Origin of the sequence: Marinobacter sp. AC-23, assembly GCF_001858325.1 — a bacterium.
Lineage (GTDB): Bacteria > Pseudomonadota > Gammaproteobacteria > Pseudomonadales > Oleiphilaceae > Marinobacter.
Genome location: NZ_MBPP01000045.1, coordinates 1 through 57,671, shown reverse-complemented (window position 1 = coordinate 57,671; position 57,671 = coordinate 1). Strand labels below are relative to the sequence as shown.

At 55.0% G+C, this 57,671-nt stretch carries 43 protein-coding genes and 6 pseudogenes (1 of these 49 running past the window's edge); 25 read left to right on the top strand and 24 right to left on the bottom strand.

Annotation, left to right across the window (positions count from 1 at the left end; genetic code table 11):
* A pseudogene (locus BCA33_RS14285) lies at window positions 1–1,665 on the top strand (acyl-CoA dehydrogenase); it begins 137 nt to the left of the window's first position.
* A gap of 64 nt (window positions 1,666–1,729) precedes the next feature.
* Window positions 1,730–2,443 (top strand): crotonase/enoyl-CoA hydratase family protein, encoded by a 714-nt coding sequence (locus BCA33_RS14280; RefSeq protein WP_139173014.1) that lies wholly within the window; start codon window positions 1,730–1,732, stop codon window positions 2,441–2,443.
* A gap of 189 nt (window positions 2,444–2,632) precedes the next feature.
* Here BCA33_RS14280 and BCA33_RS14275 read toward each other — a convergent pair whose 3' ends face one another.
* The gene (locus BCA33_RS14275) at window positions 2,633–3,925 is read right to left on the bottom strand and encodes an alkane 1-monooxygenase (protein ID WP_071266877.1); all 1,293 of its coding nucleotides are present in this window, start codon (window positions 3,923–3,925) and stop codon (window positions 2,633–2,635) included.
* 229 nt (window positions 3,926–4,154) lie between these two features.
* Between BCA33_RS14275 and BCA33_RS14270 the strand changes: the two genes are divergently transcribed.
* The 4 genes and pseudogenes from BCA33_RS14270 (at window position 4,155) to BCA33_RS14255 (ending at window position 8,982) form a co-directional block, all read left to right on the top strand.
* Window positions 4,155–4,448 carry a hypothetical protein gene (locus tag BCA33_RS14270; RefSeq protein ID WP_071266875.1) on the top strand — a complete coding sequence of 98 codons (294 nt, stop codon included), beginning with the start codon at window positions 4,155–4,157 and terminating at the stop codon, window positions 4,446–4,448.
* A 193-nt stretch (window positions 4,449–4,641) separates the two neighbouring features.
* Window positions 4,642–6,670: pseudogene (locus tag BCA33_RS22840) on the top strand (PhoX family phosphatase).
* 216 nt (window positions 6,671–6,886) lie between these two features.
* Window positions 6,887–8,527: a methyl-accepting chemotaxis protein gene (locus tag BCA33_RS14260; RefSeq protein WP_071266873.1), complete on the top strand. Its 1,641-nt coding sequence runs from the start codon at window positions 6,887–6,889 to the stop codon at window positions 8,525–8,527.
* A gap of 71 nt (window positions 8,528–8,598) precedes the next feature.
* Window positions 8,599–8,982, top strand: coding sequence for a hypothetical protein (locus BCA33_RS14255; protein WP_071266871.1), 384 nt, complete (start codon window positions 8,599–8,601; stop codon window positions 8,980–8,982).
* Window positions 8,983–8,993: 11 nt separating this feature from the next.
* Here BCA33_RS14255 and BCA33_RS14250 read toward each other — a convergent pair.
* The 6 genes and pseudogenes from BCA33_RS14250 to BCA33_RS14230 all read right to left on the bottom strand — a co-directional run bounded on the left by BCA33_RS14250 (window position 8,994) and on the right by BCA33_RS14230 (window position 15,461).
* Window positions 8,994–10,264, bottom strand: a pseudogene (locus BCA33_RS14250) (MFS transporter).
* Window positions 10,265–10,450: 186 nt separating this feature from the next.
* Complete coding sequence (locus BCA33_RS14245) at window positions 10,451–11,548, bottom strand: DUF1513 domain-containing protein (RefSeq protein WP_071266869.1); 1,098 nt, start codon at window positions 11,546–11,548, stop codon at window positions 10,451–10,453.
* Window positions 11,549–11,558: 10 nt separating this feature from the next.
* On the bottom strand, window positions 11,559–12,608 hold the full coding sequence (locus tag BCA33_RS14240; protein ID WP_071266867.1) for an imelysin family protein: 1,050 nt from the start codon (window positions 12,606–12,608) through the stop codon (window positions 11,559–11,561).
* Between the two features lie 10 nt (window positions 12,609–12,618).
* Entirely contained in the window at window positions 12,619–13,374 is a 756-nt protein-coding gene (locus BCA33_RS21970; protein WP_254774419.1) for a di-heme oxidoredictase family protein, read from the bottom strand.
* Window positions 13,334–14,029 (bottom strand): di-heme oxidoredictase family protein, encoded by a 696-nt coding sequence (locus tag BCA33_RS21965; protein WP_254774418.1) that lies wholly within the window; start codon window positions 14,027–14,029, stop codon window positions 13,334–13,336. Before BCA33_RS21965 ends, BCA33_RS21970 begins: the two co-directional genes overlap by 41 nt.
* 133 nt (window positions 14,030–14,162) lie before the next feature.
* Window positions 14,163–15,461 carry an imelysin family protein gene (locus BCA33_RS14230; protein ID WP_175469798.1) on the bottom strand — a complete coding sequence of 433 codons (1,299 nt, stop codon included), beginning with the start codon at window positions 15,459–15,461 and terminating at the stop codon, window positions 14,163–14,165.
* Window positions 15,462–15,644: 183 nt separating this feature from the next.
* On the opposite strand from BCA33_RS14230, the gene rlmJ reads away from it, so the two are divergent.
* The 3 genes from rlmJ to BCA33_RS14215 are packed head-to-tail and all read left to right on the top strand — an operon-like array spanning window position 15,645 to window position 18,454.
* Entirely contained in the window at window positions 15,645–16,484 is an 840-nt protein-coding gene (rlmJ, locus tag BCA33_RS14225) for a 23S rRNA (adenine(2030)-N(6))-methyltransferase RlmJ (protein ID WP_071266865.1), read from the top strand.
* Between the two features lie 33 nt (window positions 16,485–16,517).
* A complete protein-coding gene (locus BCA33_RS14220) occupies window positions 16,518–17,807 on the top strand; it encodes a hypothetical protein (RefSeq protein ID WP_254774417.1) in 1,290 nt (429 codons plus the stop codon).
* An 8-nt stretch (window positions 17,808–17,815) separates the two neighbouring features.
* Window positions 17,816–18,454: a mechanosensitive ion channel family protein gene (locus BCA33_RS14215; protein ID WP_254774416.1), complete on the top strand. Its 639-nt coding sequence runs from the start codon at window positions 17,816–17,818 to the stop codon at window positions 18,452–18,454.
* A 247-nt stretch (window positions 18,455–18,701) separates the two neighbouring features.
* Here BCA33_RS14215 and BCA33_RS14210 read toward each other — a convergent pair whose 3' ends face one another.
* Entirely contained in the window at window positions 18,702–19,100 is a 399-nt protein-coding gene (locus tag BCA33_RS14210) for a DUF4168 domain-containing protein (protein ID WP_071267030.1), read from the bottom strand.
* A 191-nt stretch (window positions 19,101–19,291) separates the two neighbouring features.
* Here BCA33_RS14210 and BCA33_RS14205 point away from each other — a divergent pair, with 191 nt between their 5' ends.
* The 4 genes from BCA33_RS14205 to BCA33_RS14190 are packed head-to-tail and all read left to right on the top strand — an operon-like array spanning window position 19,292 to window position 23,376.
* Window positions 19,292–20,764, top strand: a complete 1,473-nt coding sequence (locus tag BCA33_RS14205) for an ATP-binding protein (RefSeq protein ID WP_083394768.1) — start codon at window positions 19,292–19,294, stop codon at window positions 20,762–20,764.
* Entirely contained in the window at window positions 20,761–22,200 is a 1,440-nt protein-coding gene (locus BCA33_RS14200) for a sigma-54 dependent transcriptional regulator (RefSeq protein WP_083394767.1), read from the top strand. Before BCA33_RS14205 ends, BCA33_RS14200 begins: the two co-directional genes overlap by 4 nt.
* On the top strand, window positions 22,200–23,108 hold the full coding sequence (locus tag BCA33_RS14195; protein ID WP_071266861.1) for a DMT family transporter: 909 nt from the start codon (window positions 22,200–22,202) through the stop codon (window positions 23,106–23,108). Before BCA33_RS14200 ends, BCA33_RS14195 begins: the two co-directional genes overlap by 1 nt.
* Window positions 23,098–23,376: a GIY-YIG nuclease family protein gene (locus tag BCA33_RS14190; RefSeq protein WP_071266859.1), complete on the top strand. Its 279-nt coding sequence runs from the start codon at window positions 23,098–23,100 to the stop codon at window positions 23,374–23,376. The genes BCA33_RS14195 and BCA33_RS14190 overlap by 11 nt, the downstream gene beginning before the upstream one ends.
* On the opposite strand, the gene BCA33_RS21960 is transcribed toward BCA33_RS14190, so the two are convergent.
* A complete protein-coding gene (locus BCA33_RS21960) occupies window positions 23,354–23,776 on the bottom strand; it encodes an alpha/beta hydrolase fold domain-containing protein (RefSeq protein WP_254774415.1) in 423 nt (140 codons plus the stop codon). The two genes, BCA33_RS14190 and BCA33_RS21960, sit on opposite strands and share 23 nt — an antisense overlap.
* A 125-nt stretch (window positions 23,777–23,901) precedes the next feature.
* Window positions 23,902–24,207 (bottom strand): annotated as a pseudogene (locus tag BCA33_RS21955) (alpha/beta hydrolase fold domain-containing protein); the annotation flags it as partial.
* A gap of 119 nt (window positions 24,208–24,326) precedes the next feature.
* Here BCA33_RS21955 and BCA33_RS14180 point away from each other — a divergent pair.
* Window positions 24,327–25,343, top strand: coding sequence for an alpha/beta hydrolase (locus BCA33_RS14180; RefSeq protein ID WP_071266857.1), 1,017 nt, complete (start codon window positions 24,327–24,329; stop codon window positions 25,341–25,343).
* A gap of 84 nt (window positions 25,344–25,427) precedes the next feature.
* Window positions 25,428–26,084 (top strand): OmpA family protein, encoded by a 657-nt coding sequence (locus BCA33_RS14175; protein WP_071266855.1) that lies wholly within the window; start codon window positions 25,428–25,430, stop codon window positions 26,082–26,084.
* A gap of 87 nt (window positions 26,085–26,171) precedes the next feature.
* On the opposite strand, the gene serA is transcribed toward BCA33_RS14175, so the two are convergent.
* The gene (gene serA / locus BCA33_RS14170; protein ID WP_071266853.1) at window positions 26,172–27,401 is read right to left on the bottom strand and encodes a phosphoglycerate dehydrogenase; all 1,230 of its coding nucleotides are present in this window, start codon (window positions 27,399–27,401) and stop codon (window positions 26,172–26,174) included.
* 192 nt (window positions 27,402–27,593) lie between these two features.
* Here serA and BCA33_RS14165 point away from each other — a divergent pair, with 192 nt between their 5' ends.
* Window positions 27,594–28,997 (top strand): FAD-binding oxidoreductase, encoded by a 1,404-nt coding sequence (locus tag BCA33_RS14165; RefSeq protein WP_071266851.1) that lies wholly within the window; start codon window positions 27,594–27,596, stop codon window positions 28,995–28,997.
* Entirely contained in the window at window positions 28,997–29,680 is a 684-nt protein-coding gene (locus tag BCA33_RS14160) for a Sir2 family NAD-dependent protein deacetylase (protein ID WP_071266849.1), read from the top strand. Before BCA33_RS14165 ends, BCA33_RS14160 begins: the two co-directional genes overlap by 1 nt.
* 141 nt (window positions 29,681–29,821) lie before the next feature.
* Here the strand turns inward: BCA33_RS14160 and BCA33_RS14155 are convergent, their stop codons facing one another.
* The 5 genes from BCA33_RS14155 to BCA33_RS14135 form a co-directional block, all read right to left on the bottom strand.
* Window positions 29,822–31,126: an AarF/ABC1/UbiB kinase family protein gene (locus BCA33_RS14155; RefSeq protein ID WP_071266847.1), complete on the bottom strand. Its 1,305-nt coding sequence runs from the start codon at window positions 31,124–31,126 to the stop codon at window positions 29,822–29,824.
* 47 nt (window positions 31,127–31,173) lie between these two features.
* Window positions 31,174–31,836 (bottom strand): fumarylacetoacetate hydrolase family protein, encoded by a 663-nt coding sequence (locus tag BCA33_RS14150; RefSeq protein ID WP_071266845.1) that lies wholly within the window; start codon window positions 31,834–31,836, stop codon window positions 31,174–31,176.
* 77 nt (window positions 31,837–31,913) lie between these two features.
* Window positions 31,914–32,456, bottom strand: a complete 543-nt coding sequence (locus BCA33_RS14145; RefSeq protein WP_071266843.1) for an adenine phosphoribosyltransferase — start codon at window positions 32,454–32,456, stop codon at window positions 31,914–31,916.
* A gap of 29 nt (window positions 32,457–32,485) precedes the next feature.
* Window positions 32,486–33,784 (bottom strand): NCS2 family permease, encoded by a 1,299-nt coding sequence (locus BCA33_RS14140; RefSeq protein ID WP_071266841.1) that lies wholly within the window; start codon window positions 33,782–33,784, stop codon window positions 32,486–32,488.
* A gap of 169 nt (window positions 33,785–33,953) precedes the next feature.
* The gene (locus BCA33_RS14135; protein WP_071266839.1) at window positions 33,954–34,565 is read right to left on the bottom strand and encodes a trimeric intracellular cation channel family protein; all 612 of its coding nucleotides are present in this window, start codon (window positions 34,563–34,565) and stop codon (window positions 33,954–33,956) included.
* A gap of 224 nt (window positions 34,566–34,789) precedes the next feature.
* On the opposite strand from BCA33_RS14135, the gene BCA33_RS14130 reads away from it, so the two are divergent.
* Window positions 34,790–35,770, top strand: a complete 981-nt coding sequence (locus BCA33_RS14130) for an NADPH:quinone oxidoreductase family protein (RefSeq protein ID WP_071266837.1) — start codon at window positions 34,790–34,792, stop codon at window positions 35,768–35,770.
* A 189-nt stretch (window positions 35,771–35,959) separates the two neighbouring features.
* On the opposite strand, the gene BCA33_RS14125 is transcribed toward BCA33_RS14130, so the two are convergent.
* The 8 genes and pseudogenes from BCA33_RS14125 to BCA33_RS14090 all read right to left on the bottom strand — a co-directional run bounded on the left by BCA33_RS14125 (window position 35,960) and on the right by BCA33_RS14090 (window position 47,205).
* Window positions 35,960–37,783 carry a long-chain-acyl-CoA synthetase gene (locus BCA33_RS14125; RefSeq protein ID WP_071266835.1) on the bottom strand — a complete coding sequence of 608 codons (1,824 nt, stop codon included), beginning with the start codon at window positions 37,781–37,783 and terminating at the stop codon, window positions 35,960–35,962.
* Between the two features lie 33 nt (window positions 37,784–37,816).
* Complete coding sequence (locus tag BCA33_RS14120; RefSeq protein ID WP_071266833.1) at window positions 37,817–38,644, bottom strand: NAD(P)-dependent oxidoreductase; 828 nt, start codon at window positions 38,642–38,644, stop codon at window positions 37,817–37,819.
* Window positions 38,641–40,611, bottom strand: a complete 1,971-nt coding sequence (locus BCA33_RS14115) for an acetyl/propionyl/methylcrotonyl-CoA carboxylase subunit alpha (RefSeq protein WP_071266831.1) — start codon at window positions 40,609–40,611, stop codon at window positions 38,641–38,643. The genes BCA33_RS14120 and BCA33_RS14115 overlap by 4 nt, the downstream gene beginning before the upstream one ends.
* A 153-nt stretch (window positions 40,612–40,764) precedes the next feature.
* Entirely contained in the window at window positions 40,765–41,586 is an 822-nt protein-coding gene (locus tag BCA33_RS14110) for an enoyl-CoA hydratase/isomerase family protein (RefSeq protein WP_071266829.1), read from the bottom strand.
* A 49-nt stretch (window positions 41,587–41,635) separates the two neighbouring features.
* Window positions 41,636–42,796 carry a citronellyl-CoA dehydrogenase gene (gene atuD, locus BCA33_RS14105; RefSeq protein ID WP_071266827.1) on the bottom strand — a complete coding sequence of 387 codons (1,161 nt, stop codon included), beginning with the start codon at window positions 42,794–42,796 and terminating at the stop codon, window positions 41,636–41,638.
* Between the two features lie 97 nt (window positions 42,797–42,893).
* A complete protein-coding gene (locus BCA33_RS14100) occupies window positions 42,894–44,510 on the bottom strand; it encodes an acyl-CoA carboxylase subunit beta (protein WP_071266825.1) in 1,617 nt (538 codons plus the stop codon).
* Window positions 44,511–44,520: 10 nt separating this feature from the next.
* A pseudogene (locus tag BCA33_RS14095) lies at window positions 44,521–45,386 on the bottom strand (SDR family oxidoreductase).
* Window positions 45,387–45,409: 23 nt separating this feature from the next.
* Window positions 45,410–47,205: pseudogene (locus BCA33_RS14090) on the bottom strand (acyclic terpene utilization AtuA family protein).
* Window positions 47,206–47,360: 155 nt separating this feature from the next.
* Here BCA33_RS14090 and BCA33_RS14085 point away from each other — a divergent pair.
* The 7 genes from BCA33_RS14085 to parE all read left to right on the top strand — a co-directional run.
* Window positions 47,361–47,975, top strand: coding sequence for a TetR/AcrR family transcriptional regulator (locus BCA33_RS14085; RefSeq protein WP_254774414.1), 615 nt, complete (start codon window positions 47,361–47,363; stop codon window positions 47,973–47,975).
* A 271-nt stretch (window positions 47,976–48,246) separates the two neighbouring features.
* The gene (locus BCA33_RS14080; protein ID WP_071267025.1) at window positions 48,247–49,311 is read left to right on the top strand and encodes a hypothetical protein; all 1,065 of its coding nucleotides are present in this window, start codon (window positions 48,247–48,249) and stop codon (window positions 49,309–49,311) included.
* A gap of 65 nt (window positions 49,312–49,376) precedes the next feature.
* Window positions 49,377–50,387: a putative solute-binding protein gene (locus BCA33_RS14075; protein ID WP_071266821.1), complete on the top strand. Its 1,011-nt coding sequence runs from the start codon at window positions 49,377–49,379 to the stop codon at window positions 50,385–50,387.
* A gap of 15 nt (window positions 50,388–50,402) precedes the next feature.
* A complete protein-coding gene (locus tag BCA33_RS14070; RefSeq protein ID WP_071266819.1) occupies window positions 50,403–52,454 on the top strand; it encodes a TRAP transporter large permease subunit in 2,052 nt (683 codons plus the stop codon).
* A 155-nt stretch (window positions 52,455–52,609) separates the two neighbouring features.
* Window positions 52,610–55,321, top strand: coding sequence for a S8 family serine peptidase (locus BCA33_RS14065; RefSeq protein ID WP_083394766.1), 2,712 nt, complete (start codon window positions 52,610–52,612; stop codon window positions 55,319–55,321).
* On the top strand, window positions 55,321–55,836 hold the full coding sequence (locus BCA33_RS14060; RefSeq protein ID WP_071266815.1) for a protease complex subunit PrcB family protein: 516 nt from the start codon (window positions 55,321–55,323) through the stop codon (window positions 55,834–55,836). The genes BCA33_RS14065 and BCA33_RS14060 overlap by 1 nt, the downstream gene beginning before the upstream one ends.
* A 214-nt stretch (window positions 55,837–56,050) precedes the next feature.
* On the top strand, window positions 56,051–57,671 hold a 1,621-nt coding region (gene parE, locus BCA33_RS14055; protein WP_071266813.1), incomplete at its 3' end, for a DNA topoisomerase IV subunit B.

Sequence of the window (57,671 nt, the reverse complement as noted above, 5' to 3'; positions counted from 1 at the left end):
CAAAATGGCCCGGGAGAAGTTCGCCAACCACAACAGTGCGGCGGACAAAGATGAGCCAAAATTCGTTAACGGCCAGGTAGAAATGCTGCCAGAAGTGAAAGAGGCTTTTGATGCCTACGCCCAAGCCGGGTTTATTGCGGGGCGTTATGATTACGAGTTGGGAGGCATGCAGCTGCCCGAGTCTGTGATGGCCGCTTGCAATGGTTTCTTTACTGCAGCCAATCCGGGCACCGCAGGCTACCCGTTTCTGACCACTGCGGCGGCCAATCTGATTCGCGTGTTCGGTAATGAGTCACAAAAAACCAGCTTTTTGCCCAACATGCTCAGTGGCCGATACAGCGGGACCATGGCCCTCACAGAGCCCCATGCAGCTCGTCGCTGGCGGATATTCGCACCTCGGCCACGCCAACGGATGATGGTCACTACCTCATTAAAGGCGCAAAAATATACATCTCGGGCGGTGAACAGAGCATTACCGAAAACATTGTTCACATGGTGCTCGCCAAAATCAAAGGCGCTCCGGCCGGGGTAAAAGGCATCTCTCTGTTCATAGTTCCCAAGTTCCGCGTAGACAGTGATGGCAACCCCGAGGATCGCAACGGCGTAAGCCTTGCTGGCCTTATCCATAAGCTCGGATACCGGGGCACCACCTCCACGGCACTCAGTTTCGGCGACGATGCGCCTTGCCACGGGTATCTGGTGGGCGAGCCCCATCAGGGCCTGAAGTACATGTTCCAGATGATGAACGAAGCCCGGGTGGGGGTGGGCTTTGGTGCGGCAGTGATCGGCTATCGGGGTTATATGCACAGTTTGGAATACGCCAAAGACCGATTACAGGGCCGTAAGGCCTCTGAAAAGAATCCGGAAAGCCCACAAGTGCCAATCATCGAACACGCCGATGTGCGCCGGATGCTGCTGGCCCAGAAAGCCTACGGCGAAGGCGGGTTGGCGCTTTGCCTGTATGGCGCTCGCCTGATGGACGATCAGCACACCCACCCAGATGAGCAGAAGCGTTCAGAAGCCGGCAAGCTGCTCGACCTGCTTACGCCGGTGATCAAAACCTGGCCCTCCGAACATGGCCCGAAAGCCAACGATCTGGCCATTCAGGTATACGGTGGTGCGGGTTACACCCGAGAGTACCCGGTGGAGCAGTGCTGGCGCGATAACCGCCTGAACCCGATCCACGAAGGCACCACTGGTATACAGGGCCTGGACCTGTTGGGTCGTAAGATCTGGCAGGATCAAAGCCATGGCTTGCAGCTTTTAATGCAGGAAATGCAGGTGGATTTAGAGGCTGCGACGACCGATCGCTGCCAGCAATGGGCGTTGTCCCTGAGTGAAACTTTGCAGCAGGCCGTTAAAGTGACCCAAAACCTGGGTAAGTCCCTGGTGAGTGGCGAAGTAGACAAAACTCTAGCCAACGCCTCCTGTTATTTGCACCTGTTCGGCCACATCATCGTCGCCTGGATGTGGTTGCGCCAGGCTAACGCTGCGGCCAATGCACTGGCTTCTGCCAACACTGACGACGAGCGCAACTTCTATCAAGGCAAACTCCAGGCTGCCCAGTACTTTTTCCACTGGGAGCTTCCAACAGTTGCTCAGGATTTGGTGTTGTTGCGGAATATGGATGACACTTGTTTGAACATGAAGGCGGAGTGGTTCTGATGGCTTTGGTTAACGTTAAAAAGAGAGGCTATATCCTGCTCATAGGCTAAACCGCCCGGAAAAAATGAACGCCATGAACCGGGCCATGTACCACGAGATTGCTGCTGCCTACTACCAGTTGGAACATGACGACGATCTGAGAGTAGGGCTGATGTACGCAGAAGGCGACCACTTTACCAGCGGCCTGCAGTTGGATGATTGGGCGGGTGTGTTCGCAAACGGTAAGGGTATCGAACCGGGTGATGGCGAGCTGGATCCGTTTCATATAACCGGCGGCGGCCTCAGCAAGCCGGTGGTTTTCGCCACTCAGGGCATCTGCTTCACCTGTGGCGTCGAAATGATGCTGAACACAGACATTCGCGTAGCGGCAAAAGGCACTCGCTTCGCACAACTGGAAGTCAAACGCGGCATTTATGCCTGCGGAGGCGCCACCATCCGCCTGCAACGGGAAATCGGGTGGGGCAATGCCCAGCGTTATCTGCTGACCGGTGATGAATGGACGGCGGAGCAAGCCTACGAGTGGGGCCTGATACAGGAGCTGGTTGAGCCGGGAGAGCAATTCAACGTTGCCCTGGAAATCGCCGAGAAGATCGCCAGTGCCGCACCTTTGGGTGTGCGCGGTAGTCTGAAGTCTTCCAAAATCGCAGTAAGCGAAGGTCAGGAAGCAGCAAAGCAGCGGCTGTTCCCGGATTTGCGCCCAGTGATGGCCAGCGAAGACGTTCAGGAAGGAATACAGTCTTTTCTCGAAAGACGAAACGCAGTATTCAAAGGAAAGTAAGGCAGGAAACTCAAGCTCGAAGCTGCCGGTGGGCTCTGCCTCCCAGGACTGTCGGCAGCATGGATGCTGCCGTCAAGCGTACAGGGATGTATTTACAGCGTGTCCTGGGAGGCAGAGCCCACCGGCGGCCCGCACCAAAAGTTTGATACCAACTGGCCCCAAACTCCAATTTCCAGTAATTAGCGTTTGTCAGGCAGCCTTCTCCGAAGCCGAACCAGCCGCTTCCTCCCGACGAGCTGCAGCCTTGGCAGCCACCTCAGCCGCATAATCTGCATATTTGGCCATCAGCTCTGCCTTGCGGTCTGGATCCCAGTTAATCTTGCTCAGATCGCCTTCGTAGTGATCAATCACTCGCTTATCCATGGTTTCGTACCACCACTGAGGCACATAAGCCGGCATCAGCATGGATGCGTAGCCACCGGGTAACTGCGGAGTATTCTCGAAGTGTCGCAACGCCTGATAACTGCGCTGTGGGTGGGCGTGATGATCAGAATGGCGCTGCAACTGATACAAGAACAAATTTGTCACAATGTGATTGCTGTTCCAGCTGTGCTCCGGTTGTGTGCGCTGATATTTTCCATTCTTGTCTTTCTGGCGCAGCAGCCCGTAATGCTCAATGTAATTCACGCTCTCCAGCAGGCTGGCGCCGTAAACTGCCTGAGCGGTAAGGAATGGCAATGCCCGTGGCCCACAGATCAATGTTGTGGCGCCAAAGAAACCAGCACTTATTGCCCACCCTTGAAGCAGCTCGTTGTCCAGGGTCCAGAAACTCTTGTTCTTGCGAGCCAAGCGTGCCTTCTCAATCTTCACAGCAGACTTCATACCACCAAACACTGTGCGCGGTAAAAACTTCCAGAAACTTTCACCCATGCGGCTGCTCGCGGGGTCTTCCGGCGTTGCCACACGCTTGTGATGGCCAAAGTTATGCTCAACAACAAAGTGGGTATAGCCCGTTGGAGCCAGAGCGGCCATGGCCATCAGTTTATTGAACCTGTTGGATTTGTGGCCTAGCTCGTGAGCCGTATTAATGCCCACGCCATTGATGGCGCCAACGGTCAGTGTGAGGCCAATTTTATCCTCAATGGGGGTTTTCTTGCGGCTGGCGAGCCAGGCACCCATAACGGTCATCGCATACTGGGTAGGAATGAACGCCTTAACAATGCGGTTGTAATACCTGTCCTGCTCCAGCGAACTGACTGCCGATTCTGGCGGGTTGCTCTGATCCTCCCCAATTGCACGATCCAGCGCAGGAATAATGCCGTGAACCAGCGCCGGCCCCGTCCAGGCCAAAAATTTAAGCTTTTTAGGGGCTATCGCGTAACCCGTTAGCGCCGCTAAGCCAATGCCGGGCAGAGCGGGGCCCAACAGCCAGAGATAACGTTTCGGGTCTTTCCACTTTTCAGAAATATTGGCTTTTGAGGGGGGCTGTACCGGTTTTTTTACTGTTTGTGAATCCAGCGTCTTGTGAGTCTTGGCATTCATGGTGTTTCTCCATTGCAGTGCGCGTAACTCGAATTTATGTCGGACAATATTGCAATGCAACAATAATAAGAAGCGCCATCCAGGTTGGCTCGAAATGACAAATGACAGTAAGCAGGTTAGTTCCACCGTGGTTGATTAAATAAAGCTTAATCGGCAGGTAATTGTGTGGTGGCAAGCATGGCCTTACCCTGTATATGGTTACAAACGTTTACCAACAGAGGGATATGGTATGAACAAGTTTACTCTCAGCGCACTGCTTATGATGTTGACTTTGGGTCTTGCTGCTTGCAGCTCCGAAGACAATGAGGGAGCTGATTTCGATAAGGCCGCGGACAACGCTGAAGAAATGGTGGACGACGCAGGCAACTCGGTAGAAGAGACCTATGAAGAGGCCACCGGTCAAGACGAAGGCGTAATGGGCGAAATGGAAGAAGGTGCTGAAAACGCCGGAGAAGAAATGGGTGATGCCGCTGAGGAAGCGGGTGACTCGATGGAAGAAGGTTATGACGAAGTGACCAAATAACCGCTTGTCAGCTCCGGCGCGTTTTACCTGCGCCGGAGTATTCCTGCCAAAGCACACCAAAACCGTTAGTCTTTTTCAGAAAAGATTAACGGTTTTGTCTTTTTACTGTCCTCGCATTGTCATGTCTTCCGTCGAAACTGTCTTCTCGACAACATCCATTTGTTGATCCCCGAGACAGACTGAGAGAGATAACATGGCTAAGCATGACCTTGATCCAAACTACCTGGACCCCGATTACGAACCGATTGTGAACCACTCGGGCAACAGGGCATTCCACGACGTGCTCGCAACACGAATGCAACGCCGGACTTTAATGAAAGGCGGTGTTGGGGCAGCCTTGGCCAGCATCATGGGTGTTGGGCTTGCTGGTTGCGGAAGCGACAGCAAGAGTGAAGGTGACAATGGAGTCACTGAGCCTGGCGCCAATACAAGTAATGCAACCGAGCTTGGTTTTGAGGCGGTAGCCGTTTCAACGGCTAACAAAGTCGTGGTGCCTACAGGATACTCTGCCAAGGCTTTCCTGCCTTGGGGAACACCCATTACCGGCTCTTACCCAGCATTCAGGCTGATGCCTCGAACTCCGGTGCGGATCAAGAACAGCAGATAGGCATGCACCACGACGGTATGCATTTCTTTCCAATTGATTTCAAGGCTGGAGGTAGTCGCTCTGACGAAGGGCTGCTGGTGATGAATCATGAGTACATCAACCAGAGTGCTCTGCATCCAGATGGGCCCACCTATAAGCAGAGTGGTATGCGGCCTGCAGATGAAGTGCGTAAGGAAGTGGCAGCTCACGGCGTATCCGTGGTTCACGTGAAGCAAGACAGTGCAGGTAGCTGGGACATTGTGTTCGGAAGCCCCTTCAATCGTCGGGTTACGGGCAATACAGAGATGGATATCCGCGGGCCCATTCGTGGTTACCAGAAACTCTCGACCCGCTTCAGCAAAAACGGCACCCAGACTCGCGGCACCTTGAATAACTGCTCGATGGGTCCAACGCCTTGGGGAACCTACCTGACCGCTGAGGAAAACTGGCACGGCTATTTTGCCAACGGCTCGCAAATCGCGCCACGGGAGCAAACCCGTCATGGCGTTGGCAGTTCCAGCCGCTACGACTGGGAGCTTGCCGAGGGTGGGGATGACCAGTATGTCCGGTTCAACATTACGCCCACGGAACTGGCGGCTGAAGATGACTATCGTAACGAGGCAAATACCTTCGGTTACATGGTCGAGATCGATCCGTTTACGCCGGAGAGTAAACCGCAAAAACGCACAGCTCTTGGCCGCTTTGGGCACGAGGCGTAATCTTTGCGCCGGTAGAGGAAGGCAAGCCGGTTGTCTGCTACTCCGGTGACGATTCCCGCTTTGAGTACATCTACAAGTTTGTTTCCTCGCGACCATATTACGCGGCAACCGCCAGTGGTTATTTGTTGGATGAGGGAACTCTGTATGTTGCGCGCTTTAACGAGAACGGTTCTGGCGATTGGCTGCCTTTGTCGCTTGATGATTCAGCCTTTGCAGCCAGTGTTGAGGCTGCACAGGGCACATTAGTCGGTAACGTGCAGTTTGAGGGTTTCGAGAGTCAGGCGGATGTACTTCTGAATACACGTCTGGCAGCTGATATCGCTGGAGCGACACCTATGGATCGCCCAGAGTGGGGCGCCGTAGACCCGAATACGAATGAAGTCTATTTTACTCTGACCAACAATTCCCAGCGTACCGAGGAGCAGGTTAATGCTGCGAACCCCAACGCAGAGAACCGCACCGGTCACATCATTCGCTGGAGCGAAGACGACAATAACTTTGCCGCCACTGGCCTCCAGTGGGATATTTTCGTGTTTGCCGGGACTCAGGGAACAGAGACCATCGTGGAGGGGGAGGTAGTTGTATCTTTGAACGACGACAACATCTTCAACAGCCCGGATGGCCTGTGGTTTGACTACAACGGCAGGCTCTGGATCCAGACGGATGGTTCTGATGCGCCGCCGTATCAGAACAATATGATGCTCGCAGCCAACCCCGTAACCCGGGATATCCGGCGCTTCTTCGTGGGGCCTCAGGGCTGCGAGGTAACAGGTGTCGTTACTACGCCAGATGTCAGAACCATGTTTGTGAATATTCAGCACCCGGCAAAGGACTGGCCTTTTGGTGACGAAGGCGACCACCCACGGGACGCAACCGTTATCATTACCCGCGACAATAACGGTGTGATTGGCGCCTGATCGGCTGTTTAACCTCCCTGAAAACCGTAAACCTGATGGCCTGGTCAGAAAGGCTCGCCGGGTTTGCGGTTTTTTTGTTTAAGAAACGATCAAACTGGCCGTTAAGTTAGGTAGATTTACTAAAGTATGAGTTATTAACCCGCTTCAACTCCTTAGTCTACAAATTGGCCAGATAGCCGTGTACCTATCGGAAACAATAATAATGGTGAGGTTTTTATGGGGTTGCTCGATCGTGCAACGATATTTTGGGGGAGTGCCATCACAATCTTTTTGGCGATTGCCAGTGGTTTGGTGGCGTCCTTGTTAGGTCTGGATCCAGCATCGATGGTTATCGGGCTAGCTATAGGTCTTGGTGCTGCGGTCGCGTTCTTGATTGTGAGGGTTATGGAGCCGGTTGATCGCGGGCTGGTTGAGTTGAACGATGGAACGCTTGACGAAAACCACCCTCTGCGATCCAGGTGTGAACAATTGCTTGCTAACGCTCAAGCGGGTAAGGCGTTGGTAGGAGCTCTTTCTGGTAGCGCTGATAAAAATGCCATATCTGCCGCGCAGGTTTCTTATGCTGCAGACCAGCTCAAGTTGCAACTGGATCGCCAGGTTCAGGAGACCGCACAGATGGCCGATTATGCTGGCCAAATTACAGAAACCGTTAGGGAATCCTCGCAGCAAGCTACCGAAGCTTCCACCATGGCTCTGCAAAATCGGCAAGCCAGTACGGAAGGGCGCCAAGCACTCACCACTGCGATTGACAGTATTCGGGTTGTACATCAGCAATCCGGCGAAAACTTGCGCCTGATTCAAGAGCTTAATGACAAGTCCAACAAGATTCAGGGCGTAACCACGACTATTCAAGGCATTGCAGAACAGACCAACTTGCTGGCACTTAATGCTGCCATAGAGGCTGCCCGCGCGGGTGATCAAGGCCGTGGTTTTGCGGTGGTTGCAGATGAGGTCCGGCAGCTGGCGGGTCGCACCGCTCAGGCTACGGGGGAGGTTGCAGAAACGTTGCTGGAAATCCGTTCAGATACCGCATTGATCGTTACCCGTATCGAGGATCTTGCCAGGAGCGTTGAGGAGGGGCTTTCGTCGGTAGAAACCGTTGGCGAGCGGCTTGATCAGATACGCGACCAATCGGACCGCGTTCAGCAACAGATTGCCCGCATAGCTGAGATTGATCAGAACAACGAACTCAGTCTAACCCATGTGTTCTCAGCCATCGAAACCGTTAGAGACCAGATCTCCGAAAGTGATACCAGCGTTGTTTCGCTTGCTGAGCAGGCTGCCACCTTGATGGAGCTTGCGGAAGTGGCCAACGCGGCGTTTGCGTTGAACAGTGGCTCCAGTTACCACAGATTTTTCTATGATCAGGCACGCGCCGGCGCAGCGCAAATCGGGCAGGTCTTTGAACAGGCTGTACGCGATGGCAAACTGCGAGAAAGTGCCCTATTTGATAAAACGAGAAACCCCATTCCCGGCACTCAGCCTGCCAAGTATTCAAGCAGTTTCGATGTGTTTACCGATCAGTATTTGCCTGTGATTCAGGAAAAGGTAAAGAGCTCGCACCCGGCGCTGGTGTTTGCGATTGTGGCTGCCCCTGACGGTTACATACCCACCCATAACCGTGATTTCGCCCATGCGCCAAGCGGCGACCCTGACACGGATCTGGTGCGGAGCCGCAGCAAGCGATTGTTTAACGATCGCACGGGCATTCGGTGTGGAAGCCATACTGAAGACATGCTGTTGCAAACCTATCGGCGGGACACAGGCGAAGTCATGCACGATCTTTCTGTGCCGATATACGTGAACGGCAGGCATTGGGGTGGCTTTCGGCTTGGGTACCGTCCGGATAATCACTAATCGTTTGGGTGATAAGCCAGCTTCGGGCCCTGTGGTAAACTCTCATCTCACGTTTAAACAGGAGATGTGTCTTGGCTGACCCGGAATACATTCCCGCCGACGCAGAAGCGAATGAGTTGGCCCGCCGATCCGATCCCGTGCGTAATCTGGCCGTTGCGGTCTACATCCTTCAGGGGTTATCGTTTTTTCTGGGAGGCATTACCGGGCTGGTTGGTGTGATCATCAATTACGTAAAGCTGGACGATGTTCGCGGCACGTGGGTTGAGTCGCACTTCCACTGGCAGATCCGCACCTTTTGGATAGGGCTGTTGTGGACGGTTATTGGTTTTGTGACCCTGTTTCTGATTATTGGGTGGTTTATCCTTCTGGGGATTTCGATTTGGCTGATATACCGCATTGTGAAGGGGGCCCTGGCACTGAATGATGCAAGGCGCCCATCTAACGTATCTGGCTGACGACTGGCGATTCAGTCGTCAGTTACCTCTTTTAATCGAATTGCGCTGAGGGTTCCGGCCAGGCCCATCAAACCGAGCACGACAATGACGGCAGCGTTTGATATCAGCGACAGTAATGCAGTTAATCCACCGGTAGCCAGCAGCAAAAAACCGATCACGGTGTTGCTGACGGCCGTGTAGTCGGTGCGTTTGTTCCCTCCCGCCATATCCACCAAATAGGTTTTCCGGCCTAGTCTCACGCCTGCATGGGCAATGCTCAGCACGAAGAAGGCGAGCGGATAAAACCAGCCGTTGCCCACGCCTGTACCTGCCAACATGGCTGTCAGCCCAACACCGAGGCACACAGCGCTGGCGATAGCGGCACCGTGAATCATCACCCGGCGGCTCGACGAATCGGCCATCCAGCCCCAAAAGCTGGCGGATACAGAGCTGGCCAAGCTGCTTGCCAGAAGAAACACGCCAAGCATCAAACCTGTATCTGATTCTTTTTGAGCCAGTACCACAAAGTAGGGCGATGCCAGGGCCGAGCACAGCAGCAGTGCGCGGGTAATAACAAAGTTACGAAAGGGCGCATCATCACGTAACAATGACAGGCTGTGAAAGGCCTCTGAGATGGCATTGCCACCACCGCCGGTTTCACCTTCGTGCTCTTCTACACCTGCAAACAGTAACCCGGCGATGATCCAGAGTGTGGCCGCCAACAGCAGTAGCAGGCTGTAAAATGCGAACGTTGGGTCGCCGCGTTCCCAGAACAGCAAAACCGTCAGGATAACCGTTGCTGTGCCACCTATGGTGGCTGCAAGGCCGGAGAGCCTGCCGCGGCGGGTTTTCGGGATGCACTTTCCTTGCACGTCTTTCATGGCCACGGAGCAGAACCCCCGAGACAGGGAAAACACGATCAGCGCGCCGATGATGCCGCCACCGGCTGCATAGCCTTCAAGAAACCAGACACAGGCTGCCATGGCCGCAACGCTTATGGCCTGGCCAAAGCTGCCAAGCGTCCAGAACCACTTGCGCACGGGTTTGCGGCGAACCAGGCCGCGATCATCATCTGGGGTACCATGGAGCCGGATTCGCGGATGGGAACAAGCCAGGCCACCAGAGCCGGTGCCCCAATGGCGCTCATCAGCCATGCCAGCACCGTTTTTGGGCTGATCAACAGGTCGCCCAGCTTGGTCAATACGTTGGCGGCCAGAATCAGAAAGAAGTTGCGTGGTACCACATGGCAGGCTTCCGTCGGGATATCCTTGCAGACCCGAGCGTCTTCCTCGTTTGCGATCAGGCTGTATAGTCGGTCAACAGATCGCTCAACTGCGCTGGTTGTTGCTTGAGCGCTCTCTTGTGAGGGGGGATTTTTCTCTAAAGGTATCTGTTGCTGAGACAAGCCACTGTGCTCCGGGAAATGGATAGCCAAGGATACCAGCCGGGCTGGCACCCCTGAACCCCGGAATGCAGATTCGCGTTTTGTTTACACGAGGTGATGATCCCACTGAACGGACATGCTGGCAATCTCTAACGCGGGGTGGCTTTTACCCATGCGAACCAACTTGCCACGGCCTGAGGAAACCAGAAAGTCTCCACCCGCCAAGGCTTCAACGCCGGCACAGTCTGCGATGGCCGCCTTTTCAATAACCGCGCCTGTCTGGCTGTTGAAGATCAGTGCCGTACCACCAATCGGGGAGGCAATGGCAACCAGATCGTTCTCCGGGTGGGCAACTATACTGGCGATGTAATTGCCCAGCTCCCGGTGAACAGGCTCACCAAAATCGATCTCTTCATAGCGCCCGTTGCGGTAGCGCGCCACCAGCGGCGGTAGATCATGGGCTGGCCCCTGGTATTGATAGGCCGCATAGATGGTGCCGTCGGGGGCTGCATCTACATGCCGGGTGCTCAACTGGTGGTGGGATGGCTGGAACTGCGCAAGAACCTCACCGGAGTACCTGTCCATCATTACCAGCGCTGGCTTCATAGTGCCGAGATTTAGCTTGATGCGATCGTAGTCCGGGTGGGTGAGAATGCCACCCAACCCCACGATCAATGTCTGGCCGTCCGGGTGTAGCGTGATCTGGTGCGCGCCTATGCCGTTCAGCTCAAAGGTATTTACTCGCTGATAACTATGGTGGCTGTCGTACACCGCTACGATACCTTCGCCGGGCTCGTAGCGGTTAACCGGGGCGTATAGGAATCGGCCGTCAGGCGAAAACACCCCATGGCCTACAAAGTGTTCGCCTTTCGCGGCCTCAATGCGATGCCGCTGCTTGCCCGTTTTACGATCGAGCACGTAGAACGCCCAGCCAGGCCGGCGCTCAAAGAACAGCACGTCCGCTGCTCCCGGGCGGTTGCAGCCACTGTGGCAGCGGGTTTTTACCGGGGATTGCCAGAGCATTGTGCCGTCGGGCGCTATGGCGCCCACAGCGAAGCTGCCATCTGGCAGGCCGATCGCGCCTGCGTACTGCTGCGGGCTGCTGCCAGCCTTGCGGGGCAGCACGCTGCAGCCGGACAACGTGAGGGCTGCGCTGCCAGCGAGGGCTGTTTTAATCAGGCTTCTGCGGGTCAGTTCAGGCATGGGCCGGTCCTCAGTCTCCGTCGCTGGAATTAAAGCCGCGCACGACACCAAGCTCAACGGCCGCCCGGTCGTTCACCAGCGCGGTTAACTGAGTCACGTCGATATAAAGGCTTTGCAGGGATTTGAACGCGTTGTCGTCAGCCAGCAGTGGCGCCATTGGGCGGTCAAGTTCCGGGAAGTTGGCGAGCACCTCGTCAAACTGCTGCGCAATTCTTTCAGCCAGATCGGTTTGCTCCCGATCCTTGAGGAGCCTGGAAAAGGCTGGCAGGAAGTGCTGCTTGAGGCCCCGAACGCTTGCGTCAGCGGCAATCAGGCTTGCCTCGCTGCGCCAGGCATCGGCGCTGTATACCGAGCGTTTTGCATTACCACGCAACCCCATCGGGTTGGCGAGGCGGCGTTCTTCAAGAATCTCCAGCCCAGCCATTGCCGCACGAATCGTTGTATCTGTGTACTGGTCACTGCCAATGTAGCTGTTCTGAAACCCGCTCCAGTCGGAGACCAGTGTTTCACTGTTGTCAGCAATATGATTGGTTACAGCTAATAGTAGTTTGCAGGTGCGGTTCGCTGGCAGAGCTCTTTCGCCGTTGTTGAGCGCCTGGTCGTACAGCAGGTACTCAGCCATTGGGAAGCCTTGCACGGCGACACCGGATTCGCTGATTTTTGCGGGTGTAATCTGTGCGTCGTCTTTGAGGAGGTAGGAAGCCTTGCGCGCAACCAGATTTTTAGGATCTGGCCAGAACTGGAATTGCCAAGCCCGGTTGTCTTGTTCTACAGGGCCAAAATCCACAAAGCGAACCTGTTGCCAGGCAAGAAACGCCTCTAGCCAGGCCTGTTTGGTTTGCTCAAGCCCTTTGGGCGACGGGGTTTGGCAGTAAGCCTCTACCTGGTTTGCCAGATCCTGGCTTTGTGTTGCCAGGCCTTGATAACCGATGAGGATGTCGCTATGCCATTGTTTCCGGTAATCAGCAGTGGGGGAATCTGCGTTGCTGGCGTCAGCCGCCATTAACGGAGAAGCTGCTAGTGATGAGGCCAGGCAAAGAGTGAGTGTCAGTCGCTTCATATTTGCTCCGTTAAAGTGAATTCAGGAAATCGAGCAGAGCCCGACGGTTGTCGGCGCTGAACTGGCTGAAGCGTGCCACGGCCGGGGCCGCTTCACCGCCGTGCCAAAGGATGGCTTCTTCCAGAGTACGAGCGCGGCCATCGTGCAAAAAACCGGCTTGCGGATTAACAGTTTGCGCCAGGCCAATGCCCCAAAGCGGCTGAGTGCGCCATTCGTTACCACTTGCAAGAAATTCATCGCGGCCATCGGCGAGCGCTGGCCCCATGTCATGCAACAGCATGTCGGTATAGGGCCAGATGGTCTGGCTGCTCAAGTCTGGTCGGTCTGCGTCTGATCCGGTGGTGTGCCGGGGGGTATGACACCCCGCGCACCCTGTTTCGTTAAACAGTCGAGCGCCTTTCTGCACAGAGGGGTCGTCCATATTACGTCGTGCTGGCACTGCCAGACTCTTGGCATAAAAGGTGACGAAGTTTGCGATCTTGTCGCTGACTTCCAGTTGGCCACCATCGGGGAAGCGCTCACATTCTTGCTCTGGCGTGCAGTCGGTTGCAGGCTTCAGGCTGGAAGTCAGCCCCATATCGCCCGCAAACGCGCCCATACTTTGTTGGTGCACATTCGGTTCTGCGGCTTTCCAGCCGAAGCGACCAGGTGCTGTTTGCTCAGTTTCCAGGTTCCAGACCTGGTTGAGTTTGCCGGAAATCCCATTGCCATCTGCGTCCTCTGGGTCAGCCAGCGCCTCGAGATCGGCGATTGGGATGGCTTCCAATAACCCCATTCCGATCATTGGAGGGGCCACCCGGGGGGGAGATTAGAAGATCGTCGGGTAGGGGGCCGTAGTTCGGGTTCTCGATTGTATATATAGGTTCACGCAGCTTCACTTTCGTGCCGTCAGCCAGGGTTTTGGTAACCGTGTTCCACGCCAGCACCATATCGGCTTCTGGCTTTGCCCCGGGCAGGGCAGCTGTCTGCAGCTGGCTTCCGTAAACCGGCGCCGGTTTAAAGCCGTGGGTAAGCAGAATATCTGCGTCTACTTCGGGGTCTGCCGGAACAGCCAAGCGCAAGAACAGAGATACCGGTGGCTCATCAACCCCCGGCGGGTGGCCTCGGCCATCTTTGATGTGGCAGCCTTGGCAGGAGTTTGTGTTGAACAGCGGGCCTAGGCCATCTCGCGCAGTGGTGCTGGAGGGTGCTTCTACCCAAGGGTTTCGGAAAAAACTGTTACCAACGCTGAAGTCCAACCGTTTGGTCATGGAAAGGTTGCCCTGGGGCAACGAGTAGGCATTGGTGTTGAATTGCTCAACGGTGCCGTCACCACCGGTATCAGGTGTGTCCTGCAATGGAAAACCTGAGTGAGTACCTGCCTGAACTGGCAGGCCGGTGCCTAACAGCAGTAGCGCCGTTATGAGTCGTGTTCTGATCATTATTTCTTACCACACAATTGAATAAGCCATGGAAAATCCGCTCTCTTTAAAGCAGGCTTTCCATGGCTTGTTCTTATTCCATGAATACCGGGGGCGATCAGTGCCCCCGGATATCTTTTTTCCTGACTTGCTATCAGAAAGAGTGGCCAGCGTCATCGGGCGACAGGGCTTCAAGGCCCAGTTGGCGTGCTGCCTGCTCAATAGACCCGGTCTGTTCAACCAGCGCCATAATGGCCCTGTTAACAACGCTTGCACCCTTTGCATTGCCTGGTGCAATCATCATATCAAATGGCATGGGGTTCTGGCTTGATTCGGCCTTGGCCTTCATCATGCCAAGGGCTTTCATGGACGCGTCCAATTGTGCATTCAGGCGGGCGTTTAGCTCCGGGTTGTTCTGTTCAACCAAGTCAGACAAGGACGGGCCAGATACCAAGCTGCCATCTACGCGGCGGTAGTCGCCGGTGTATACGTTTTGAATGCCTTGGCCGTTGTAGTAGTGAGAATTGTGCGTGTTATCACTAAAACAATCGTGCTCGTCTTCGTATGAATTGGCTTCAAGCGCTACTTTCATACGTTCGCCAGCCAGCTCCCCCAGGGACAGAGAGCCCATTCCGAACAGCATCTTCTGTACACCTTCGTTGGCGTTGGCGTTCATCAGCTGGCTGCGATAATTATCAGAAGCGCCAGGTGCCCATTGGGCGACCATCCACTCCAGATCAGACACCAGAAGGTCGGTTACGGCGTCGAGGTAGTCAGCGCGGCGGTCACAATTGCCGTTGGTGCAGTCGGTACCCGTGGCGTAGTCCGTTATCGGGCGTTCGCCGCTGCCCTGCTCAAAGCCATGCAGATCCTGGCCCCAGAGTAGAAATTCAATGGCGTGGTAACCGGTAGCCACGTTTGCTTCTGAGCCGCCAACCTCATTCAGGTTAGCCAGCAGCTCAGGTGTGAGGTTTGTTACGTCAAGAGTCTCGCCGCCCACGTTAATGTTGTTGCTTTCAATGATATTGGCGGTTGCGCCTGCGTTGCCCAGCTCATACTGGTAATCGTCAGCTTGTACGTAGTCGATCAGGCCTTCATCCAGGGGCCAAGCGTTCAGTTGGCCTTCCCAGTCGTCCACAATCGCATTACCAAAGCGGAACACTTCTGTTTGCTGGTATGGCACGCGCGCGGCAAGCCAGGCTTCCTTAGCTGCCTGCATGTTGGCATCTGAAGGGTTGGCAAGTAACTGGTCTGTCGCCTCATTCAGGGCTTTGGCCGTAATCAGTGCATCCTCATAACCCGCGTGGGCCAGGTTCGCGTAGTGCTCCACAACCGAGGCTTTGGTGGCGGGCTCGGAGGCTGCGGAATCTGACGGGGTGGTATTGGCACAGCCGGCGCTGATGGCAGCGGCGATAGTAAGTGCCAGCAGGGCCGGTCGAAACATTGTTTTCATTGGGAACTCCGGGATTCAGGGAACGAGTATGGTAATAGGATGGATTATCGTTCGTAATTATGTTTGCTAAAGCGACGCAACGCAAGGGCGCTTTTCCTTGGGGAGGGGCAGTTTTCAGAGGGGGCCCTTGCACTGAAGGTTTGCGCTCGGGCCTAATGGCTTCTGTGACTAGGGAGTCCATATATGCTGAGTTACCTCCATGCCTTTCACGCTGGGAATTTCGCTGATGTTCAAAAGCATGCGGCGTTAACGCTAGCCATATCAATGATGCAGGCAAAGCGGTCGGCCATAGCCTGCTTTGATACCCACGCGGGTAGCGCCATCTATGACCTTAAAAGTGAGCGGGCCAGGAAAACTGCAGAAGCGGACTTGGGCGTGCAAAAGCTGTGGGCCAGCCGGAAAGATTTAACGTCTGAAGACTGGCAGCCGGTTATGGAGGTGTTGTCGCGTTTCAATGCAGGCGAGGGCCAGTTGACCGTTTATCCGGGTTCTCCAGCCTGGTTTCGTCAGTTCCTGCGCCCAGGTGATTCACTGGCGGCGTTTGAATTACACCCCACGGAAAGCGGTCAACTCGCAGGTTGGGCCGCAGAGCAGAGAGTGCGGGTGATGCACGAAGATGGGCTGAGGGGGTTGTTAAGGCTCTTGCCGCCGGCGCAGCCCAGGCTGATGGCGCTGATTGACCCTTCTTACGAGATTAAATCCGAGTATCTTGATGTTGCAACAACTCTGCACAAAGCTTGGCAGAAGTGCCGTCACGGGGTTTATCTTGTTTGGTATCCTATCCTCACCAGTGGATTGCAAACCACCCTGACGCAGGCGGTGAAAGATAGCGCGCTGCGCAAAGTGTGGTGCAGTGAAGTCCACCTGAACACACCTCCAGAGCGTGGTATGACCGGTTCTGGCATGTTGGTCGTTAATCCGCCATGGGGGTATGGCGATCGGTTTTCTGCCATGATCGAGGACATTGCTGGAGAGCCTGAACTGGGCCTTTCCCACCAACACAGCTGGTTGGTGCCTGAGTAGATCGGGTAGCCGCTGGCCATGCAGGAGCTTTTTTTGAAGGATAAAACCAACGATAACAAGGCCGACTCTTGTCTACCCGGCGGCTTAGTACCCACTGAGCAGTGGACACTGCCGCAGACATCTGTGCGGCGCTCGCTCAAGGATGCGATTCGCCATGCCCTGAAACAGTTGCGGGCCGGAGTGTCACAGACCGAAGAGCCTTTTGAAAGTATGGATGAGCTGCCGGAGCTGTCCGCCGCCCAGCAGAGGCGGCTGGCGCCAGAGCCGGATTATTCACACCAGGCTGAAGCGATTGCTTGTGGCCTGGAGCAAGCACGCTCCGAGGGTTCGCTCAGTAGAGATGTTGTCTGCTTGGTAGCGCCACCTTTTTCCGGAGTACAGCAGGCGCTTACCCGGTTTTCAGAGTGTGGACAGTCAGGCTCGAATGAGAGTGGCAAAGTATGGAATATCATATCGCCGCCGGATGCTTTGTTATTTGACGATCAAGAAGCCAGCGAATGGTGGGATAAGCAGGATTTGTCGCGTCCCTGGATTATTCCCGAGCTTGCAGATTTCTGGCTCCGGCGTCTTTCTGGCCTGGCTCTGGTCAAGGAGCTGTTTCGTCGGATAGCCTCTGGCGATATGGGCGCGGGGATTGTGGGATGTTCGAGCTGGTGTTGGCGATACTGGGGGCATTATCTTGAAAGCGCCCAAATGTCGCCCTGGTCACCGGCACCCATGGATGCCGACCGGTTAGGAGTCTGGTTTACGTATCTTGCGTCTGGTAGCGGCAAGTCGTCGGTGATCGCGAGAATGACTGGCGATGGCCTGTATGTATTGCCCTTGCCCGAAACAGACGAAGCTGAAAACAGCAAAAGCCAGAAAAAAACCAAATACAGCAATTTTTTACGTGACCTGGCTGCTACCTCTCGCGGTAATCCTGGTGTAGCTTTGGCCATCTGGCAGAGATCTCTGCGTGCCCGCCCGGATGATGACACCAAACTAGATGAAGCCGGTGACCAATCAGACACGCAGAGTCGGTCAGCGGATTGCTGGGTTGTGCCGCTAGGGCGGCTGAGCCTCCCTAGCATGCCCCAGAGCAAGGAGAGTGCCACCGGTTTTGTGCTTCACGGGTTATTGCTGCACAACGGGCTTGATACCGCCTCGTTGGCGGTTGTTACCGGTGTTTCTGCGCATGAACTCAGCCTGGTGTTGTCCCGTCTGAAACGGGCAGAACTGGTGATACAGGATTCGCCTGGCAGTGATTGGCAGGTTACAGCGATTGGGTACCCCACTGTCAGGCGCCATCTGCAGAGTTGGGGATTCCCGCTTGATCAGTTTTAGGAGCTTTTATGATTGAAGACCTTGGAGTTAAGGGTGCTTTTGCCTCTATAACCGGCCAGGCAATGTTGCAGGCATTACTCGTTATTGTCATCGCCTCACTGATCATTGTGGCGGTTCAGAAAGTGCTTCCCCGGGTCGCAGAAAAATTGGGTGGCAAACCGCGCCTTTACCTGCTGGCTTCGGTGCCTTTGCTTCGGTTGTTAATCATTCTCGCCACGATAGTGATCGTGGTTCCGGTTTTGGTGAAGCCATCGTTCGAAAATATGGTGGCCATTTTTGGCGCTCTGGCTCTGGCACTTGGCTTTGCTTTCAAGGAATACGCCAGCAGTTTGATTGCTGGCATTGTTACCCTTTACGAAATGCCCTATCGCCCCGGTGATTGGATTGAAGTAGATGGGCAGTACGGCGAAGTGCGAGCCATAGGCGCCCGAGCTGCCGAGATTGTCACTCCCGATGATACGGTTGTGATCATTCCCCACAGCAAGTTGTGGAACTCCTTGATTGCCAACGGTAACGATGGCACAGACAACCTGATGTGTGTGGCAGACTTCCATTTGGAAGCAAACCATAATGTCAGTCAGGTTAGGGAGTTGCTTCGGGATGTCGCGTTTACGAGCCGCGAACAAAAACCTGGCAGCCTGTGCTAGTGATTGTCTTTAACAAGCCTTGGGGCATGCACTATCGGCTAAAGGCGTACCCTTTTGATCCCAAAGAGCAGTTTCAGTTTATCTCTGAACTCACAGCGCGGGGTTCTGCGGAGTTGGCGCGCCAGGGTGTGAAGTTTGTATCAGTACCGGTAACTGCAAACTGATCGGCGCGGTCATTTCTTCAATAAAAAACCCCGCACAGAGGCGGGGTTAAACTGACGAGCAACGTTTTTAACTTGGGCCGGTTTTACATCAGCGCTTCAATGCGATTACGCACCTTAGGCTCGCTGCTGTAGGCAGTGGCAATAGCGTTGTAAGTCGGAATGTCCATGTCCGAGCCTTCAATGACTGAGACCATCTCATCGTTCGCCTTCATCTGCAATTCTTGCGCTTTCTCTTGGGAATCAGCTTCTTCGATTTTCTCGATGTACTCTTCTCGCACCTCTGTGATGCCTTCCTGTGCCGCGATGAATTTCTTTAGTTCCGCGTCTGTGTAGTTGGTTTTCTGAGTTCCGGCTGCTGCTGGGTTGGAGTAGCTGCTGGAATCTCCGGTGGCTGCCGGGCTTTGCTCGTTCTGTTGAGCCATGGCGGGGCCAGCGGCAAGCAGAGCAATGGAAGCGGTAATGGATAAAAGTAGCTTATTCATAATCAACATCTCCAGTTTGATTTGCAGTCGCCAAAGACTAATACAAGTGCTGTGCCAGTCTTGAGAAATTCTTTTTTTATCTTTTAAAACAGTGTCTTGAAGTATTTCAGTAGTTAATCTCAAGTAATGAAGGTTGTGGCGAAATGCCACATGTGGCAGAAGTGTGTGGCAATTATGTCGCTGGAGGCAAAATGAAACCTTCTTTGAGAAGTGCTGGGCAGGTCATCGGGACCATACAGCTAACCTTGGTACTGAGCATTGTTGTTCCTCTGCTGGTTATCAGTGGGCTTGCCATATATCTGGGGTTTGGGGCTGTAGAGAGAGCTTTAAACGATCGCTTGCAGGAGGATCTTGAGTTGGTGGCTCGTGCTACCAGCGGGCCACTTTCCCGTGCAATGCAGGAAAAAGATGAGCTGGTGATCAGTGATTCCCTGAAATCGATTTTTCGGATTGGCCGTGTGTCGGGAGTGTCTGTATTTGATAAAGGCGGAGCGCGAATTGCCAGTTTGGGTCTAGCTGACACAGATGTGGGGAACAGTGCCAGCGCAGAGCAGGTTATCAATAGTGGAGAGCTTGGTGGCGCTTTCCGCTGGGTTGATGGGCAGTCCGTGTTTTCACACTTTACTCCCTTGGTGGCCAATGACGGGCGGATACAAGGTTTACTGCAAATAACCCGCAGACGCAGCGATTTTCATGAACTGTTGGCCTCAAGTCGCCTTTGGGCCGCATCTATCTGGTCGGCGCTGGCGGTGACAATCATTCTGGTGGTGGTGCTTGGGCACTATGGTGCAGTAGGTCGCCATGTGAGTCGGCTACTAAGCACCATGGAAGAGCTTGCTCCAGGCCACTGGCGGTTTGAAGCAGAGCCATCCGGGCCCCGTGAGTTGCGGCAGATATACGGTGGTGTGCGGGATATGGGCGAGCGCATGGCCCGGGCGGAAGAGGAAATAAGGCAGCGTGTGGCAAAAGAACGCCAGCTTGCTGAGCGCCTGGAGTACCAAGAGAAAATTGCCATGATTGGGCGTGTGGCCGGTGGTGTTGCTCACGAGTTGGGCGCGCCCTTGAATGTGATTCAGGGACGCGCAAACATTCTGGCGCGTCACGAGCTCACGGATGAGCAGCGCCGGCAGTTGGATGACATCGGCTACCAAGTAGGGCGCATGACCACCATTATTCAACAGCTGCTGGATTGCTTCCGTCATGTGCCAGATTCAAGGCGGCCGGTCAGCCTCAACGCTGTTCTAAAAGACGTGCTGGAGCGTGCTGGCGAGGATGAAAAATGTCGCGGAAAACGCTTGCTGAGCGAGGGCCTGGAAGTCGATGCCAAAATAAAGGCGGAGCCCGTGCGGCTAGAGCTGGCCTGTCTTAACGTGGTGCGCAATGCGTGCCAGGCAGCGAACTCTGAGGTTGTTTTATCGATGCATTGTTCCCACAACGAGTGGGAGGTTCGGGTAGACGATGACGGCCCGGGCATCGTCGAGGAAAAGCGGGAGGCGGTGTTTGAGCCTTTTTATAGCACACGGCCTGCCGGAGAAGGCACTGGGCTGGGGCTTGCAGTTGTTAGCAGCGTATTGAAAGAACACGGCGGCCGAATTGAAATCGGTGCCAACGAAAAAGGCGGCTGCAGAATGAGCTTGTTCTGGCCAGTGGAGACCGCAACATGAGCGTACACAAAGCAACCATTCTGCTACTGGAGGACGATGCCAGTCTGGGCCTGTTATTGAGTGAGGAGCTTGAGTTGGATGGCTACCGGGTAACCCGCGCCGGTACCGTAAACGAGGGCTGCCAGCTACTCGCCACAGAAACGCCAGATTTAGTTGTTTCAGACCTTCGCCTACCCGATGGTGACGGGTTGGAACTCCTTAAAGCCACCCAGGCTGGTGGGCACAGCCTGCCTTTTATCATCATTACTGCGTTCGGAACCGTGGATCAGGCGGTAGAAGCGTTGAAAGCTGGGGCCGATGACTTTCTGACCAAGCCTTTGTCCACCGACCACCTGCGCTTGAAAATACGCAGGCTGTTGACCCAGGCGGATCTCTCAAAGCAGCTGCAGCAGTTTCTTGCGCACAACGGTGCGGACGAATCGCTGGGCCTGATTGGCGAGCATGAAAGCATGGTTCGGCTTCGGACCGAAATCCGACAGATTGCCCGTAGCGAAGCAGCCGTATTAGTTTGTGGTGAGAGTGGGACTGGCAAAGAGTTGGTAGCCAGAGCCATTCACCGGGCTAGTGGGCGAAGGGACAAACCTTTTGTGGCGGTAAACTGCGCGGGTATTCCGGGGGAGCTTATGGAAAGTGAGTTTTTTGGCCATGAGGCCGGCGCATTTACCGGTGCCCGCCAGGCCCGGAAAGGCCTGTTTGCGGAGGCGCACGGCGGCACCTTGTTGCTGGACGAAATCGGGGAAATGCCTTTGGGGTTGCAGGCGAAATTGCTCCGGGTATTGCAAGAAGGCATGGTTAAACCGGTAGGCTCAGATCAGGAGGAACCGGTGGATGTGCGAATTCTGGCGGCAACTCACGTGGACTTGCTTAAGGCTGTACGAGAGGGGAGTTTCCGGGAGGACCTCTACTACCGGCTGGAAACCCTGAGCCTTCGTATCCCGCCGCTTCGGGAAAGGGGCGATGATGTTGATCTGCTTGCGATGCATTTTGTAAGGGAGGCTGCGCGGCGGCATCACCGGGGATTTCTGAAGCTCAGTGAAGTAAGCTCGCGCACGCTGATGGACTATCCGTTCCCCGGCAATGTTCGTGAGTTGGGTAGCGCAATTGAGAGGGCGGTTACCTTCTGTGAGGGCGATACCATTCAGCCCGACCACCTGCCTGAGCGAATCCGTAAGCGCCAGGGCAGTGCCAGCAGCCCTGAAGTTGCTCGCTCAGGTAGCAATATCGCTGAATGGCCCACACTGGACAACCTGCAGCAGGAATACGTGCGCGATGTGATGCAGGCGGTAAACGGTAACAAACGCCGCGCAGCACAAGTTTTGGGCATTAACCGGCGCACTTTGTACCGTTGGCTGGCCGCCGGCGGGCCTGCCGATGGAGCCGAAAATGAGCAGGGTTCTGACAGCAGCGATGTACGAGAGCAGCCAGGAGAGTTGTAATGAAAGATCAGAAAACGGCCATGTTGTACGGGCTGGGTACGGTTTTGCTTTGGTCTACGGTTGCTACCGCCTTCAAATTGGCCTTGGCAGACTTGGCGCCGGTGCAAATGTTGCTGGTTGCGTGCACGGCGTCGGTAGTGGTTATGGCGGTCATCCTGGTGCTACAAAAGCGCTGGCATCTGGTGTTTTCACTGCGAAAGAAACAGTACGTTCAATCGGTTGGAATGGGCCTGATAAACCCCTGTCTGTACTATTTCCTTCTTTTTGGTGCATTTGACCGGTTGCCTGCACAAGAGGCCCAACCGTTAAATTACACTTGGGCGCTGGTTTTAGCGTACCTGTCGGTGCCGTTTTTGGGCCACCGCCTGCGACGCCTCGATATTCTGGCTGGCTTGGTGTGTTACGCGGGCGTTGTTGTCATTGCCACACGGGGCGCGGTTACCACCCTGAGTTTTTCAGACCCCTTGGGGGTCGCTCTGGCCATAGGCAGCACCCTCGTGTGGGCCTCCTATTGGATTATTGCTACCCGCGACACCCGGGACCCGGTGGTTGGTCTGTTTCTTAACTTTTTGTTCGGCCTCCCGGTGATAGCCGTGATCTGTTGGTGGACAGAAGGCTTGGCCCTGCCGCTAACCGGCTCTCTGGTCGCCGCGCTGTACGTGGGCATATTCGAGATGGGTATTGCCTTTGTGCTCTGGTCTTACGCCATGAAAAAGGCAGAAAACACCTCCAGGGTGAGCAACCTGATTTTTATTTCGCCATTTCTGTCGCTGGTGTTCATCTATTTTATTCTGGGCGAACAGATTCTACCGTCGACCTATATTGGCCTGGTGTTGATTATGGCGGGGCTTTGGCTGCAGCAAAAAAAAGTTAAAGAACGTGAGCAAGGGCTGGCAGATGGCCAGTGATTGGTTTGTCTACATGGTTCGCACTGCCCGTGGTGCGCTTTATACGGGTATAACCACCGATGTATCTCGTCGCTTTGCCGAACATCAAGCCGGCGCGCCCAAAGGCGCGCGAAGCTTGCGGGGTAAAGGCCCGCTGGAGTTGGTGCTCAGCATACCGGCGGGGGATCGCAGTCAGGCATCAAAGCTGGAGTGGCACATTAAGCAGTGGCCAAGGCAGCGCAAAGAGGCGCTAGTGCTGGGCAAACTCAGTCTGCCAGATGCCCTCTGATATGTTCGCCAGCGGTTTGCACGGCGGCTGTGGCGCGGTCTAGCTGGCCGCTGTGCACCTGGAATACATGCCAAAGACTGTTGAATACCTCAAACTGCGTTTGTACACCGGCCTCGCGAGCCGCACGCGCCAGTCTTTCCGCGTCGTTGAGTAGGATTTCCTGGCTTCCGACCTGAATCAGTAGTGGTGGCAAGCCCTGGAAATTGCCGAATACTGGTGAAAGCAAGGGATTGCGCAAGGATTCCTCGCCAGCGTATAGTTTTGCAGCTTTCGCAGTCCAGCGTGCTTGCAGTACAGGTTCGCTTTCCGGTGAATACAGAGATTCCTGGGTGAGATCAGTCCAGGGTGAAAAAACCGTAAGGGAAGCAGGCAGTGGCTGATTGTTGTTTCGCAGGCGCATGGCCAGTGCAATGGCCAGGCCGCCGCCGGCAGAGTCACCGGCAATGGCAATCTGCCAGGTGAAATCCCCTCATCAATCAGCGCTTGCCAGGCCGCTTCTGCGTCGTCCAGCGCCGCCGGAAAAGGGTGCTCCGGAGCAAGGCGATAGTCCGGTGTAACCACCATGCAGCCGCTGGCCTTGGCGAGGTGCCCGGTAAGGCCTTTGTGGGTGGCAGCAGAACCAATTATATAGCCGCCGCCGTGCAGGTACAGCACTGCGCCGCGAGTGGCCTGGCCAAAAGAACTCCTGATAACCGGCAGGTCTGCAAGAGTATCGGTTTGAAAACGGCATCCCCGGGGAGGGGTTGAGCTTCGGTAGGCTTGGCTTATTAATGTGCGCTGAACGGAAACCGGTATGGCTGGGTGAAGCGCCGGTCTTACTAGCCGATTCATGGTTTGGCGCAGTCCGGTTTCGAGAAGATGTTGCAACATCTGTGTTATGCCCCCCGCTATGGGTTAGGATTGTGCATCGTAATTCGTATTATCTATTCATGACAGGCGTTTAACTCTACGTGTACTGGAAAACAGATACCATAGAAATACCACACTGGGATCGAGGATCGCTGCTGGAGAGGCTTGAGCCATTTGATCCGCAACAGCGGAGGGAGCTCAGTGAAGAGATGGTGGCTTACTGTCGGTTTTATGGCCTTGATCTTTGGGTAGAGTATCCCGAGGTTGCTTACCATCAGGGTTATGTAACGACAGGCGGGCATGATGTCATGGTGCATTATTTTCGGCTGCCGGAACCTCGCGTAGAGCGGGGCACTGTGTTCATTCTGCATGGGTATTTTGACCATGTGGGGCTGTACAGCCAGTTAATTGATCGCTGCCTGGGAGCCGGTTTTGATGTGCTGACGTATGATCAGCCGGGCCATGGGCTTTCCAGCGGAACACCAGCGGCAATTGGCAGTTTCCTGGAGTATCAGGGGGTGTTGTCGGAAGTTCTGGCCCACGTGCGCGGCAAAATTCGCGGGCCGTGGTTTGCGGTTGGCCAGAGTACAGGCGGTGGCATACTGATTGACTATTTGCTGTCGAACCACCACTCACAGGAGACATCGGAATTCCGCAATGTGGTATTGCTGGCCCCCTTGGTGCGACCAGCTGGCTGGCTTGGTGCCAAGGTGCTGCACACCCTGGCAAAGCCATTTATTAACCGGTGGCAGCGTGCATTTTCGGCGAACAGCGGCAACACCCGCTTCCTGCGTTTTCTGCGTGATCACGATCCGCTGCAGGCAAGAGCTGTTCACGTGGACTGGGTGAGCGCGTTGCGCACATGGATTCCGCACATTGAATCTGCCCGCCCGGTGAACTTTCCGGTCACGGTCGTTCAAGGTGAAAAAGACCAGACCGTAGACTGGCAGCACAATCTGAGAATTATCCGTAATAAGTTCGCGGCGGTGAAGGAGGTAAGAATTGCCGACGGTCGCCATCATTTGGTGAACGAAGCCAAGGATCTACAGGCAACCGTATTCAGTACAATTATTGACACCTTTGATCATTCCGCAGCAGACGACTCTGAAAACTCCTGACGCCAAGATAAGAAGGCTTCAAGAGTTTGAAAGCTTCAAAGCTGAAAAGCGTCTGTTGAAAGAAACCAGCCACAGGAGAAATCTGTGAAGAGAACAATGCTTGCATTAACAGTGACGACCATGGGCCTTGCCGGTTGTATGACGTATGACCCTTACACCGACGAAGAGAAAACTTCGAATGCTACCAAAGGCAGCATTATCGGCGCGATCGGCGGTGCAGCTGTTGGCGCTGCAACCTCAAGCAAAAGCGACCGTGGTAAAGGTGCACTGATTGGTGCGGCAGGCGGTGCAGCTGTTGGTGGTGGCATTGGCTATTACATGGATCGGCAGGAAGCAGAGCTGAGACACAAGCTGAAAGGTACGGGTGTCCGGGTTATTCGTAACGGCGACGAGATAGAACTTGTCATGCCCGGTAATATCACCTTTGATCTGAACGAGACCTCAATCCGGGGTGGTTTTATAGGCACGCTGGAGTCTGTTTCTCTGGTGCTGAAGGAGTTCGACAAGACCATTATTCAGATTGAGGGCCACACAGACAGTTCCGGTGCAGACAGCTATAACCAGCTACTCAGTGAGCGACGTGCTGGCTCGGTGAGGGACTTCCTGCTCAATCAAGGTATTCAATCCAAACGTACCCGTGCCGTAGGTTACGGTGAACGCTATCCGATCGCCTCTAATGACAACGCTGCAGGGCGTGAGCAGAACCGTCGCGTGGAGTTGACGCTGGTTCCAATGACGTAACAGGTTAATAATCTGGGTTCCGGTATTATTGCCGGCCATAAAAAAACCGGGGCGCGTGCTCCGGTTTTTTTATGGGACGAGAGGTTATTAAAACAACACGCGTCCGCGGATGGTGCCTTTTACCTGGAGCAGTTTTTCCAGAGCAAGCTCACCGTAGGCCTTGTCTACGTCAATCACCACGTAGCCAATATCTTCTTTGGTCTGCAGGTACTGGCCGCAAACGTTAATGCCGTTCTCGGAGAATACCTGGTTGATTTCAGACATAACGCCCGGCACGTTCTCATGAATGTGTAGCAAGCGATGCTGGTTCGGGTGCGAGGGCAAAGCAACTTCGGGGAAGTTTACCGAGGACACTGACGTACCGTTATCGCTGTACATTGCCAGTTTCTCAGCCACTTCACGCCCGATGTTTTCCTGGGCTTCGATGGTGGAGCCGCCCACGTGGGGAGTCAGAATAACGTTGTCGAATTCCCGCAGCGGCGAAACGAACTCTTCATTATTCGATTTGGGCTCGACCGGAAACACGTCAATTGCAGCGCCCAGTAACTTACCGCTTTTCAGGGCCTCAGCAAGCGCTTCGATATCAACAACTGTGCCTCTTGAGGCGTTCATCAGGATAGATCCAGGCTTCATCTGGTCCAGCTGTTCGGCTTTGAACATGTACTTGGTGGCCGGTGTTGCTGGAACGTGCAGGCTCACAACATCGGCGATGTTGAGCAGCTCTTGCAGGGAGCCTACCTGGGTAGCATTGCCAATGGGCAGCTTGGAAACTACATCGTAGAAGTACACGTCCATACCCAAACCTTCAGCCAGTACGCTGAACTGGGTCCCGATGTTGCCGTAACCGATGATGCCGAGCTTTTTGCCGCGTATCTCGTAGCTATCCTTAGCCGATTTCTGCCAGTCACCACGGTGGGCCTTGGCATTTTTCTCCGGAACACCTCTGAGCAGCAGGATAGCCTGCGCCAGAACCAGTTCAGCAACACTGCGGGTGTTGGAGAAAGGTGCGTTGAATACTGCGATGCCACGACGGGTCGCTGCCTGCAAATCCACCTGGTTGGTACCAATACAGAAACAGCCCACGGCTACCAGTTTTTTGGCAGCCTCAAAAACTTTCGCAGTCAACTGAGTGCGCGAGCGAAGACCGACAAAGTGCGCATCGGCAATCTTCTCAATAAGGTCTTCCTCGGTCAGAGAGTGACTGAGGTACTCAATGTTTGTGTAACCTGCGGCATTCAGGGTGTCTAGGGCGGATTGGTGCACGCCTTCCAGCAGCAGAATCCGAATTTTGCTCTTTTCGAGAGACGTCGTTGACATGGGCTTTGCTTCCGAACCTTTCGTGGCATGAAATCGCCTGCAGCCAGTGATCGTCGGGGCTGGCTCACAGAACAGGAGCGGTATGATACCATAAAAGCAACTTTTCACAGTGTGCCGGTTCGCCTGGATCAACTGAACTGAAAACTATTTATCCTTAATGGCCGGCCCAACCCTGACGAGACTACTGCATTCATGAACCCTGAACAGATCATTGCCTCCCTGAAAGAGCTGTTAGCCACCGGTGATGCGCCCGGAAAGATACTGACTGATCCGGCTGATCTCGAGAGTTACGGCAAAGATTGGACGCGAATTTACGCGCCTAATCCCGTTGCCATCGCGCTCCCGAAAACCACCGAACAGGTTCAGGCGCTGGTGAAGTTTGCCAACGCAAACCGAGTGGCACTGGTTCCTTCTGGTGGCCGTACCGGCCTGAGCGCGGGCGCCGTGGCTGCCAACGGGGAAGTGGTTGTTGCTTTCGACAACATGAACCAAATTCTGGATTTCAGTGCCAGCGATCGGCTGGTTCGTTGCCAGGCGGGTGTTGTAACGGAGCAACTGCAGAGTTTTGCCGACGACAACCACCTTTACTACCCGGTGGATTTCGCCTCTGCAGGCTCTAGCCAGTTGGGCGGTAACATCTCCACCAACGCAGGCGGCATCAAGGTAATTCGCTACGGCATGAGCCGCGACTGGGTTGCTGGTCTTAAAGTGGTTACCGGTAAGGGTGATATCCTCGAGCTGAATAAAGACCTGGCAAAGAACAACACAGGCTACGACCTGCGCCATCTGTTCATCGGTGCAGAGGGCACCTTGGGCTTTATTACCGAAGCCACCATGAGGCTCACTCGCCAGCCCAACAACCTTACAGTGCTGGTGCTCGGGCTGAACGACCTTGGTAACACCATGGACGTGCTCAGGACCTTTCAGGGCGGTCTGGATCTGACCGCTTACGAATTCTTCTCGCACCAGGCCATGGGGCACGTTCTGGCTCACGGGCAAGTGCCTGCCCCGTTTGAAACCGAAGCGCCCTACTATGCGCTGCTGGAATTCGAAGCGACTTCAGATCAGGTAATGGACAGCGCCATGAGCCTGTTCGAGCAGTGCATGGAAAACGGCTGGGTGCTAGACGGTGTGATCAGCCAGAGCGAAACCCAAGCCAAGAACCTGTGGCAATTGCGCGAGCGCATCTCGGAATCCATCGCGCCACGCACGCCCTATAAGAACGATATTTCCGTTGTGGTTTCCAAAGTTCCGGGATTCCTGCAGGAAATTGACGAGCTGGTGGCCGAACAATACCCGGATTTTGAAATCATCTGGTTTGGTCACATCGGCGATGGCAACCTGCACCTCAACATCCTCAAACCGGAAGACATGGCAAAAGAAGACTTCTTCGAAAAGTGCCAACAGGTTAACAAGTGGGTATTCGAAATTGTCGAGAAATACCAGGGCAGCGTCTCCGCCGAACATGGCGTAGGCATGACCAAAAAGCCTTACTTGCACTACACCCGCAGCGAAGTGGAAATTGCCTACCTCAGAGGGATCAAACAAGTATTTGACCCCAACGGCATCATCAATCCCGGCAAGATCTTCGACTAATGCAACGGCACATCGTAGTACTCACCGGCGCTGGCATCAGCGCCGAAAGTGGCCTCTCCACCTTCCGCGATAACGGCGGCCTCTGGGAGCAACACAGCGTATACGACGTTGCCACCCCCGAAGCCTTCGCCCGCAATCAGGAACTGGTGCTGCGTTTCTACAACGAACGCCGGCAACAGCTCGTCTCGGCCCAGCCAAACCGCGCCCACTGCCTGCTCGCCGAACTGGAGCAGCACCACCGTGTAACCATCGTCACCCAAAACATAGACGACCTGCACGAACGCGGCGGCTCCAGTAACGTAATCCACCTCCACGGCGAACTCACAAAAGCCCGTAGCTCGGTTAATCCAGAACTGGTTTACGACATAGGCTACCGGGACATAGAAGTTGGCGAGACATGCCAGCACGGCCAGCAACTGCGACCCCACATTGTCTGGTTCGGCGAAGAAGTCCCCATGCTCCAGGCGGCAGCCGATATAGTCCGCACTGCTGACGACCTGCTGATCGTTGGTACATCGTTACAGGTTTATCCCGCGGCGGGGCTGGTTCATGAGGTTGAGAGAGATGTGCCGATTACAGTGATAGACCCCGGCGAACCAGCAGGCGTGTCCCGCGCAAGAGTCATCCGAAAAGGGGCAGGTGAGGGCGTTGCAGAATGGGCAGCGAACTTCTTGGCTAGGTAGTCAGAGTTTCAGGTAACCGTGAAGCTCGAGTCCGGCTGACGTACCCGTTTCAAAACTGTGCGGAGCATGGATGGCGGAGCCAAGCGTACACGGACGTATTCACAGCGTGTTTTGAAACGGGTACGTCAGCCGGACCTACCCTTAAACTTCAAGATACTGGCGAAGCTCTTCACCAAAAGCCGCCTGCACCCCCAGCCGCTTCAGCATCCAATAGTGCCCCGCAATCATCCGGTCAATAAAAATACTCTCAACCGGCGGCTTGAACGAATCCAGATACTTAAACACCGTGCTCGTTTTTGCCGCCACATGCTTATGAATACTGGATTCGCCAAAATCATAAGGCTGCTCTGAATTAAACGGCACAATTAAAATGTCCCGCCACATAGCATAGTAAGCCTCATCAATAGCCGGTTGACTCCCAACCCGCGCACCCAAATCAATCAAATACGTATCCAGCGCCTTATAATCCTGAGCCAACGCTGCCGTAATCGCATTACGGTAAGCCTCAACAATCTCCGGCTTTAGCTTTTTAACGCAGCCAAAATCGTACATCACAATGCTGCCGTCTGGCCGATACGCAAAATTCCCGGCGTGAGGGTCGCCATGAATGCACTGAAAGCGGAATAGCTGATCCGCCATGGTGGTAAACATACGATGACCGATCAGATTGATCGTGGCCTGATCGTAGCGCTCCGGCGTAACCTCGCTCACGTGGTCGCCTTCCTCAAGCGCCAGTGTAAGCACATGGCGGGTAGAGTGGCTGAGTATTACGGAAGGAATAACCACCCATGGGTCGTTCTGGTGAAAGTCCCGGAACAGATCAATATTGCGGGCCTCGTTCTCATAATCCAGCTCTTCGCGCAGGCGCTCACGAATCTCCGTGAACAACTGATCCACCGACTCTTTCGGCATTTTCAGCAGGCCGCCAAGCTTAAGGGCAAGGCGCAGTTGCTTCAGGTCGGAATCGCAGGACTCATCCACGCCTGGGTACTGCACCTTCACAATCACATCGGTCCCATCGTGTAACCTGGCGCGGTGGACTTGACCGATTGATGCTGCGGCATAAGGCGTTTCTTGCAGGTACTCAAAAAGCTCGCCAACCGGCTTGCCTAGTTCGGTCTCTACCTGCTCGAGAATAATTTCGAAAGGCATCGGCGGCGCTTCTTTCTGCAGCTTCTGAAGCGCGTCCGAAAACTCCCTAGGCAGAAAATCCTGGGTCTGGGAGGCAATTTGGCCCACCTTCATGGCAGCACCTTTCATTTCACCGAGGGTGTCGGTAATACGATTGGCCATGCGGGTGTAGCTTTCGCTGCGAGCGCCGTCGTCGTTTTCACTGCTGAACACGCTGCGCGCTTTCTGGCCAGCGTACTGGCTCGCCACCGAGGCAGTCATGCCGGCAAGCTTGAAGAAACGACCACTGCGTGAGGTAACCGGTTTTTTTGCCATGCTTGACTATACGTGCTCTTCAGAAAGAAAGATTGTGTCAGCCCAAGTTAAACCACTTTGGTGGAGACAGACAACTTATCCTCCAGTTGCAGCGCCAGGGTTTGCCCTGAGAGCAGTGGGCCAACGCCTTTCGGTGTGCCTGTGAGCACCACGTCGCCCGGCAGTAGCGTGAAATGGCTACTTATATGAGCCAGCAACGGAATGATCGGGAACAGCATGTCGCGGGTATCGCCGCTTTGCTGACGTCGCTCGTTGATATTTAGGCTGAAGATAATATGGTCGTTACGAAAGTGCTCCGCTGCCACAAACGGAGATAGGGGGCAGGCGCCATCAAAAGCTTTGGCCCGCTCCCAGGGGTGGCCTTTTTCTTTGAGCTGGTTTTGCAGATCCCGCAGGGTCAAATCCAGCGCCAGGCCATAGCCAAGAATAGCCGCCTGAGCTTCGCTGGCAGAGGCATTGGTTAACGGTTTGCCAATCAACACCGCCAGCTCGGTTTCAAAGTGCATCTGTCCCTGGTTGGCAGGAAAGCTCAGAGGGCGTGTTACATGCACTGCGGCGGTAGCCGGTTTGATGAACAGTAGGGGTTCTGCGGGTACCGGATTGTTGAGTTCTTTGGCGTGTTCGGCGTAGTTGCGGCCAACGCAAACGATTTTACCCAATGGCAGGTGCACCGGTGTGCCGTCTTTCCATTGGTGTTGATAATGATCCATGGTGACCTCCCAATGCTCTCTATATGCTCCGGCAACGAGCCCCGTCAGCACTCACTCAATAGATTGAGGTGAAGTCTCTATTCGCCCTCGAACGAGCATACAGTATAGACCTTCAGGCCCTCTTCTTGCAGCTTGGCTGACCCACCAAGATCGGGGAGGTCGATCATCGCAGCAACTTCTATAATTTCAGCGCCAATACGGCGAATCAGCCGGGCAGCTGCCAGCATGGTGCCGCCGGTGGCAATCAGATCGTCCACCAGCACAACTTGGTCACCGGGTTTGAATGCATCCTGGTGCAGCTCTACGGATGCCGTTCCGTATTCAAGCTCATAGTCTTCGACCAAGGTATCGAACGGCAGTTTGCCCTTTTTACGCACCAAAACCAGAGAGGCGTTAAGCTCATAGGCCAAGGCCGAGCCAATGATGAACCCTCGGGCATCTACCGCAGCCACGGCATCAATGTTTTGGCCGTGATAGCGGTGAACGAAAGCATCGATCAGCTTCCGGAAAGCGGTTTTATCCTGCAAAACCGTGGTGATGTCGCGAAAGGCAACGCCGGGCTTGGGCCAATCTGGCACTGTGCGAATGGCTTGCTTGATGCTTTGAGAAAAGTAATCCATAAAAATCAGGCTCTCATTCTGAGTTCAGCTTAAGCCGCGTCCAGAAACATGAATTTCAGGATGAAAACGATCGCGATCACCACAACACTCAGGTTCAGCTCTGTCCAGCGTCCGCTCAGAGCTTTGATCACAGCATAAGTGATAAAGCCCAGTGCAATGCCGTTAGCGATAGAGAACGTAAGGGGCATCATCAGCGCTGTAACGACAGCCGGAGCGGCTTCTGTAATATCGTCCCAGTCTATCAGCTTAAGGCCACTGGCCATCAATACCGCAACGTATAGCAGTGCTGGAGCCGTGGCGTAGGGAGGAATAATGCTGGCAATCGGCGACAGCAGCAGGCACGCAAGAAACAGAAGCGCCACAACCACAGAGGTCAGGCCAGTGCGCCCGCCGGCAGAAATGCCTGCGGTCGACTCAATGTAGCTGGTGGTGGTTGAGGTGCCCAGAGCAGCGCCAGACATGCTCGCAACAGAGTCAGACATCAGAGCGCGGCCCAAGCGTGGGAGTTTGCCATCTTTGTCCAGCAGGCCGCCGCGCTGGGCGGCACCAATGAGCGTACCTGAGGTGTCGAACAGATCTACAAACAGGAACGCGAACACAATACTGATCATGCCAACATTCAAGGCGCCGGCAATATCCAGTTGCATAAAAGTAGGTGCAAGGCTTGGCGGCGCGGCGAAGAAACCATTGTATTCCACCATGCCCAACAGCATCGCGATCACGGTCACTGCAATGATGCCAATCATGACGGCACCGGTTATGCGGCGGAACGACAATGCACAAATGAGTACAAACCCACCAAAGAAAAGCAGGCTTTCTGCAGCTTTTAGCTCGCCCAGACCAACTAGTGTGGCTGGGTTGTCCACTACGATGCCTGCATTTTTCAGGGCGATCAGCGCCAGGAAAAAGCCGATACCTGCAGAAATTCCAAAGCGTAAAGACATAGGAATGCTGTTAATGATCCATTCGCGGATCTTGAAAATGCTCAGCAGGAAGAAGATCAGGCCAGAGAGAAAAACTGCGCCAAGCGCCACCTGCCAACTGTAACCAAGGCTGCCCACAACCGTGAAGGAGAAAAAGGCGTTCAGGCCCATGCCCGGAGCCAGGGCGATCGGATAGTTTGCCCACAGACCCATAATCAGGGTGCCGATGGCTGCGGCCAGGCAGGTGGCAACAAACACGGCGCCAAAATCCATGCCGGTGGAAGACAAAATGTCCGGGTTGACCACGATTACGTAAGCCATGGTCAAAAAGGTGGTGATGCCTGCAACCAGTTCTTTACGAACGTTGGTGCCGTGGGCCTGGAGTTTGAACAGTCGTTCGAGCATGACGGGTGTCTGCCTTTCAGGATGTCTGAGTGTGGAAGTCTTTTGAGAACGAAAAACAGTCGTTAAACGAGAAGGTGCTGCGTGAAAAAACGGTAATCTTACCGGCTGAGCGAGCTCAGGCCAAGAGATGATTGGACGTGCAGGGTTGTCTGGCTACTCGTCATTCGCTTCACGCCGGATCGCGCTGTAAACGGATATCAAAGCGGACCGCAGCCATCCGGACAATAACGATAAAGAGAAGCCCGATGGTCAGCGATAGAGTTTCGCTTTCCAAGCCCCACTGGCAAAGGAAATAGAGCCAGCAGCCTGCAAATGAAATAGATGCGTAGATTTGATCTTTCCGGAAAATAAACGGCACTTCGTTACAAAGGGTGTCGCGTAGGGCGCCCCCGAACGTGCCTGTCATTACGCCGAGCAGTGAAGCGATAAACCACGAGTGGCCCATGTCGAGAGCCAGTTGCGCCCCCAGTATCGAGAAAGTGCCGAGCCCTATGGCATCCGGAAACACAATCCATGACCCGCGAATGCGTTCTGTGTGCTTCCAGTAGCTGAACACAACCGCCATGGCCAGAATTAAAATGGGCTGTTCTTCGTGCTTGATCCAGTACAGGGGATGGTTGTCCATAATGATATCGCGCAGGGTTCCGCCGCCCAGAGCCGTAATAAACCCGATAGTGAAAACACCAACCGGATCCATGTTTTTGGAACGAGCAACCATCATGCCTGATATGGCGAAGGCGACAATTCCTATCATTTCAAGAGAGTAGACAATATCTGGCATAGTGAACCCTGAAAGAAAGACGGATGGTTTTTGAACAGCTCGGATCAGGAGCGCGCAGAATAACGGAAAACCGCGCCCGATTCATCTTCGGGCAGGTGCCCGTAATGAACAGGGTATAAGCGGTGCTTATTAATCTTGATAAAGGTTCTTTATTTGCTTCATGGCGAGAGTCTGTTTAGCTTGGCGAGATTCGATAACAATAGAGTTTCATCAAAGGAGTCACCATGAAAGCGATCCTCTGTAAAGAATATGGGCCAGCGGAAACCCTGGTTATTGAGGATGTACCCAGCCCGGAAGCCAAAGGCCGCGGTGTTAAAGTGCGCGTAAAAGCGGCGGGCCTGAATTTTCCCGACACATTGATTATCGAAGGCAAATACCAGCTCAAGCCGACCATGCCTTTTTCGCCGGGCGGCGAAATGTCCGGCGAAGTCATTGCGGTGGGCGATAAGGTAACCCGCTTTAAAGTCGGCGACCGTGTAGCTGGCCTGACCGGGTACGGAGCCTTTGCTGAAGAAGTGATCGTGCCTGAGCACAACTTGCTGCCGATACCCGAAGGTATGAGTGACGAAAAGGCGGCAGCGTTCACCATGGTTTACGGTACGTCCTACCACGCTCTTAAGCAGCGCGCCAATATCCAACCGGGCGAGAGTCTTCTGGTGTTGGGTGCCAGCGGCGGTGTAGGCCTGGCAACGGTAGAGTTGGGTAAAGCCATGGGCGCCCACGTGATTGCTGCGGCCAGTTCAGCTGAGAAGCTTGAGATTGCCAAAGCGGCAGGTGCGGATGAGCTGATTAATTACACAGAGGAACCGCTGAAAGACGCTGTAAAACGCCTGACCAATAGCAAGGGCGTGGATGTGATTTACGATCCTGTGGGTGGCGATTTCACTGAGCAGGCATTGCGGGCCATGGCCTGGAACGGTCGTCACCTGATTGTTGGTTTCGCCGCAGGCGATATCCCCAAGGTTCCAGCGAATCTGATGCTGCTGAAAGGTTGCTCTGTTGTTGGTGTGTTCTGGGGTAGCTTTACTCAGCGAGAGCCAGAGGTGAGTGCTCAGAATATGATGGAGTTGATGACGCTTTATGCTGAAGGCAAAATCGATCCGAACATCAGTGAAGTATTCGAGTTCGAGGATTATGCCAAGGCGTTGGGTGCGCTGACCGAGCGCCGAGCTACCGGGAAGGTGGTGCTTAAGGTTGGCTCATGAGTTGCTGCCTAATTGTAGCCTGATGGTTCGGGAGTAAGTAAGAGTGGGCGGCCCCTCCCAAAAACCGCTACAAGCACGTCCGTGTGCGCTTGACTCCGGCCATCCATGGCCTCCGACATTTTTGGGAGGGGCCGCCCACTCTTACGATCTGACTTCTCGGTTATATCCGATAATGCACTAATGCCAAGGTCAAAAATTAAATTGTCCCGCATCAATATCCGAAACCAGCTCGGAGGTTAGTTGCACGTAACCCTCTGTTTTGGGCAACCAGGCGAAAACCTCTTCATCTGGGCGCTCCAGAGTGTAGCCGGCTTTCTGGATATCAACCTTGCGGTACTTGAAGGTTCCCGTTTTCTCAATGGCGCTGGTCACCCGCACGAACACCGGAACTGCATAGGCCGGTAAGTTGTTTCGCAGGAAGATCAGCAGTTTGTTGATATCAAAGGAATGGCTGTTCGGTACCAACGTTACCATGCCCGCCTTGCCGTTGGTTTTGGGGATTTCCACGCCGTAGACGATGGCTTCTTCCACCATGCCGGAACCGTCGATGATGTTCTCGACCTCGTTAGTGGAAACGTTCTCGCCTTTCCAGCGGAAGGTGTCCCCCATTCGATCCACAAACTGCAGATGCCCACAACCAATTTGTTTCAGCACATCACCTGTGTTGAACCAGGCATCGCCTTTTTTGAAGGCATCCCGAATGAGGGATTTTTCGGTGGCTTCTTTTTGAGTGTAGCCTTCAAAAGCCCACTTCTTGGTATTTTCACCAATAAGCAGACCTGGCTCGCCTTTCAGGGCTTCCTGCAACGTGCCCTTCTCGTTGCGAATTGGGTCGCGGGTGCCATCGTGGAATTTCACCAGTTTATACGGCGCCGTAGATAAGCCGATGGTGTTATCCATGTTGAAGAAGTTGCTGAAGCCGATGTTGCCTTCACTGGAGGCGTAGAGTTCCGAGACGGTTTCAATACCAAAACGGTCCTTGAACTCTGTCCAGATGGAGGGTCGCAGTCCATTGCCGAGCATTTTGGTCAGGCGATGATTGCGATCCTGATCATTTGGCGGCTGATTCAGCAGGTAGCGGCAGAGTTCGCCAATGTAGCCGAAGGCTGTTGCATCGTAGCGGCGTACGTCGTCCCAGAAGGCGCTGGCGGAGAACTTTCGGCGCAGAGCGAAGGCAGATCCTCCCGCCAGGGCGGCACTCCAGCACACTACAAGCCCTGTACCATGGTACAGGGGCAGGGTGCAGTAGAAGACGTCGTCCGGGGTCAGGGAAAGCGCCATCAGGCCAAAGCCGCCGTAGGCTTTCACGAACTTGGTGTGTGATCCGGGAGCGGCCTTGGGCAGGCCGGTGGTGCCGGAGGTGAACAGGTAAATTGCTGTATCTCCAGTTCTGGGCGGGTCGCTCAGAACCGGGTTGTTGCTGTTGAAGGTGCTCACTTGCTGTGCCATGTTGGCGTAGCCCGAAGGCGCGTCGCCGAAGGCATTGAGTGTGTTGGTGTCAGCAAGGAACAGAAATGGCGTGGGGTGATCAAGTTGAAGGCTGGCTTTGATGTCATTACATGCAGACACCAGCTCCTCGCCAATCACGATCATTTTCGGTTGTATCAGGTTGATGCTGTGCTCCAGCACCTTTCCTCTTTGGGAGGAGTTCAGCATGGCACAGGCAACGCCGATCTTGGCCGCGCCTGTGACCACTGCGAGAATTTCCGGGCGATTCTCCAGGAAAACGGCAATTGAGTCGCCTTTGCTTAAGCCCTGAGCCTGAAAGTAAGCCGCGATGCGGTTGGACCAGGCATTGAACTCGCCCCAGGTGATGCTGCGGTCCTCAAACAACACCGCAGGTCTATCGCGATGCTTTTCGGCATTTTTCTCTACGAGAGTTCCGAGGGTGAGGGGTTTGCGCGCATCCTTGACTGAGTAGTAGTAATAGCCTTTGGCAATTGCCGGGAGTCGCTTGAAGACTCCCGGCAAGCTGCGCATCAGATCCATCGCAGTAACGTTATCTTGGCTCATGGTCTTTCCGTCAGGTGTTTTTATAAGTTAGGGCTAGTCCAGGTAAAGGTCTGGTAACAAAGGCTTGTCATTGACCTCATAACGGTAGCCTTCGAAATCGGTTACGCCGTCCTGGCGCAGCACGTCTTCGTCTATCAGGTTCTGCCCCGTCATCTCATCCATGGAATGATTCAGGATGCTTACCGCTGCATCTGCCATGATTTCAGGAGTCCGGCCTTGGGCCATCATTTTCTCTCCGCCCGCTTCATGCTGAATGGCTGCGGTGGAGATAAGCGTTTTTGGCCAAAGGGTGTTAACGGCAATGCCGTAGCGTTTGAATTCCTGAGCCATGCCGATGCTGATCATGGTCATGGCGTATTTTGTAGATGTATATGGCCCGAACTGAGCAAACCACTTCGGATCGAGGTTCAGCGGCGGTGACATGCTCAGAATGTGGGCGCGCTTGGATTTTTTTAACCAGGGTAGGGCTGCCTGGCTGCAGGCAAGCACCGCACGGGCGTTCACCTGGTGCAGGAGATCGAAGCGGCTGACTTTCAGGTTTTCCACGCCAGTCAGGCGAATGGCACCTGCGTTGTTGATCAGGGCGTCAATGCCACCAAAGTGCTCAGCGGCCTCATCGATACGCTGCTTTATTTGGCCTTCATCGCGCACGTCGAGTACCAAAGGTAGCGCCTGGCCGCCAGCCGCACGAACTTCTTCGGCTACTGTGTGGATGGTGCCTGGCAGTTTGGCGTGCGGTGTGTCCGACTTTGCCGCGATAATAACGTTCGCGCCCTGGCGGGCACAGGCGAGGGCGATAGCACGGCCAATGCCCCGGCTGGCGCCGGTGATAAATACGGTTTGGTTTTTCAATGTGCTCATTTATCGTTCTCCTGTTCGGACGTTTCGCTAGTGGTCACTTCCACCAGCAACTGATTGCGCTTGACCTGGTCACCTTTGCTCGTCAGAACCTGAGCAACGACGCCGTCACAGTCGGCTTTAACCGGGTGCTCCATCTTCATGGCTTCCAGTATGACGAGGGTGTCGCCCTGACTAACGGTTTGGCCGGGTTCTACCAAGACGTCGATAATGGCGCCGTCCATTGAGGCCTGAATGCGCCCGCTGCCGGTACCGTTTGCACCTGCCGCAGGCTGGTGAGTGAGATCAATGACCGACCACGACTCTCCGAACGCCTGTAAATATAGGGAATCCCCATCGCGGTGATATTGGCAACGCTGACGAATGCCGTTGTCGATAATGTATAAGACACCGTTCTGCATGCTGGTAACAGTCAATTCATGGCGCTCGTCGCCCAGACGACAGGAAAGCTTGTTACCGCTGCTTTGTACCAGCAGCTCAACCGTTTCGTCACCGGTGTTCAGCTTCATAGGCGTGTTGGTAGCTGGTGCGTTGCTCCAGGCCTCCTTTTCGGAGGAGCCCTGGGCCAGTACGCAGGCTGCGAGTGCCAGTTGGCGGATGCTTGGTTTGGCTGGCTGCAGTGAAGGGTCTTCGCTGAAGGCCTGCTGCAGGAATGCCGTGGTTGCTTCACCGGCACCAAATGTATTGTCGGCGATAATGCGGCTGAGGAAGTACCGGTTGGTTATTACACCAAAAACGGTGGTGTCTTCCAGAGCACGGATCAGACGGCGGCGTGCTTCATCCCGGTTCTCACCCCAGGCGATAACTTTTGCAAGCATGGGGTCATAGTGCGGCGTAACTTCATCGCCAGAGCGAACACCTGTGTCATAACGCAGGCCTTCACCTTCTGCCGGCTGGAAAACATGCAGAGGGCCGGTCTGCGGCATGAAGCCGTTCGATGGGTCTTCCGCGTAGAGCCGGACTTCGATGGCGTGGCCATTCAATTCAATTTCATTCTGAGCCAGGGGTAGTGGCAGACCTTCGGCAACTGTGAGCTGCCAAGCCACCAGGTCTTGCCCGGTGATCAGTTCTGTAACCGGGTGCTCTACTTGCAGGCGAGTATTCATTTCCAAAAAGTAGAAGTTACGGTCTTTGTCGACGAGGAATTCGACGGTTCCAGCACCTTCGTAATGACAGGCGAGAGCGGCTTTAACAGCGGCTTCGCCCATGGAGGCCCGGAGTTCGGGGGTCACGAAGGGTGAGGGTGCTTCTTCAACCACTTTCTGGTGGCGCCGCTGCACGGAACAGTCCCGCTCGCCCAGGTAAACGGCATTGCCGTGCTGATCGGCAAAAACCTGAATTTCTACGTGGCGGGGTTCGATCACCGCTCTTTCCAGAATCAGTTCGTCGTCACCGAAGGCCTGCTTGGATTCGGAGCGTGCCCGTTTGATGTTATCGGCCAGTTCGGATTCGCTGTGCACCAGGCGCATGCCTCGGCCACCGCCGCCGGCAGAGGCTTTGATCATCAGCGGGTAGCCGATGTCAGCCGCGGCAGCAATAAGTTCGTCGTCGTTGGCGTTGTCGCCTTCGTATCCGGGAACAACAGGCACGCCGGCTTTTTGCATGGCGATTTTGGAGCGCCGCTTGCTGCCCATGAGTTCGATGGCGCCCGCTGGGGGGCCTACGAATACGATGCCGGCTTCTTTGCAGTCATCTGAAAAGCCCGAATTCTCGGAGAGGAAGCCGTACCCCGGGTGGATGCAATCGGCGCCTGTTTTGCGGGCAGCAGCGAGTATGGCGTCGGCATTCAGGTAAGACGCGGATACTTGTGCCGGGCCTATGCAAACGGCTTCGTCTGCCAGTTCGGTGTGCATGGCATTGGCGTCAGCCTCGGAGTAAACGGCGACGGTGCGGTATCCCAGGGCTTTGGCGGTGCGAATAACGCGGACGGCAATTTCGCCCCGGTTCGCTATTAGTAGTTTTTTTAGCATTGTGCTGGTCTCTTGTTCGGTGCAGGGCCGCGAGTTAGGGAGGAAGAGGGGCTCCAGAAAACCGCTACGAGCACATCCATGTGCGCTTGTTTCCGGCCGTCCCTGGCTCCAACATTTTCTGGAGCCCCTCTTCCTCCCTAACTCGCTCCGCAATCAGTGGGTCTCGTCTGCCCAGGCTGGGGCACGCTTCTGCATGAATGCCATGGTGCCTTCGTTGCCTTCACCACCTCTAACGGCTGCGGCGAACATTTCGGCCGCGCTGTCGAGTAACCCGCTCATAGATTCGTGTCCAACCCGGTGGAGCAGGGCTTTGGTTTGAGCCGTGGCGTTTGGTGCGCAGTTGCGAACGCGCTCAACAGCGTGAGCCAGCATGTCGTTTAGCTCTACATCTGATGATGCGACCTGGTGAACGATGCCCATTGCACAGGCTTCCTCCGCACCGATTCTCAAGCCGAGCAGCGCAAGCCGGCGGGCCTGGGTCAGGCCAATTCGCTCTACTACAAACGGAGCAATTTGGGCCGGGAGGATGCCGAGGGAGGTTTCCGGCATGCCGAATTTGGCTGTGGGCCCCGCGATAGCAACGTCGGATACGCAGGCCAGGCCAAAGCCACCGCCCATTACCGCCCCTTCGGTGATGGCGATGACGACTTTGGAGGATTCGTTCACTTGCTGAATCATCGCCCCGAAGGCGCGGTTCAGAACGTAGAAGGGGTCAGCTTCGCCTTCGCCGGTTTTCTGGCTACGGGCACCGGCCAAGTCTTTGATGTCACCGCCAGCACAGAAGTGGCCGCCTGAACCGCGGATGACCACGGCACGTATGCTGGAATCAGCTTCCACTTCGGTAAAGATTGTGGACAACTCTGCCACCATTTGCAGGCTCATGGCGTTCCGGGAGTCTGGCCGGTTGATGGTGACGTGCAGTGCTGGCCCCTGTTTTTCCAGAAGCAGTGTTTCGCAATGAGGCAAGGTTTCCATAAAACGACTCCAAGAATATTGTCTGGGGCTGCCGGTCTGGCACCGAAGTTCAGTCTTTGCGCTTGCCAGGCAGGATGCCCATCATCTTGCTGATGATTCCCAGCATGATTTCATCGGCACCGCCGCCGATAGACACCAGCCGAACATCGCGGAATGCACGGGATGCGGGGTTGTCCCACATAAAGCCGTTGCCGCCCCAGTATTGCAGGCAGCTGTCGGTAACTTCACGGCCCAGGCGGCCGGCTTTCAGCTTGGCCATGGAGGCGAGTTTGGTTACGTCTTTGCCTTCAATGTGCAGTTCGCAGGCTTGATATGTGAGCGCGCGCAGGGCTTCTACTTCGGTTTGCAGTTCGGCCAGGCGGAAGTGGATAACCTGGTTGTCGATCAGTGGAGTACCGAAGGTTTTGCGCTCGCGGCAGTATTCAATCGTCTGGTCGATGCAGTTTTCCAGCGCCTTGATAACGTTGGCAGCACCCCACAGGCGCTCTTCCTGGAATTGCAGCATTTGCATCATGAAGCCGGTGCCCTCGGCACCAATGCGGAAGCGCTGGGGTACACGGACATCGTCGAAGAAAATTTGGGCGGTCTCTGAGGAGCGCATGCCCAGCTTGTTCAGGTGTGGGCTGAAGGTGATGCCCGGGGAGTTCATCGGTACCACGATTAACGATTTGTTCTTGTGTGGCTTGTCGTCACTGGTGTTAGCCAGCAGGCAAATAAAGTCGGCCTGAGGACCGTTGGTGATCCACATTTTGGAGCCGTTGATGATGTAGTCATCGCCGTCTTTTTTGGCGGTAGTTTTCAGCCCAGCTACGTCGGAACCGGCACCTACTTCACTTACGCCAATGCAGCCCACCATGTCGCCGGCAATAGCCGGGGCCAGGAAGGTGCGTTTCAGTTCGTCAGAACCAAAACGGGCAATGGCCGGTGTACACATGTCGGTTTGCACACCAATAGCCAGAGGTACGCCACCGCAGTTGGCCATGCCCAGTTCTTCAGCTGCGACGAGGTTGTAGCTGTAGTCCAGCCCCATGCCGCCGTATTCCTCGGGCTTCTGTATGCCCAGCAGGCCAAGGTTGCCCAACTTTTTGAATACTTCGTGAATGGGAAACTGGCCGGTTGCTTCCCATTCGTCGCAGTGGGGGTTGATTTCTTTCTGCACGAAATCGCGGACGGTTTTTCTCAGGGCTTCGTGTTCGGCTGTGAATTTCACTCTTTTTGTACTCCTGATAGTTAGTTCTTGCCTGCCAGTGTTGGAGCAGGTTCGCAAGTTTGGGTGGCGGGTGAGTGGACAGGCTTCCAGAAAACCCCTAGAGCCGGGCCACGCCAAATGTATTGGGCCGCAATTGACGGATATCGGCTTCGCGGCACACGTCGAGAACCAGAGCGACAACGCGCCGTGTATCCCGTGGATCAATCAGGCCGTCATCCCAGAGCCGGGCTGTACCGAACAGGGCTGTGGAACCGTCCTCCAGTTTTTTGGCTGTAGCCTGTTCAAGGAAGTCCAGGGTTTTCGGGTCTGGCTCTATGCCGCTTCGGCGCTGCTTGTCCTCCGCCACTATGCGCATCACCTTGCCGGCTTGGGCTGGGCCCATTACGGCGGTTCGACTGTTGGGCCAGGCGAAGATGAAACGTGGGTCCAGGCCGCGGCCACACATGGCATAGTTGCCTGCACCGTAGGAGCCGCCGATCACGATGGCGACTTTTGGCACCCTGCAGTTGGCAACGGCCTGAAGCATTTTTGAACCGTGTTTGATGATGCCGTTCTGCTCGGAATGCGTGCCCACCATGAAGCCTGTGGTGTTGTGCAGGAACAGAAGGGGCGTACCAGCCTGGTCGCAAAGTTGGATGAACTGGGCGGCTTTCGCGCTTCCTGCCGGGGTGATTGGGCCGTTGTTGCCAATAATGCCTACGGAGTGGCCTTCGATGCGAATAGTGCCGCATACGGTTTGGTCATCGAATTCGTTTTTGAAGTCCATGAACCTTGAGCTGTCGGCAATGCGCGCCAGTATTTCACGCACGTCGTAAGGCTTTTTGGATTCTGAGGGAATAACACCTAGCAACTCGTCTGCAGGGCGCAGTGGTTCGTCCCATTTGAGCTCGCGCTGTACTGGGAGCTGTTCGTTCCAGGGCAGGGCTTCCATAATGTTTCTGGCCTGGCGGATACCGTCGGCGTCGTCTTCAGCCAGGTATTCAACGGTACCGGCAACCTGGGCGTGCATTTCTGCACCACCGAGTTCTTCGTCATCGGCTATTTCGCCGGTTGCGGCTTTCAGCAGTGGGGGGCCGGCCAGGAACATTTTAGCTTGGCCGCGGATAGCGATTACGTAGTCAGACAAACCCGGCTGATAGGCGCCGCCGGCGGTGGCGTTGCCGTGCACCACGGTAACCTGTGGGAGCCCGGCCGCAGACATGCGGGCCTGATTGGCGAAACCGCGCGCGCCTTGTACAAAAATATCCGTGGCGTAGTTCAGGTTGGCACCGCCGCTCTCCGACAGGGAGACAACCGGCAGTTTGTTCTCTTTGGCGATCTGCTGCAGGCGCAAGGTTTTGTCCAGGCCCGCCGGGGTGATCGTGCCGCCTTTAATGGCGCTGTTGCTGGCGACTACAAGGCAGCGAATGCCGCTGACGGAGCCGATGCCGGCGATGATGTTGCCACCAGCCAGGCTGCCGTCTTTGTCGTCGTGCATCTTGTAGCCCGCCAGAGAGCAAAGCTCCAGAAACGGTGTGCCACGATCCAACAATCGATTAATGCGATCCCGGGGTAATAGCTTTCCGCGTTTGGTGAACTTTTCCCGTGCGGCTTCTGCCAGGTCAAGCACCTTCTGCTCCACTTCCCGGAACGTCTGTATGTGCGCATTCATGGCTTCGACGTTGCCACGGAACTCGTCGGATTGCGGATTAACGCTGGTTTCCAGTGTTTGCATAAGAGTTTCCTCAATCCTCGCTGAGCACTTTTGGTGTGACTGCCCGATGAAAACCGTTGTACGGTTCGTTATTCTTGGCCTTGGGAAACGGCCATACCCGTCCGCCCTGTGACGCTGCGCCATCAATGCGCAGGCAATCGCCGCTGATAAATGATGCGCCTGGGCTCAGCAAGAAGCAGATAGCTGAGCTTATTTCCGATTCTGTACCCATGCGTTTGATGGGTACGTTGTCGCCAAGGCTGCGAATCCATTGCTTCATGTGCTCTGGGTAGTTGTCCATGCCACTGGAAGCAATCCAGCCTGGCGCAACCGCATTTACTCGAACGCCAGAGGTGCCCCATTCCACAGCGGCTGTCTGGGTGAAGTTCACCATGCCAGCTCTTGCTGCGCCTGAATGCCCCATGCCCGGCATACCGCCCCACATGTCGGCCACGATGTTCACGATGCGCCGCCGGTTTTGGATAGCGCTTGGGTATAGGCCTCTCTTGCCATTAAAAAACCGCCGGTGAGGTTGGTGCGCACCACCGTTTCCCAGCCCTTTTGGTTGATGCCGGCCAGCGGGGAGGGGAATTGGCCCCCTGCGTTGTTAACCACGCCGTTCAAGCCGCCATGTTCTGCAATAATCGCTTTCACGGTGGCTTTTACAGATTCTTCTTCACGGATATCGCAGACATGCGCCGAGGCGATGCCGCCGTCCTCAAGTATTTCTGCTTTTACGGTTTCAACTTTTTCGGCTTTGCGGCCGACCAGCGCAACCTGGGCGCCTAACGAGGCGAGTTCATGGGCGGTGCAGCGGCCGATGCCGGAACCTCCGCCGGTTACGATAAATGTCTGACCCTTGAATAGGTCCGGGCGAAAAACGGATTGATAGCTCATAGTTTAAAAACCTTATTCAATGTTCAGGCGCAAACCAGCCCGGAGGGCACTGGCACCGGAAATTCCAGTAACTGCTGGGCAAAGGCTTTGCCTTGCGGATCAATGCGCAGGCTGGCAACGCCGCCCCCGCCTAAGCTTTGCTCCAGCAGGAAGTTGAATGCGTGGAGCCCGGGCAATGTCCAGCGAGTAACCTTGCCGGTTTCCGGATTCAGTGTATGGGACATCCACTCGGCAACGGCCTGTTCAGTCAATGCCGCAGCAATAAATGGAACGAATTCCGGTTTGCGCGCAATAACGCCAATGTTGCTGTGGTCGCCTTTATCACCACTACGCGCCCAAGCCAAGTCAATCAAAGGTACGGTGGTATCGGTCGCCGATGCGCCTTCAATTGAGGCTTGGTCCTTGATCAGACCGGGCTGGAAGCCACCAGCGGAATCGACAGCAGTGGGTGTTGCCTGGCCGTTCAAATCAACAGAAACCGTTACATCGCTCTTGGAAACCAGGCAAGAATAGAGACGGATCTTGGGCCAAACGGCTGGTCGCCCACCGACAATGCCTGTCAGACCAGGTGCCATGCCGGTAGCTGCTTGTGCGATCTCTCGGGAGAAAAGCACCAACGCTCCTTTCTTTGTGTGGGCCGCGCTGATTTTGACAATGATTTCCCGGCTGCCTTGGCCGCGACCCTGCTTGCCGTATGTGGTTTCCGTACCCAGCAGTTCGATGCTGGTTTCGGTGTAGTCCGGCAGGCCGCGCTCCTGGAACAGGCGTGATGTTTTCGTGAGAATGGCTTCAGCCACTGCCTGGGCTTTTTTCGGGGCATCAATGCCTGCAAGCAGGAAGGTTGCGGTGCATTTGAAGCCATCCGGCCAAGTGCCAGATACCTTGTAGCTGTCGGTTGGCGGTAAGCCACGGGCGCCGCGAACCGTTACACGGTCTGGCCCACTTTCTATCAGCTCAACCTCGGTAAAGTCGCAGGTTACATCTGGCAGCAAATACGCGCGGGGATCGCCAATTTCGTAAACCAATTGCTCAGCGACTGTGCCACGGCTTACCTTTCCGCCAGTGCCTTCGGGCTTGGTTATAACGAACTCGCCATCTGCCCTTACTTCTGCAATCGGGAAGCCCATATCCGCGAAGCCTTCAGCAACCTCTTCCCAGTCTGTAAAGTTGCCGCCGGTAGATTGCGCTCCGCACTCCAGCAGGTGGCCGGCAAGGCTGGCTTGCGCCAGTTTGTCGTAATCCCTCCAGCCCCAGCCGAATTCGTGAACCAGGGGGGCGAGCACCAACGCGCTGTCTACCACTCGACCAGTAAGCACAATGTCTGCGCCCTGATCCAGAGCGGCCGCTAAACCAGATGCGCCAAGGTAGGCGTTAAGGCTAACCATCATTGCGGGCATAGCGCGCCAGAGGCCATTTCGGTAATGCCAGCTTTGCTCAAGGCCTGTTTCTGGGGCAGTAGATCATCCCCGAGTACCAGAGCAATTTTCATGTCTACACCGGCCTTTTTGCACAATGCTTGCAACGCGTCGCGGCAAGCTACCGGGTTCACGCCGCCGGCGTTGGTCAGTACGCGAATCCCTTTTGCTTTGATGTCAGCGAGCAAGGGGCCCATAACCGTTTCAACGAAATCTCGCGCATAGCCCTGGCCCGGGTCTTTCATCTTCTGGCCCGCCATGATCGACATGGTGACTTCGGCCAGGTAATCGGACACCAGATAGTCAATCTCACCTTTGTGAACCAGCTGCGCTGCGGCCGTTTCGGTGTCGCCCCAGAAAGCGGAGGAACAGCCAATCCGGATAGTGTTCGGTGAATTCGTCATGTCTGTGCATCCTGTAGCTGTGTTGCCTTGGGTGTCACGAATGTGTGCCGGCAACTGTTGAACCGTTAGCCAGACAATACCAAGCAAGCGCTTGGTTTGTAAATGAATAAATTTCAGGTAAAATGTCGGCTCTTTTAAAGCCGCTGGATCTGCCCGTGAACCAAGACAAAATTCTTCAGTCACTCATTGCCGATAATCTGGTTTCAGATCCGGAAAGTGCCCGCGGTAGGCTTCTGCGAGAAGCCGCTCGCCTATTTCGTGATAAGGGGTATGAGCGCACCACCGTGAGAGATCTGGCAGCTGCGGTGGGCATTCAGTCCGGGAGCCTTTTTCATCACTTTCGTACCAAAGAAGAAATACTTAAAGCGGTTATGGTTGAAACCATCAGGTTGAACACCGCCGTTATGCAGGCAGCGATGAGTGCCGCCGATTCCAACCGTGAGAAATTGAGGGCGCTGGTGAGCGCAGAGTTGGAATCGATTAATGGCCAAACTGGAGAGGCTATGGCCGTTCTGGTGTTTGAGTGGCGCAGTTTGTCTGATGCCTCCCAGGCCGAAGTGCTGGAGCTTCGGGATATTTACGAAGCCTTATGGTTGGATGTGTTGAGTGGCCTTAAAGAAGAGGGCGCACTGAACGCCGATCCATTTGTGGTGCGCCGTATGCTGACGGGTGCGCTGAGCTGGACCGTGACCTGGTATCGCCCCGATCGCGGTGGTTTGACTCAAGATGGTTTGACCGACCAGGTAGTTGCAATGCTTGGCCTGGGCTAGCATTGCAGCCGGCAGATCCTCGTGAGCATCGGTAATCTATTCGTAATTTAATCTTCCAGTGCGCCCGGGCTTTCGTTTTTCTGAAGTCATTGTTTTAAATAAAAATGTTTCCCGAACGCCCATTAAATGTCAGACCATTGGCCTGATCGGCATGAGGGAATCGGCAAACGAGCCATTCTTGTAGGACACCTTTCAACGCACTCTTGCGACCGGAACGGCAGAACCGACTGTGTTCCATGCTGATAAAAACAAAGCAAAGCAGGGTGAATTAATGATGTCCATACTGGCAACTCATGTGGGCCGTCTGACGGCGGTACGCAGTAAACTGGTTTTATTGGCAACGGCAGTCTTGTTTGCTGGCTGTTCCGCAAACCCCGTTTATAAGACCACGGGGTTTGTACTGGCGGGTTATTCCGAGGGTGAGGCCACGCCTTACGTCATGCAGATGTCCGACCCGGAAATGGCATGCGCCCTTGGGGAAGGCATTGATCCCTTGCTCTATTCCTTTTCGCGGATTAACGACGCACCAGATACCACTGGGTCGTTACTGATGCTGTTAGCTGCCAATTGTATGGAGTATGAAGCCTGGGAGGCCGAGCTTGCCTACTTGCGGGCAGATTATGAGGGCAATGTGCCAGTTGCCAAAGACGCTCGCGAACGGTCCAAGCGCCTATACGCCCTCACGGCTGAGCGCCGTTTGTTGGCATTCCGCAGAGCCATGGCGGCCTATGATTTTGATCCTGCCAAAGAACCCCTGGATTGTCCGTTTCTGTTTGATGAGCAGGACGAGATGACGTTCCTGCTTGGTTTGCTGACGGGTTTGCAGGCAGTTGTAAATGATGCTAACTCGGGCGCTCGGGCAGGAATACCACGTAACATAGCGCCTCAGGCAGAGCGCGCGGCAACCTGCGTTGATAACGCAAAAACAGGCGGGCTGCCCAACGCCGTTCGCGCTATGGTCTGGCTGCTGTTGCCAGACACCCGCCCCGAGTTGTCCCCCGATCCCTGGAAAGTGCTTGAAAACAGTTCCGCTACCGGCGTGAAAGTGGGTATGCGCGCGTCAATGGCTCTTGAGGCAGTGGCTGCGGAAACGTTCGGTCGCACTGACGTTCTGGCTGATGTCATTCGCCGCTTTACAGAAGCTGAAGATACCATTGAGGTGTGGGACGAGTATCGCTTGGTTGACCATGTGGCTGAATACATCATCCGGTTTTCTTCAGACAAATACTGGACAGCTGAATACGGTTACCGCACGCCGCAGGCGTTCTTCGGGAAAATGAGCCCGGAACGCAATAACGAAAACGTGGAAACCATGAGCCTGGATGGACTGCTCTAATCGGGCAAGTCCAAGCCCCGTGTTCGTGAACCCAATATAAATAAAAAAATGACCCGGAGGTCGTTATGATCCGCAAATCCCTTGCTGCCCTGACACTCGCTGCAATAGCGCCGTTGGCGTCGGCTCAGACCGTAAAAATGTGTGTGTTTGATGTGATTGGTGCAAACGGTGACATGTTTAACATGGTTAAGGACTATGCGCTGGAGATGAAATCTCACGGAGTAGACTTTGATCTGAAGCCCTACACCGATGAAGGTGTTGCCGTGGGTGACTTCAACGCCGGCCAATGTGACGCAGTTGCCGCGACGGACCTCCGTACCCGGCCATTTAACCGCTTCACGGGAACGGTGAGTGCTGTTGGCGCACTTCCTACCTATGACGACCTTGAAACGCTTCTGGCGACACTGGCTCAACCCAAAGCTGCGCCCCTTATGAAGCAGGATGGTTATGAAGTATTAGGTATTGTGCCTGCCGGCGCCGGGTATTTGTTTGTAAACGACCGCAGCATGGATACGGCGGGGGATTTGGCCGGCAAGCGTATGGCGACGCTGGACTACCAGAAAGACGCTATTCATATGGTGAACTTTGTTAAGGCAACGGTGGTGCCCTCAGATATCACCAACTTTGCCGGCAAGTTTAATAACGGTTCTGTTGATACTGCATACGCACCGGCCTTCGCGTACGAGGCGCTTGAGCTCTACAAAGGCTTGGGTGAAAAAGGCGGAATTGTGGATTATCCCTTGGCGCAGCTTACTATTCAGGTTGTCGCTCGTGAAGGGGTTCTGGACGATGAAACCGCCCAGGCTGCTCGGCAGGTGGCGTGGGGTATGTATCCGCAAGCGATGAACCTGATCAACAAGCAAGAAGAGGCCATCCCTGAAGAAAAGTGGATTCGCATTCCTGAAAAAGACATTCAGGGATATCAGGAAATGTTCCGTCAGAACCGGATTGAAATGCGCGACGGCCTCAACGGTGCGCCTGATGTGTATCACCCAAAAATGTTGGGTCTGCTGAGCAAGATTCGCTGCGCCAGTAACCCCTCTGCTTCGGAGTGCACCTCGGATAACCGGGAATAACAGGGCGGATTTCGCATGAACTGGCGAGCATTAACCGCCCCGGCTGCAAGAGCGCTTTACCCCGTGCATAGAGTGCACGGGGCCATTCTTTTATTGCTGCTGTTTTTCACCCTGATCCTGGGCATGGGTAACTCACTTCACTCACGTCTGCTCTGGGTTGGCGAGCAGACATGGCCAAACTATTATCTGCTGAACCCGGATGCCACAGAACCCTCCTGTCGTCTGGAGATGAATGTGGATGCGGAAGTCCGCAAGCGGGTAGAGGCGTATAAGCCGGATCCGGACGATCTCTTTGATTCCCCGCCTAACCCTCAGGCCATTCGCACCTCACTTGAGCGAAATCTTGCGCTGTGCGCCCAGAAACATGCCGCATACCAGAAAAATGCGGAGCAGGCCACGCCCGCACTGGGCGCTTTTAAGGCTTTTGAGCAGGGGCTGGCGACGTTTCTACTTGATAACATTGGGCTGACCAAGTACCTGTTCATCGCCATCTTTGCGATGGCTGCGGCAGTGGCAGCGATGGATGCCGATCACATTGCACTGCGATTGCCCAGAAACCGTTCAGAGTGGCGCCTAAGTCAAGCTGTACAGTTCATGGTTAATGGCATGATGGTGTTCTCGATGAATGCCTACCTTGGCCGGTTGGCCAGCTCACCTGGGGCAGAGTCTACGATCGTACTCCAGTATGCCTGGGCGGGTGTCTTCGGCCTGTTCATGGTAATCAATGCCTTGCGTTTTCTGAAAGTCCCCGAACACATAAGAGCTGGCGGGCTGGCGCTGTCCTCGGGTTTGGTGGTGCCGCTATATTGCACCATGGGTCTGATTGCCATGAGCTACTTTTTCTTTGTGGATGGGTACGCTTCAGGGCTCGCTATATACTTCGGCATGATGTCCAACCTGTCCTCGATGTTTATCAATATCGGGCTCTATGTTCTGGTGGGTATGGTTCTGAAGCAGACTCGCTTGCCAGAGCTGTTGCTGAACGTTATCAAGCCTTACAACCTGCCTGCACCCATGCTGGCGTCGGTTATTATCTTTGCGACTGCGTTTCCAACGGCGTTTACCGGTGCCTCGGGCATCTTCATTCTTGCTGTTGGTGGTGTTGTATACGATGAGTTGCGCCGGGCCGGGGCTGGGCGGCAACTGGCTCTGGCCACTACAGCCATGTCGGGAAGCCTGGGTGTAGTGCTCAACCCCTGCCTGCTGATTGTGGTGGTTGCGGCACTGAACAAGGAAGTTACCACCACCGAGATGTACGAATGGGGCTTCTGGGTGTTTATCATGTCGGCTTCTTTGTTCACGGTAATTGTGTGCAAAACAGAAGGCAACTGGCGGCCGCGCCCGGCCCCGGGTGCCCTGAAGGCCTCATTGCAACAGCTTAAACCACTGTTGCCTTATGTAGGCCTGGCGGTAGCTGTCATATTCGCCATTTATGCAGTACTTGGCCTGTCGTTTAACGAATACAGTGCACCGTTGATCCTGCCTATCGTGATGCTGGCCCTGGTGTTTCTTGATGCCGACAGCAGCAGCCGGGAAGGCAGTGAAACCCGCATGCAAGCGTTCCTGGGCCGCAGCTGCGCAGCAGCCAGCGATTCTGCCGTGCATATTGGCGCCTTGCTGGCCTTGATCGGCTTTTCCATTTGTCTGGGAGGCATTCTCGAGCGCTCTGATATCGTTCAGGTTCTGTTCCCGGAACACCTGACCAGCCCTTGGCTTGCGATGCTGGTGATTGTGGTTATGCTGACGGCCATAGGTATGGTGATGGATCCCTTCGGCGCAGTGATTCTGGTTTCTGCAACCGTTGCACAGCCAGCGATTCAGCTGGGCATTGACCCGTTACACTTCTGGATTGTTTGCCTGGTAGCGTTTGAGCTGGGCTATCTCAGCCCGCCAGTGGCGCTGAACCACTTGCTTACCCGGCAGGTTGTAGGTGAGAGCGAAGTGCTGGCGGCCGAGCGTGTTGGGTCTTTCTGGCATCGCTACGAGCGGTTGTTGTTGCCCATAGCGGTAATGGGGCCAACGCTGTTGCTGGTGGCCTTCGTACCCATGTTGTTCTACGCGACCTAAGGTTTACCCGCGCAATCAAAGCCGTCTCCGGAATGTCCTGAGGCGGCTTTTTTAATCTCGGAAACCAAGTCGGTGTGTTTGCGCGATCCTTAACATCCGGCGAACCTCGGGAAGCGTATACTTGTAGTCTGATCAAAAAACAGAGGTTACTGTCGATGTCGGCTGACTCAAAGGCAACGATGCTTTTCAGGTATTCCATTCTGGTGAGTCTGCTCGCCGCTCTGTGGGGCTGCGACGGAAGCTCTGGAAGCATGGAGCCAACGCCCGCCAATATTGCGCTTTCGGGAAGCATAGCCATTGAAACCGGAACCCGGGTAGATGCAGACAGTGCGGACACATTGGCGCTGAATCCGTCTCCGCTCCCCGGGCCCCAGCTTCTGCCCCAGGAATTCATTCTTGCGGGTTACGTTAGTGCCCGTAACGGAAGGTACGCCAGCGTGGGCGGTCTCTCCGGAAGCGTCTTCCCGGCAGATCCTGTTGATACCTTCTCCTTGTCTCTGCGCGAAGGGCAGAGCATTTCCCTTCGGCCGTTCTCTACCATTCAGGGACCCTCGCCGTTGACCCTGACCCTACTAAGCGGCGGCCGTGCTGTAGAGGTCGTGTCCACTGGCAGCCAGTCAGACCCAGTTCGGATTTCATTACCGGATACCGAAACCGCAGGCACCTATAGCCTGAGGGTGGAGGCATCGGGACCTCAGCCTATGCTCTATATTCTTTCAACATCCGCAGTTGGCAGCGCGTTGACTGCCGGGTTCGACTGGCCAGACCATGAATTTGCTGACGCCGAAGCAATTGTTGTGCTCCGGCAGGATAAGAGCCAGGCGTCGATGCGTTCATCTGTGCCGCAAGGGAGCATGGAGCCCAAAATGGAGTTGTCTCCGGGTGTCTGGCTGGTAAAAGCACCGCCACAGACGGTTCGCAGCAACGGGATGAAAGCGAAGGAGTCGACTCTTGATTGGATCCGGACACTGAATACGCACCCGGACGTTGTCTCGGCTACGCCCAACTACACCATGCGGGCCATGGCGCCAACACCGGTGAGTGAGCCTCTTTATAACAACCCGTCAGTTGGGCAGCAATGGCATTACGAGCTGGTGAATGCTCCCATCGCATGGCAGATAGCCAGTGATGGTGGGGCTGGTGTGTCTGTTGCAGTGATGGACACAGGATTATACGGAGCGCCGGGAAACTGGCACAGCGAACTGAATGCGAACGTTGTTCAGCCTTTGCCTGCAGACACCGACTTTGTATCGGAAGCTTTTGATAATGATGGTACGCCGGGCCGTGACAGTAATCCTTCGGATCCCGGAAATGCGGTTGGAACCAGCGTGTTTCATGGTACCCACGTAGCGGGCACCATCGCTGCGGCGGTAAACGGCGCGGGCGGGGCCGGTGTTGCATATAATGCCTCGCTGCTGCCTGTGCGGGTTTTGGGTGAGGGTGGTACAGGCTCATCAGCGGATCTGCTGGCGGCTCTGCGTTGGGTTGCCGGTCCGGTTAGCGGAAAGCCTCGCGCCGATATCGTTAATTTAAGCCTGGGCGGGCTCCCTTTCCAGCCACAGTTGAGAGATGCTATTAACGACGGGGCCAACCGAGGCGTTATATTTGTTGCGGCGGCGGGCAATTCGGCTTCCACGACGGCGTCCTACCCAGCTGCTTACGACAGAGTGTTTTCCGTAAGTGCCGTAGATGGGGCCGGTGTGTTGGCAACCTATTCGAACTCTGGTGACTGGATTGATCTGGCCGCGCCCGGCGGTGATGCCAGCCGTGATGGCAACGCTGATGGCCGTAGCGATCTGGTCAGTAGTACCAGTGCCAGCCTGATAAACGGCACGCCGAAGGAAACCTACATTGGCTTGCAGGGTACGTCCATGGCGGCGCCTCACGTGTCCGCCGTGTTTGCGTTGATGAAAAGCCTCAATGCAGGGCTGGATTTTGAAAGGCTGAATGCGTTGTTAATGGCTGGAGAGTTAACCTACCAGGACTGCGGCCTTGAATCGTGTCCCAAGACCAATGACCTGGGCTGGGGCCTTCTGGATGCCGGAAAATCGGCCCTGGCGGCTTCAACGGCTATGGTGCCAAATCTCTTGGGGTCTTCGCCCGCCATCGTGAGCCTGTCCTCGGAAGGGGGGGCTTCTGCGAATGTGAAGCTGAACGTATATGGCAGTAATCCGGGCGGCATCACCATTGATTCTGTCTCTGTAAATGCTCCCTGGGTGCGGTTGGATTCCGCTCCGGCCAGCGGCGCTTTTGGCACAGAGTTTCTTATCACTTTAACGCTGCTTCCGGATGAACTGGAACCAGGGGTGTCGGCACGCGCGCCTGTTGTTGTGGAGTATAGAAGTGACGAGGCCCGCCGGCTGGAAATCCCTGTGATAGGCCAGCGGGTGACGGATCAGCAGGCACGGGATGCAGGCCGGCATTTTGTTTTGCTGGTGAGCCCCGAGCCCGAGGATGGCTTCTACACCACGGTTGCCCAGACGACTGTGGTGGCCGAGAACGGACACTACCGGTTTACATTTGTGCCTGATGACGGCGTTGAGCCAAAAAGACTAGATGAGGTTCCGCCAGGTAATTACATTCTGGTTGCCGGATCCGATCTGGATAATGATGGCCTGATTTGTCATGCTGGCGAAGCCTGCGCGGAGTACCCGGTGGCCGGGCTGCGGCAGGAAATCACAATCAGCCCGGAGAAATCTGTAACCGGCATAGAAATGACAACCAGCTATTCCCGCCCGGCGGCATCGGCTGCCACACCGAATATACTGCCCCGCACCGGTTTCAAGGGTTACAAGCTAATGCAGGGGCGTGGGCAGAGCACGTCAGGCAGCGAGCCAGCACCCAAACTTATTGGAGCAGAGCGTTGATGGCAGTATTCAGAAAGATATTTGCAGGCGTGCCTGTGGTTTGTGTGTTGGCAGGGTTCGCATTGCTGGGTGGGTGCGTGTCTTCAGACATTGTCGAAGATAAACCGCATGCGCCTTTGGCACGACAAGTTACCCAGTCTGCCCATTGTGGTCTATCGGGCCCTGGACTGGCTTATGCTCAGACCCCCGAGCGATTACAGCAGTTGCTTGAACTGCCCGCACAGAATATGGCTGTTCAGCAATTACGACAGGTGAATCTTGAGAAGGAGCACCTGCTGTTTGTCACTCTGGGAGAAAAGCCAACAGGTGGTTTCAGTGTCAGCCTGGCTTCAGCTTCTGCAGAGAACACAAAAAGCGCCTTACGGTTATCCATGGCTGTTCGCTCGCCTGCGCCCGGAATGATGACCACACAGGCGATTACGTCGCCCTGTGTGGTGGTTGCGGTTCCGGCTACTGAATGGCCTGAAATCCGGGTATCAGGTGTCCGAGACAGGGAGCTGGTTTTTAAGCCCTGAGGCCACTGTATTTGAATTACTTGGCGGCGTATCGAACCCACTTTCCAGATATTCAAGCATCACCGACAAATGATCGAGCGGCTCGCGAAAACCCGCCGATGATAAGCACCCCATAGCACCAGCTCGCACTAACAGTAATCAGCCGTTGATCTTTGGCTGCGAATCCCTAAGCTATGGGAACGAATTTTTCTTCCTGCGGAGTCACGTCCATCCTATGAGCGAGCAACAATACAACGCCGATGCCATTGAAGTACTGAGTGGCCTGGACCCGGTGCGTAAACGCCCAGGCATGTACACAGATACCAGCCGTCCAAACCACCTGGCCCAGGAAGTGATTGATAACAGTGTGGATGAGGCTTTGGCAGGCCACGCCCGCCGTATTGATGTTGTGCTTTACGCAGATGGGTCTTTGAGTGTTGAAGATGATGGCCGGGGAATGCCGGTTGATCTTCACAAGGAGGAGGGGCTGCCCGGTGTTGAGCTGATCCTGACGCGGCTGCACGCCGGCGGCAAGTTCTCACAGGGTAATTACAACTTTTCGGGTGGTTTGCACGGCGTAGGCGTTTCGGTGGTGAATGCGCTTTCTAAACATCTTGAGATAACCGTAAAGCGCGACGGCCAGCTTCATCGCATGACATTTGCCAATGGCGATAAGGCCTCTGAGCTGGAAGTTATCGATACCGTTGGCAAACGCAACACCGGCACGCGCATCAAGTTCACACCGGATACAACGTATTTCGACAGCCCCAATTTTTCTGTGAGCCGCCTGCGCCATAACCTTCGGGCTAAAGCGGTGCTTTGTCCCGGCCTGACAGTGACCTTTAAACAGGAAAAAACCGGTGAAAAGGATGAGTGGTTCTATGAAGATGGGCTCCGGGACTATCTTCGCACCGCTCTGGTAGATATTGAGGTCATTCCCTTAGAGCCGTTTATAGGCAGCTTTTCCAGTAAAAACGAAGCCGTTGACTGGGCCATTCAGTGGCTTCCGGAAGGCGGTGAGGCGGTCATGGAAAGTTACGTTAACCTGATCCCCACGGTTCAGGGAGGCACCCATGTAAACGGTTTGCGAACAGGCCTTCTGGAGGCCATGCGCGAATTTTGCGAATTTCGTAGCTTGCTGCCAAGGGGTGTTAAGTTGTCTCCAGAGGATATCTGGGAGAGGGCAGCCTATGTGCTCTCATTCAAAATGCAGGAGCCGCAGTTTTCGGGGCAGACCAAGGAGCGTTTGTCGTCACGGGAGGCAGCAGGGTTTATTTCCGGTGTGGTCAAGGATGCCTTCAGTCTGTGGCTGAACCAGCATACCGATGTGGCTGAAGCGTTGGCGGAACTGTTTATCAGTAACGCCCAGCGTAGGCTGAAGGCTAGCAAAAAAGTGGCCCGTAAACGGGTGACCTCTGGCCCAGCCTTGCCTGGGAAGCTTGCGGATTGCTCCGGTGGCGACACCGCCCGCTCTGAGTTGTTTCTGGTAGAGGGGGATTCCGCTGGCGGTTCCGCCAAGCAGGCCCGCGATCGCGAGTTTCAGGCAGTCATGCCCCTGCGTGGAAAAATCCTGAACACCTGGGAAGTAGATTCCAGCGAAATTCTAGCCTCTCAGGAAATTCATGATATTGCCGTGGCCATCGGCGTGGACCCCAATTCAGACCAGCTTTCTGGCCTGCGCTATAACAAGGTTTGCATTCTTGCCGACGCAGACTCTGATGGCCTGCACATTGCCACTTTATTATGTGCTCTGTTCCTTAAACACTTCAGGCCGGTTGTCGCCGCAGGCCATGTGTTTGTTGCCATGCCGCCGCTCTACCGTGTGGATTTGGGTAAGGAAACCTTCTACGCACTCG

Bases quoted from the DNA above. Each gene is read 5' to 3' on its own strand.
- BCA33_RS21965 (WP_254774418.1), bottom strand. From the start codon at position 14,029: ATGATCAGAACACGACTCATAACGGCGCTACTGCTGTTAGGCACCGGC.
- BCA33_RS14070 (WP_071266819.1), top strand. From the start codon at position 50,403: ATGAACTGGCGAGCATTAACCGCCCCGGCTGCAAGAGCGCTTTACCCC.
- BCA33_RS14195 (WP_071266861.1), top strand. From the start codon at position 22,200: ATGAAAGATCAGAAAACGGCCATGTTGTACGGGCTGGGTACGGTTTTG.
- BCA33_RS14155 (WP_071266847.1), bottom strand. From the start codon at position 31,126: ATGGCAAAAAAACCGGTTACCTCACGCAGTGGTCGTTTCTTCAAGCTT.
- BCA33_RS14215 (WP_254774416.1), top strand. From the start codon at position 17,816: ATGATTGAAGACCTTGGAGTTAAGGGTGCTTTTGCCTCTATAACCGGC.
- BCA33_RS14165 (WP_071266851.1), top strand. From the start codon at position 27,594: ATGAACCCTGAACAGATCATTGCCTCCCTGAAAGAGCTGTTAGCCACC.
- BCA33_RS14080 (WP_071267025.1), top strand. From the start codon at position 48,247: ATGATGTCCATACTGGCAACTCATGTGGGCCGTCTGACGGCGGTACGC.
- serA (WP_071266853.1), bottom strand. From the start codon at position 27,401: ATGTCAACGACGTCTCTCGAAAAGAGCAAAATTCGGATTCTGCTGCTG.
- BCA33_RS14110 (WP_071266829.1), bottom strand. From the start codon at position 41,586: ATGGAAACCTTGCCTCATTGCGAAACACTGCTTCTGGAAAAACAGGGG.
- BCA33_RS14210 (WP_071267030.1), bottom strand. From the start codon at position 19,100: ATGAATAAGCTACTTTTATCCATTACCGCTTCCATTGCTCTGCTTGCC.
- BCA33_RS14240 (WP_071266867.1), bottom strand. From the start codon at position 12,608: ATGAAGCGACTGACACTCACTCTTTGCCTGGCCTCATCACTAGCAGCT.
- BCA33_RS14100 (WP_071266825.1), bottom strand. From the start codon at position 44,510: ATGCAAACACTGGAAACCAGCGTTAATCCGCAATCCGACGAGTTCCGT.
- BCA33_RS14230 (WP_175469798.1), bottom strand. From the start codon at position 15,461: ATGAAAACAATGTTTCGACCGGCCCTGCTGGCACTTACTATCGCCGCT.
- BCA33_RS14280 (WP_139173014.1), top strand. From the start codon at position 1,730: ATGAACGCCATGAACCGGGCCATGTACCACGAGATTGCTGCTGCCTAC.
- BCA33_RS14120 (WP_071266833.1), bottom strand. From the start codon at position 38,644: ATGAGCACATTGAAAAACCAAACCGTATTTATCACCGGCGCCAGCCGG.
- BCA33_RS21960 (WP_254774415.1), bottom strand. From the start codon at position 23,776: ATGCGCCTGCGAAACAACAATCAGCCACTGCCTGCTTCCCTTACGGTT.
- BCA33_RS14065 (WP_083394766.1), top strand. From the start codon at position 52,610: ATGTCGGCTGACTCAAAGGCAACGATGCTTTTCAGGTATTCCATTCTG.
- BCA33_RS14200 (WP_083394767.1), top strand. From the start codon at position 20,761: ATGAGCGTACACAAAGCAACCATTCTGCTACTGGAGGACGATGCCAGT.
- BCA33_RS14245 (WP_071266869.1), bottom strand. From the start codon at position 11,548: ATGCCTGAACTGACCCGCAGAAGCCTGATTAAAACAGCCCTCGCTGGC.
- BCA33_RS14160 (WP_071266849.1), top strand. From the start codon at position 28,997: ATGCAACGGCACATCGTAGTACTCACCGGCGCTGGCATCAGCGCCGAA.
- BCA33_RS14205 (WP_083394768.1), top strand. From the start codon at position 19,292: ATGAAACCTTCTTTGAGAAGTGCTGGGCAGGTCATCGGGACCATACAG.
- BCA33_RS14190 (WP_071266859.1), top strand. From the start codon at position 23,098: ATGGCCAGTGATTGGTTTGTCTACATGGTTCGCACTGCCCGTGGTGCG.
- BCA33_RS14060 (WP_071266815.1), top strand. From the start codon at position 55,321: ATGGCAGTATTCAGAAAGATATTTGCAGGCGTGCCTGTGGTTTGTGTG.
- BCA33_RS14140 (WP_071266841.1), bottom strand. From the start codon at position 33,784: ATGCTCGAACGACTGTTCAAACTCCAGGCCCACGGCACCAACGTTCGT.
- BCA33_RS14150 (WP_071266845.1), bottom strand. From the start codon at position 31,836: ATGGATCATTATCAACACCAATGGAAAGACGGCACACCGGTGCACCTG.
- rlmJ (WP_071266865.1), top strand. From the start codon at position 15,645: ATGCTGAGTTACCTCCATGCCTTTCACGCTGGGAATTTCGCTGATGTT.
- BCA33_RS14130 (WP_071266837.1), top strand. From the start codon at position 34,790: ATGAAAGCGATCCTCTGTAAAGAATATGGGCCAGCGGAAACCCTGGTT.
- BCA33_RS14270 (WP_071266875.1), top strand. From the start codon at position 4,155: ATGAACAAGTTTACTCTCAGCGCACTGCTTATGATGTTGACTTTGGGT.
- BCA33_RS14125 (WP_071266835.1), bottom strand. From the start codon at position 37,783: ATGAGCCAAGATAACGTTACTGCGATGGATCTGATGCGCAGCTTGCCG.
- BCA33_RS14075 (WP_071266821.1), top strand. From the start codon at position 49,377: ATGATCCGCAAATCCCTTGCTGCCCTGACACTCGCTGCAATAGCGCCG.
- BCA33_RS14260 (WP_071266873.1), top strand. From the start codon at position 6,887: ATGGGGTTGCTCGATCGTGCAACGATATTTTGGGGGAGTGCCATCACA.
- BCA33_RS14115 (WP_071266831.1), bottom strand. From the start codon at position 40,611: ATGCTAAAAAAACTACTAATAGCGAACCGGGGCGAAATTGCCGTCCGC.
- BCA33_RS14135 (WP_071266839.1), bottom strand. From the start codon at position 34,565: ATGCCAGATATTGTCTACTCTCTTGAAATGATAGGAATTGTCGCCTTC.
- BCA33_RS14275 (WP_071266877.1), bottom strand. From the start codon at position 3,925: ATGAATGCCAAGACTCACAAGACGCTGGATTCACAAACAGTAAAAAAA.
- BCA33_RS14145 (WP_071266843.1), bottom strand. From the start codon at position 32,456: ATGGATTACTTTTCTCAAAGCATCAAGCAAGCCATTCGCACAGTGCCA.